Source organism: Kosakonia sp. Marseille-Q7440 (genome assembly GCF_965119485.1).
The window spans coordinates 1,489,046-1,545,553 of record NZ_CBCPLT010000002.1; the positions used below are offsets into that span (position 1 = coordinate 1,489,046).

Consider the following 56,508-nt stretch of genomic DNA (forward strand, 5'->3'; position numbering starts at 1 on the left):
CGTTTATCGTCATCCATAAACGTTTTATCGCCTGCCGGAGCCATAATTGAACCAAAGTTCATATGACCGCGCAGTTTCCAGCTCGCCGGAATATTCCAGGTGCGCTGCACGTCTTCATCCACCAGCGGGTTGTAATGCTGCAGGTTAGCGCCAATACCTTTCTCTGCCAGCGCCACCCAGACAGCATACTGGGCGATACCGGTACTGTGTTCAGACCACACCGGGAAGTTATCGGCATACGCGGCGAACTGCTCCTGTAAGCGGGTCACTACTTCCTGATCTTCAAAGAACAGCACCGAACCTGCCGCCGCAGCGAAACCATCAATTTTTTGTGAAGTGCCGTGGAAATTCTCTTCTGGCACAATTTTCTTCAGCTGCGCGCGCGTCAGTTCCCAGAACTGCTCATGCTCTTTACCCAGCAGGATCAGCGCACGTGAACTTTGCGAGTTAAACGCCGACGGTGCCTGGCGAATCGCTTCTTTAATAAGGTCAACAACCTCATCTTCCGCCAACGGCAGGTTTTTGCCGAGGGCATAGATCGTTCTACGTTGTTTAGCTAAAGCGAGAAAATTGTCTGACATGATTCCTCCTGAAGTTATCTGCACTTCCGCGGTGCTGTCATCAGCAAACGGCGGAAAAAGCGCCCGAAGCAAATTTATAACCGGTTGATCATTCATTGCATCAATATGCTGCCTCGAAAAAGCATAGGCCTGGGATGCAATAAATAAAAGTCCAACAATTTGCCGTTAACATTCAAAAAATTAGAATGAGCCAGCCACTCGCGCAGCGTTAAACCGCCAGCCAGCGCCGCCAGATAAAGCGTAAAACGTAGAATTCAATGGTGCCGAGCAGCAAAAACCAGAGGCAGTAGAGCAGGGTGTAAAACTGGTTTAAATCCAGCAGATGGAAGGTTTGCATCAGCGTTTGCGCCAGCTGCATGCCCAGTTGCGGCGCAGGTAACAGCAGCACAGAGACAAAAGAGAGCAGCAGGATGCCCGCAAGCGTGACCATCGTTTCGAGGGGATGTTTCATAAGCGTTAATCATTGATGAAAAAACGCATTGTCGGGGAAAGCTGGCCTGAGCGCAACGTTCCCCGACCTTCACTCAGGCGACGACGAAGCGGCCGACCAGCTCTGACATGGTTTCAGATTGCTGATCCAGCAGCTGGCTGGCGCTGGCCGCACTCGCCACCAGACCGGCGTTTTGCTGCGTGACTTGCTCCAGCTGGTTTAGCGCTTCATGCACCTGCGAAACGCCGAGCGACTGCTCATTGGCCGCGTGGGCGATATCGCTGACAAACGCCAGCATCTGGCCGGTATTCTCGCGAGCCGCATGCAGCGCGCGATCCGATGCCTGCGCCAGCGCCACGCCTTGCTGGATCTGATCCATATTTTTACTCACCAGTTCGCGGATCTGCTGTGCCTCATTGGCGCAGCGCTGCGACAGGTTACGCACCTCGGATGCCACCACCGCAAAGCCTTTGCCCAGCTCACCGGCGCGCGCCGCTTCCACCGCGGCATTCAGCGCCAGCAGGTTGGTCTGAAACGAGATCTCATCAATCGAGCTGACAATGTTGGAGATCTGTTCGCTGGAGTAACGGATAGCCGACATGCTGTTGCTGGTTTCACCCGCCACGCGGCTCGCCTCCTGCACCTGTTTTTCCATCTCCTGGGTCAGCCGTTTTGCTTCATTGGCATTGTCCGCCGTCATGTTTACCGCAGTGGCGATCTGCTCCATGCTGGCGGCAGTCTCGACCAGCGAGGCCGCCTGTTGATCGGTGCGGGAAGCCAGATCCTGGTTGCCGCTGGCGATCTCGGAGCTGGCGCCGCGCAGCACCCCTGCGCCATGTTTGATCTCGCTGACGATATGCTGAATATTCTCGATCGCCTGGTTGTAGGCGCGGTTAAGCAGAGAGAGCTCGTCGCTGCCCGGCACATCCAGACGCTGAGTGAGATCGCCATCCATCCCTTCAATGGTCGCCAGTGAGTGCTGCAACTGGCGGTGAATGCTGCTGGCGACCAGCACGGCAAAGAAGAGGGCGATGACCAGTGCAATCACGCTTATCACCGCGAACAGCGTCACTTCGCGCCAGGCTTCATCGGCCAGTTTCTGCGCGGTCATAAGCAGGTGATTAGACGCGGCATTTTCAACGGCTTTTAGCGTGTTTATGCGCGCAGTCTGGGCGTTAAACCAGTCGGCGGGTACAACGCCAAAACCGCCGGTAGCGGCATGATCGATAGCGGTCTGGCGTAAAGAGAGGGCTTTAAGCGCCTCTGGAGAGTTGAGCTGCGCGTTCATTTTCGCGTTCACCTCTGCGGAGCTAAACGCGTGGGTTGCCGCCAGCCATGAGGCCTGTTTACCCACCACTTCATTAAGCTGGCGGAATTGCGCCTCGGTAAAGCGGTCAGCGGAGAAGACGTTCGACAGCAGCGCACGCTCAATACCGCTCTGCTCTTTGGCATTCAGCACGCTGTAGTAGGCCGCCAGCTGGTTAACAATCTCGCCGTTATCCGTTAACTGGCTAATACCGCCGACCACATTCAGCAGGTCATTAATAATGGTGCTGTACCACACCAGCGAATCGGAGCCGTTGACGCTTAATGCGCGTACCTGGTCGCGAAAGCCATTAATACCCTGCTGATGCTGGCGGAATTGCGCCAGCGCCTGGCGAATATCGCTATTCGCTTCCTGCTCCGGGAATTGGTCGAGTAATTCGGTTAATTGCGTCAGCGCTTTGGTCGAGACGGGATATTGCGTGGATAACTCATTATTGAATTGCTGGCCTTTACTGCCGATATAACCTGCGCTTAAACCGCGCTCTTTTTGCAATTCATGAATGACGCTCCCGGCCTCTTTCGCCAGCGTGGTCAAGGAAATGATGGTGTGCATTTGCTGGCCGGTCTCAACGCGCGACATGATGCCGCTGGCGGCAAGCCAGATAAGCGCAAACAACAGAGGCAGCAGCGCTAATAACAGTTTTGACTTCATTGAGATACGGTAAATCCATTTCATAAATAGGCCTCTTGTTCGCGTGTATATATTGGTTATCGGAGTGATTACGCGTGGCCTTTATTTTAATGCAGGGGTTGTTGATATTTATCAATTCTCAGGAAATACCGCTACTCCATAAGTATTACTTATTTAAGAAATCTCTCTGTTAATCAACGAGAACAGAGTTTGCCGCAGGAGAAATATCCCTACGGCAAAAAATAACCCTAATTAATTGAGGGATTATCCGGCAGCCCATATTTCGGCGTGCTTTTTCATCAGGCCAATTAACGATCCGCCATCGGCAATAAATTCCCGCATCAGCTGTGCTTCGCTCTTGCCGCGTTTAACGCAGATTGCCAGCTCATCCAGCGCGCTGCTGGCATTAAGCTTATCGGCCCACGGTGCGATCTTCTCCAGCATACGCGAAACATCATCAGCAATGGTGCGTTGTTCGCCAGTATGCACATCGGTTATCACCCCCTTCAGGCCAAAGCGGCAGGCCTGAAAACGGTTGAATTTATACAGCAGGTAGTCCCGCTCCTGGAATTTAAACGGACGCTCAGCCAGCAGCCAGTGCGACAGCGCCTGAATAAAGCCCGCCAGGCTGACGGCGTGGGAAATGGTCAGCGGCGTATCCATCACCCGCACTTCAACGGTACCGAAACTGGGGCTCGGGCGAATATCCCAGTGCAGATCCTTAATGCTCTCAATCATCGAGGTGTAGCTTAAGCGGCGAAACAGCCCTTCAAACTCCTGCCAGTTCGCTACCCACGGCATGGGGCCGTTATCCGGGAATGAGGAGAAGATATTGAGGCGCGAGGAGGCAAACTGCGTATCGGTGCCCTGAATATAGGGCGAGCTGGCGCTCAGGGCGATAAAGTGCGGAACAAAGCGTGACAGCCCGTGCAGCAGATAGATGGCATCGTCGCCATTGGTGCAGCCGACATGGACATGCTGACCAAACACCGTTGCCTGCTGCATCAGATAGCCGAACATCTCCAGCGTGCGGGCGTAACGCTCATCCGCGCAGATCTGTTGCCGCTGCCACTTCTGAAACGGATGGGTGCCACCACCGCAAATCTGCACGTGGTGCTCGCCTGCGGCCTGCAAAATGGCGTGGTGCATCGCTGAAAATTGATGCGCGACCTGGCGGATATCGCGACAAACGCCGGTGGCGATCTCCAGCATGCTCTCGGTGATGTCGTGCTTAACCTCACCGGCGCTGATGCGGTTCTGAAGGGTGTCGATGAGCCGGGATGAGTCCTGGCTTAAGTCATAGCCCGGTGGGTTAACCACCTGCAGCTCCAGCTCAACGCCAAGGGTAAAGGGCTCAGAGACATGAAAATCGGGCAAAGGCATAACCATTCCTTACGCAAATGTTTGTTTGAGTATGGAAGGGAATCGCTAATTATGCCCGGCGCAGCGGGAGGGAAGAGGGGCGAAAAAGAAGCAAAAAAAAGCCCGCACAAACGGCGGGCAAAAAATACTGGAAGCAATGTGAGCAATGTCGTACCGAATACCTGAGTTAGACACTCAACTATTCGGTAATGCGAAAGATAATCTTTATCATCTTCGTGGTCAACCCTCTATTTTGTATGAGATTGCACTCTTCCTTAACAAAGCGATCGATGCAGGTTAATAGAGTCAATTATGCTTGCCTCATTAAAGTTAATGAGTATAGTTCTCATTCTCTTTGGTGTTTGTTGGCGTTGCCGCGGCGCAGTACGCCATCGCCACCTGAATATCACCCGCCCGGGCACACACTCGATCAACGCGAAAAGGCAGGCGGGGAGAGGCAATGGCGACCAACTTTCTGGCTGAAGCCCTTAACCATCCGGCCTGACAGCGGGCCTTTTTCTCCACTTCGATATGAGTCGATGATGAATAACAGCAAACATACCTGGTCACCTTTGCGCAAGAGCTTGCTTGCGCTCGCGATTGGCGCGGCGACGCACGCCGTACAGGCGGCAACTCCTGCCAGCGAAACGAAAGAGGAGACGCTGATTGTCCAGTCCACCAGCGGCAGCGATTTTAAACCCGGCGGCGACGCGCTGGTGCCAGCCTATCTTGATGGCCAGGTCGCCTACGGTGGGCGGCTTGGCATGCTGGGCGAACAGAAGGCGATGGATGTGCCGTTTAACGTGATCGGCTATACCTCGAAGCTGGTGCAGGATCAGCAGGCGAAAACCATCGCCGATGTGGTGCGTAATGATGCCGGTGTGCAGGTCAGCCAGGGCTACGGCAATATGGCGGAAACCTACCGCATTCGCGGTTTTAAACTTGATGGCGACGATATGCTGATGGGCGGCCTGGCGGGCATTGTGCCGCGCCAGGTGGTCGATACGCAGATGCTCGACCGCATCGAGATCTTTAAAGGGGCGAATGCGTTAATGAACGGCGCGGCCACCTCCGGCGTCGGCGGGATGATCAACCTTGAGCCGAAACACGCTGAAGATACGCCACTGACGCGCCTCGGCGTCGATTACTCTTCGCGCTCGCAGCTCGGTGGCTCGCTGGATGTCGGGCGGCGTTATGGCGATAACAACCAGTTCGGCGTGCGCGTTAACCTGCTGCACCGCGAGGGCGAAACCCCGGTTGAAGATGATAAGCGCCGCACCACCGCTGCCTCCGTTGGGCTGGATTATCGTGGCGAGCGCCTGCGCAGCTCCCTCGATGTTGGCTACCAGAAGAAGACCTTCCACGGCGGTTCGATGGGGGTCAATATCAGCAACATCGATTTCGTGCCCGCCGTGCCGGGTAACAGCAAGAACACCAGCCAGAAGTGGGCGTGGAGCGATATCGAAAACGAGTTTGGCCTCGCCCGCGCCGAATATGATGTTACCGATATCTGGACGGCCTACGCCGCGTTTGGCGGCCAGCACTCCCACGAGCAGGGCGTCTATGGCGGGCCGAAAGTGATCAACGCCGCGGGCGATGCGACAATTGGCCGCCTCGATACGAATCGCATCAGCGATAGCTGGAGCGGCATGGCGGGTCTGCGCGGTAACTTCGATACCGGCCCGGTTTCGCACAAAGTCAACATCGGTTACTCCGCCAGCATCAAGCAGGACAAGGTCGCCTGGCGCATGTCGTCGAAGAATCCGCGGGTCAATATCTACAACAACAGCGCGGTGCCGATGCCCGATTACAGCCTGACCGGCGGCAACTACAGCGATCCATTAACTACCGGGCGCAACCGTACCCAGGGCTGGCTGCTGAGCGATACGCTGGGCGTGCTCGACGATACGCTGCTGTTCACCGCGGGCGCGCGTTATCAGAAAGTGTGGGTGCACAGTTACAACAATGCCACCGGTAACGAGAACCGCAACGCGCGCTTTATTGAAGATCGCTGGATGCCGACCTATGGCGTGGTCTACAAACCGTGGGAAGTCGTTTCGCTCTATGCCAACCACACCGAAGCGCTGCAACCGGGCAGCACTGCGCCGGAAGGGGCGGCGAACCAGTATCAAACCACCGGTATCGCCCACTCGAAACAGAATGAAGTGGGGGTGAAAACGGACTTTGGCCGCATCGGCGGTTCGCTGTCACTGTTTGAAATTAAGAAACCGTCGGCGATTCAGAACAGCAGCACCAATATTTATGAACTGAGCGGCGAGCAGCGCAACCGCGGCGTTGAGCTGAGCGTATTTGGCGAGCCGACGCTCGGCCTGCGCCTGAACGGCAGCGCAACCTGGATCGACGCGGAGATGACCAAAACCCAGGATGGTATCAATCAGGGTAACAAGCCGGTTGGCGTAGCGGGCTTCTATTCGGTGCTGGGCGCGGAGTATGACATCGCCGCGATTGAGGGGCTGACGGCAACGGCGCGAGTCAACCACACCGGATCGCAATACGCTAATGCAGCGAACAGTAAGAAGCTGGACAGTTACACCACTCTCGATCTGGGTGCGCGTTACCGCATGCGGTTGAATGCCGATCGCAACGAGATGGTGTGGCGCGTCGGGCTGGATAACGTCACCAACAAGAACTACTGGGCAAGCGTGGAAGATAACGGCACCTATATCTACCGGGGCGTCGGTCGTGAGCTGAAAGTGTCAATGAGCTACGATTTTTAAACACAAATGGCAGCAGGCCGGAGCGCGCTCAGCTTATCCGGCATGTTGCCTTTTATTTGCTCAATCACAACATTTAAACAGCAGATCGGTTACACTCGCGGCACAGAAAATCCACATAAAAGGAGAGTGAGATGCTGGAAAAACTACGAACCCGCGACGGGAAAAAATTTCTCTGCGCGGTGCTGGTTGTCTTCCTGGTTGCCGTAAGCGTGGTGTCAAAAGTGACCTTCGAAGGCGTTGAGGATCAGTACAATCTGCCGATGTCCTCCTGGACCACCTCAATGTTTATCATGCAGGGCGCATGGGTGGCGATTTACAGCCTGATGTTCACCATCATCGGCTCGCTGCCGTTTGGCTTCTATTTCCTTGGCCCGAAAGACGATCGCGGCTGACCCTCTCGCCCCGGTTTCTCCGCCGGGGCAGTTTCCGTTATCACATTATGTAAATAAAGTTATTCCCCCTCACGCAGTCGAAAACTCTGTTTTAAGTATCAGTGCCCGATAAGTTAACCACCGCTACATTAAGTGCCGCGCTAGCCTGCTGCCTTGCTGGCGGAAAGGGCGTGTTTCCCTCTCCCGTCTGCCCATTTTTAACAATTAAAGATCAAAAAATAATCGCCGATAGCATTGCTACAGGGAGAGCATGCTGCAAGGAACATTGATGACAGAAGGCTGACTCCAGGAGAGCCGTAATGGCCAGACAATTCGTGAATAAAAAAATGAGCACCCGCGCGCAGATGCTGCTGACGGGCGCCATCACCATCACCCTCGGTTTTGTGGTCACCATCGGGGTACTGAGCTGGCAGTCCAGCAATCAGCAAAAAGCGCTCGCCGAACAATATCTGCAAAAAATCGCCCGTAGTGAGGCACTCAATATTCAGCAACAACTTAACTATGCGCGCGATGTGGCACATAACCTCGGCCACAGCCTGGCCGCGCTGCCGCAGGCCGGGATCACCGATCGTAACGTGGCGAATAAGTTAATTGAGTACGCGGTACGCGATAACCCGGACTACCTCTCCGTTTCGGTGATTTTTGAAGAGAACGCTTTTGATGGCCGCGACGCGGAGTTTGCCGGTAAACCGGATCAGGCTCCCAAAGGACGCTACGCAGTGTTTGCCGATCGCGATCCCGCCGGTAAATACGCCATGCATCCGCTGCTGTCGATCTTTACGCCGGGGCAGGGCGACTACTACCTTGTGCCGCAACGTACGCAAAAAGATACGCTGATCGAACCCTACAGCTATGCCTATAACGGCGTGCCGACGCTGTTGACCTCCGTTGCCGCGCCGATTATCAACGACGGTAAACTCAACGCGGTGGTCACCTCCGACATTTCGCTGGCCTCATTGCAGCAGAAAGTGAACCAGATTAAACCGTGGGAAGGCGGCGGCTATGCGATGCTGCTCTCTACCTCCGGGAAAGTGATCTCCTATCCGGATAAAAAACTGACCAGCAAACCCTTTCCTGGCAATACCGAAGGCTTTACCACCAGTGTGGTGGAGCAGGACGATCCGATCCTTGGCGAAAAAGCGCTGGTGACCTGGCAGCCCATCACTATCGGTAACAGTACCGATAACTGGTATCTGGGCATCGTCGCCCCGGTCAGCCAGGTGATGGCCGCCGCTAACCGCCAGCTGCTTAATGCCGTGATCCTTGGCGTTATCAGCATCCTGCTGGTCAGCGCGCTGTTGGGAGTGCTCTTTAGCCGTAAAGTGCTGAAACCGATTGGCGGCGAGCCGCTGGAAGGAGCGAGCATTGCGCTGGCGGTCGCCGAAGGCAAACTCGATAACGTTATTGTGGTGAAAGAGGGCGACCGCAGCAGCCTCTTCTATGCGCTGCACACCATGCAGGACCAACTGCGCCAGATGGTGGGTCAGATCCAGGAGGCGAGCAGTTCTGTGCGCCAGGGCGCTGGCGAGATTGTCAGCGGTAACCTCAACCTTTCGTCCCGTACCGAGCAGCAGGCCGCTGCGCTTGAGCAGACCGCCGCCAGTATGGAGCAGTTCAGCGCCACGGTTAAACACAACGCCGATAATGCGCACCATGCTACCGCATTGACCGCCAATGCCACGCAGATTGCCAGCCGCGGCGAAGCGCTGGTGGGCCAGGTGGTACAAACGATGTCGCAGATTGACGATAGTGCGAAGAAGATTGGCGATATCACCGCCATCATCAACAGTATCGCGTTCCAGACCAATATCCTGGCGCTGAACGCCGCGGTGGAAGCGGCACGTGCCGGAGAGCAGGGGCGTGGCTTTGCCGTGGTTGCCTCGGAAGTGCGTAATCTGGCAAGCCGCAGCGCCGATGCGGTGAAAGAGATTGGCGCGCTGATTGAAGAGTCCGGCAAGCGGGTGGAAACCGGGGTGCAACTGGTGAACGACGCCGGTAAAACCATGCAGGAGATGACCCAGGCAGTGAACTCGGTGCAGTCCATCATTAATGAGATCGTCAGCGCCTCCGATGAGCAAGCCAAAGGCATCGGTCAGGTGACAATCGCGGTCAACGAAATGGATGGTGTAACGCAGCAAAACGCCTCGCTGGTGCAGGAGATGGCTGCCGCTGCAACGTCGCTGGAAGATCAGGCAGAGCAGCTGGCGCAGAGCGTGCAGCAGTTCCGTTTGCAGGCCTGAGTGGAGCGGGGAGTCTGTTCGTGCAGGCTCCCCGCTGCCGGTACCATTTCTTGCCAGCCCCTGGCGGAGATGTTAAAAGGTGCCCCTTTAAATGAAACCACAAAGGGGAAGGACGTGAAAAACGCGTCACAGGTCGTGGGGAACATGACCGGGACCGCGTCGGAGGCAGCGCCGACGCTACAACGGGGATTAAAGAACCGCCATATTCAGCTTATTGCCCTTGGCGGCGCGATTGGCACCGGGCTGTTTCTCGGCATCGGTCCGGCAATTCAAATGGCCGGGCCTGCGGTGTTACTCGGCTACGCCATCGCCGGCATTATCGCCTTTTTGATTATGCGCCAGCTCGGTGAAATGGTGGTTGAAGAGCCGGTTTCCGGATCGTTTTCCCACTTCGCCTTTAAATATTGGGGGCCGTTTGCGGGCTTCCTCTCCGGCTGGAACTACTGGGCGATGTTTGTGCTGGTCGGCATGGCGGAACTGACCGCCGCCGGGATCTATATGCAGTACTGGTTCCCCGATATCCCGACCTGGGTCTGGGCCGCCACCTTCTTCGTAATTATCAATGCCGTTAACCTCGTCAATGTGCGCCTGTATGGCGAAACCGAGTTCTGGTTTGCGCTGATCAAAGTATTGGCGATTATCGGCATGATTGGCTTTGGCATCTGGATGCTCTTCACCGGCCACGGTGGCGAGCGTGCCAGCATCAATAACCTCTGGCAGTACAACGGCTTTTTCGCCACCGGCTGGCATGGGCTGGTATTGTCGCTGGCGGTGATTATGTTCTCGTTCGGCGGCCTTGAGCTGATTGGTATCACCGCTGCGGAAGCGAGCGAGCCGCACACCACCATTCCAAAAGCGGTTAACCAGGTGGTCTACCGCATTCTGCTCTTCTACATCGGTTCACTGGTGGTGCTGCTGGCGCTCTATCCGTGGATTGACGTGCAGGCCAACAGCAGCCCGTTTGTGATGATCTTCCACGAACTCGACAGCAATCTGGTCGCTTCGGCACTCAACTTCGTTATTCTGGTGGCTTCACTGTCGGTCTATAACAGTGGCGTTTACTCCAATAGCCGGATGCTGTTTGGCCTGTCGGTGCAGGGCAATGCGCCCGCGTTTTTAACGCGCGTCAGCCGCCGCGGCGTACCCGTCAACTCGCTGATCCTCTCCGGCGCAATTACCTCGCTGGTGGTGCTGGTGAACTATCTCCTGCCGCAGAAAGCCTTTGCCATGCTGATGGCGTTAGTGGTTGCCACTCTGCTGCTGAACTGGATTATGATCTCGCTGGCGCACCTGAAGTTCCGCGCCGCGATGCGCCGCAAAGGGCGCGATCCGCAGTTCAAAGCGCTGCTTTTCCCGGCGGGCAACTACCTCTGCATCGGCTTTATGCTGTTTATTCTTGGCCTGATGTACTCCATCGACGATATGCGCCTGTCGGCCATTTTGCTGCCGGTGTGGATTGTGTTCCTGTTTGCCGCCTTTAAACTGCTGCGGCGGACACCGAAACGCGCATAAGCCTCAGTGCCACAAGAGAAAACGCCAGCCTCCGTGCTGGCGTTTTTTATGTGCCTCAGGCGCTGGTCGGGCAGCGGGGCGCTAACTGCCGGCGGGCAACGAGTGCCGCTGCGACAAGCGCCAGCATCATCACCACTTCTGTTGCCAGAAAACCGCTCAGCGCCGCGCTGTAGTCGCCATGCGACTGGCCGACAAGGTGGAGAAAGATGCCGCCGAGCAGCGCAGGCCCCAGACCGAGCGCCGCCTGCTGCAGGGTGCTGAGCAGCGCACTGCCTGCGCCCGCGTCCTGCGCGGTGATATCACGCATACCGATGCGGTAGAAGCTGTTGACGATCAGCGCCTGGCCGTAGCCAATCAGCAGGGTTGCCGGGGCGAGTGCCAGCACGCCAGCCACGCGGCCTGAGAAGTGCAGCGTAACCATCAGCGCCAGCAAGCCGGCAATCTGAATCGTAAGCCCGGTCAACAAAATGGTGCGCATGCTGTAGCGGCTAATCAGCTTCGGCGCATACCACGCGGAGATAAAATAGGCGACACCGAGGGCAATAAAACTGTTCCCGGACTGGTAGGGCGTCATGCCCATCCCGGCCTGCAAAGTGAGCGCCATGCAGAACATAAACCCGGCCCAGGCGCTGAAAAAGAGCAGCGCAATCAGCAAACCAAAGCGGATACTCGGCAGCTTAAGCAGGCGCGGCGGAACCAGCGGCGTGATGCCGCGCTTCTCCTGCTGCACCGCGCTGCTGCGCATCCACAGCGCCAGCGGGAAGAGTGCCAGCAGCGCCGCTTTGCTCTGCCACGGCCAGTGCATCTCCGGGCCTAATGCCAGCGGGAAAAGCAGGCAGCAGAGGATCAGCGCCAGCGCGGCCGTGCCCTGCCAGTCAATGCGCGTGCGCTGTTCGCTGCGGGTTTCCGGCACGTAGCGGCGGCTCAGCAGTAACACCAGCAGGCAAATGGGCACATTGATAAAGAAGGCGTTGCGCCAGCCGAGCCCGGCGATATCCGCCGAAACCAGCCAGCCGCCACCCATCTGCCCGATGATAAACGCCACGCCGCCAACGCCGCCGTAGAGGCTGATTGCACGGGCATGCGCAGTGCCTTTCAGCGTGACATGCAGGGTGGCGAGGATCTGCGGCACAATCAGCGCCGCGCCCATCCCCTGTAGCGTGCGCGCCGCCAGCAGGGCAGAAACCGAGTTCGCCAGCCCGCACAGCAGCGAGGCGATGCCGAACAGCGCAACGCCCCATAAAAAGATGCGGCGGCGTCCCAGGTTGTCCCCCAGTTTGCTGCCCATCGCCAGGCAGACAGCAAATGCCACGCCGTATAGCGCGACAATCAGCGCCAGTTGGGTAGCTGAAGTATGTAACGACAGAGTGATGGAATCGAGCGCGACATTGGTGATTGAGGTGTCGATCAGCGGCAGCATCTGCCCGGTTAACAGCAAAAACAGGCCCGCCCGGCCTGGAGAAACAGCAGACGTATTCATGGTGACTCCATTGCGTCATTCATCGGATGGACGTAGCATCGCCGAATGAGAAAACGGGTACCAGTTCTTGCCTATACGGGTACTGGCACTACCATGCTGGAGGGTTTATGACGTTGATGGTGGACAAACAGCCGCAGCTGGCGCTGCTTGAAGAGAGCCGCAAACAGCTGGGCGCGTTTCTGCGCGCGCGGCGCGAAAGCCTTGATCCGCAGCGGCTCGGCTTGCCGCGCAGCAGCCGACGCCGGACGCCGGGTCTGCGGCGCGAAGAGGTGGCGCTGCTGGCCGATGTCGGCGTTACCTGGTACACCTGGCTGGAGCAGGGCCGCGAGGTGAACCCCTCCGCCAATGTTTTGCAGGCGATTGCCTCCGCATTACAGTGCACGCCAACCGAGACGCGGCACCTCTTTCTGCTGGCCGGGTTAGCGCCGACCGAAGCGCTCAACTCCCCGCAGTGCGAAGGGATCAGCGACAGCACGCGCCGCCTGCTGGACAGCCTGCTACCGAACCCGGCGAGCATCCAGAAACCCAATTTTGATATTGTCGCGTGGAATGCCGGTTTTGAGCGCCTGATGGGCGTTAAGTTTGATGAGATCCCGGAAGAGGACCGCAACTGTATCTATCTCTATCTAACCCATCCGCAGTGGCGCAGCCGTTTAGGGCTGGATGAACAGGTGCTCTCGACCTTTGTCGCCTATTTTCGGGCGGCGATGGCCGCGCACCGCGGGGATGCGATATGGGAAGCGAAGCTGGCGCGTTTTTGCGCCGCGTCGGCGGAATTTGAAACGCTGTGGCGTAAACACTATGAAGTGAGCGGCGTGGAGAATAAGGTTAAACGCTTTGCTCACCCGCAGCTCGGCACGATTACCCTGCACCAGATGTACTGGTACTCCGCGCCGCGCAACGGATCGCGGTTACTGGTCTATATGCCGGTGGATGAGCAGAGCGAGCAGGCGCTGCAATGGCTGGCGCAGAACGCTTAAGGGCGCAGGCGCTTCTGATCCTTACGCGGCAGGGTGTCGACCACGCGATCCCAGGAGTGCTGGATCAGTGATTCGAGCAGCGAGAGGTCAATCTCGTCGCCTGCGTAGACGGAGATCCAGTGCTTTTTATTCATGTGATAACCCGGCTCAATGCTGGGGTAGATCTGCTGGTTGAGCAGGGCAACCTGCGGCTCCGATTTCATCGTTACCATCGGCCTGCCGTGGGTAGTGGTGGTCATCATGAAGATCTTGCCGCACACTTTGAAGACGTCATGTTCCGGGCCAAACGGCCAGCAGTGCTCGGTAAAGGGGAGCGACAGCGCATAGCGATGAGCGCTCTCCTGCAATGTTTTACTCTCCATCTTTCTCCTCATTTGCCAGCGCGCGCCACATCGCCTCAAAGCCGAGACGCTTAAGCTCTTTGGTTCGCGAGGGATCGCGTCCCGCAAAGTTAATGGTGGTTTCCGCCATTGCGAGGAAAATGGCATCGCCAAACGCGGCGTACTCATCCGAGAGGAAAACCGGGCGCACCGAGCGGTGGCACAGCTCATGCAGCTCCGGGAAGATATCGGCCACCTGCTGCTTGGTTTCGGCGGTCAGCTTTTCGCTGATGGCGATCTGGCGCACCGCATGGTGGCCGTTGGGGTGGCGAATGCCCCAGTCGATATAGCTGTCCCAGATGGAGTGGGTATGCAATTTCGAATCGCTGCTGGAGCGGTCGAGATTGGCGAGCATAGTGCCGCAAAGATCGGTTTTCAGATGCAGATAGAGCGCGTTTAACAGATCGTCTTTGGTGGCGAAGTAGCGAAACAGTGTCCCTTCCGCGACGCCTGCGTTACGGGCGATAAGCGCGGTGGAGGCGGCAATTCCCGACTGGGCAATCGCCTTGGTTGCTGCTTTCAGTAATGCCAGTTTCTTATCTTCACTCTTCGGACGAGCCACGCCGCTTTTCTCCGCTTTTTACAAAAACCACGATTGAAACATGCCCTTTGAGAGGCTGCAACGTCGAATATCAAACAAAGAAAAATCGTCTTGACGATTTAGTGTTCGTTTCTATAATGAGTGCTTACTCACTCATAATCAAGTTCTATGAGTATCGTCTCAACGGATGGGATCGATTTAGCCGGGTCAGGATATGAAACGTCTCACTATCAGCGTGGTTGTCGTTATGCTCGTTGCGTCTGCTGCAAGCTTACCTTTTGTTCTGAATGCCGGTTTTGGCCAGCCACCGCAGGGTGAGGCACTCAGCGCCGTGGAAAAATCGCCCCATTACCGCGACGGCGCGTTCCATAATGCGCTGCCGACGCCGGGTTTCACCGGTGAGCAAAATAAGCTGGCGTTGTGGTGGGATTTTCTCTTCGGTAAACGTGAAAATGCGCGCCCGCAGCAGCCGCTGCCGACGGTGACAACCGATCTCGCGGCGCTGCCGTTGCAGGAGGATACGCTGGTCTGGATGGGGCACTCCTCGTGGTATATGCAACTGGCGGGCAAACGCATTTTGATCGACCCGGTGCTCAGTGACTACGCCGCGCCATTTTCCTTTCTTAATAAAGCTTTCGCCGGTAACGGCGTCTGGACGGCAGAGAGGATGCCGGAGATCGATCTGCTGATTATCTCTCACGACCATTATGACCACCTCGATCACGCCACCATCAAGGCGCTGATGCCGAAGATCAAACGCGTTGTTACGCCGCTCGGCGTCGGCTCCCATCTGCGTTACTGGGGAATGGACGCGGCGAAGATTGAGGAGGCGGACTGGCAGCAGAGCGTGCAGGTCAGCGATACGCTTAGCGTAAATATTCTGCCCGCGCGTCACTTCTCCGGCCGAGGCCTGAAGCGCAACCAGACGCTGTGGGCCAGCTTTCTGTTTGTCACGCCTGAACGCAAAGTCTACTACAGCGGCGACAGCGGTTATGGCCCGCACTTTAAGGCCATCAGCGACAGGTTCGGCCCCATCGATATTGCCATTATGGAGAATGGGCAGTACGACGAGGCGTGGAAATATATTCATATGATGCCGGAGCAGAGCGCGCAGGCGGCGCAGGATCTGCAGGCACGCGCAGTGCTGCCGGGCCATGCCGGGCGTTTTGTGTTGGCAAAACACAGTTGGGACGATCCGTATAAACGTTTAGCGGCTGCCAGCCGCGATAAAGAGTTTCGCTTACTGACACCGAAACTGGGCGAAGTGGTTTTTGCGGCCGATACGGCGCAAACATTCAGCGCCTGGTGGGAAGAACCCATTTAATTAATCGAAGTGCAGGGGGGATCGCAGCATGACTATTTCCGCTCAGGTTATCGACACTATCGTCGAGTGGATCGACGACAATCTTCATCAGCCCTTGCGTATTGATGAGATTGCCGCGCACGCAGGCTACTCCAAGTGGCATCTGCAACGGCTCTTTTTGCAGTACAAAGGGGAGAGCCTCGGGCGCTATATCCGCGAGCGCAAACTCGCGCGCGCCGCGCAGGATTTACGCAACACCGATCAGAAGGTTTACGATATCTGCCTGAAATATGGCTTCGATTCGCAGCAAACCTTCACGCGGATTTTTACCCGCACCTTCAACCAGCCGCCGGGAGCCTACCGGCGCGAAAACCATCAGCACACCCATTAACAGTACAAACCGGCACAGCGCCGGTTTTTTTTACTCTTGTACCGTCTGCTTAATGCCTAAGCGGCTGCAAAAGGTGCTTAACCCTTCGCGCGCCAGCAGCACTTCAAGCTGGTGCAGTTCGTCAGCGGTAAGCATCTGCAACGAGTTGATAATATTTTGCATTGTGCCTGGCGCGGTGAGATAGGGCGCGGGTGGTTCGGCGAGCGAACTGTTAAAACCGCTGTGGCGCATGGCGGGAAGTTCCATCACCAGGCTCAGCACTTTATCGGTAATCAATACGTAGCGGGCGCGGCCCCCTTTTACGCCGGGGAGACTCTCTGTTTTCCACTTGTGACGTTTGATCCAGCGGTTGATGGTCTGTCGTGTGACGCCGAGACGGTTTGCTAACTCAGCAGTAGTCATTTTGCCTGGTAATGTGTTCATCTTATTTCTGGTCGCGGATCCCTAAACGTTGCAACAGGCCGGTAATGCCGTCGCGCAAAAGCATTGAAGAGAGCAGAGTGCGCTCGGCGTCGGTCATCTCTTTTGCCAGTCGGAGCAGCAGTGCTTCCAGCGAGGCGTCGCTGCTGGAGTTGTCGGTGGAGGGGGAGAGTTCATTGCGCTGCGCGCTGCGGATAAAGGCGCGGACCTGTTCATTAACGTGAACCAGGCGGGCTTTTCCTCCCTGAACGCCAGGTTTTGGCGAGGTGATCCACCCCTCTTTACGCACCCATTTGTTGATGGTTTGCCGGCTGTACCCCGTTAGCGTAGCCAGCTCTTCCGGCGTCATTCGTTCCTTGAGCATATAATTTCCCGGTGAGTAGTAAGGGTAATTAGTGATTTATGTTATAGCACCATTTTAGAAGAAAATGTGACAGGTTTAACTGCTGGCTGCGAGGCACATCGCAAGGGGATTCAATTGCATGCTTTTTCAGCGGTTGGTAAAGAGGTGATGATTTTGCCGTTGACACCTGGCAAGGGAATTCATATCATGCCGCCCGTCAACACGACACGCTTTACGCGATGGGGCTATAGCTCAGCTGGGAGAGCGCTTGCATGGCATGCAAGAGGTCAGCGGTTCGATCCCGCTTAGCTCCACCAAATTCCGAACCCAACGGAACTGGTGCGTAAAGTAACATTGTGGGGCTATAGCTCAGCTGGGAGAGCGCTTGCATGGCATGCAAGAGGTCAGCGGTTCGATCCCGCTTAGCTCCACCAAAATTTGAACCCTCGCGTTTACGCGGGGGTTTTTTGTTTGTGCGTTTATTCTTCAGGCCGTTGGCTGAAAAAAGCGCACGTCTGCTATTTTCTCGTCCGTTTCCCTGGCTTGCTTCACTGTTTCAATAAACCTATTATTCATGGTAATTATTTTTTAACCACCAGAGCCGACATTAATTTATGAAATCCGGTTACGTGAAGCCGTTTCTGCTGGCGTTAATGATGTGCCTGGTGGCTATTCCCGTAGCCCGTTATATTTCGCCGAAAACAGTCGTTGATGGCGGCAGTGTTTATCTCGCCTGGTTACCTTTAAGCGTTACGCTTGCGATTCTCCTGTTATTTGGTCGACACGCCATTGTGCCGCTTATTCTTGGCTCCGCTATCATTAATGAGATCTTCTTTCATCTGCCCTTTGGCGAAGCGGCGGTGCTGCTCTTCTGCCAGCTATTTGCCGTTTTATTGGTGTGCGCCATTGTTCGCTGGCAGCTTGGCAGGCGCTGGCGTTACGGTATTCCTAATAAAAATATGGGGGTACGCATTTTATGGCTGGGATTTATTGCCCCCATCGGCATAAAAATAACGATGTATCTGGCTGGAGCCTGGTTTAATTATCCGGTGACGCTCTCCAATTACTTCGGCAGCGGTTCGTTAATATTCTCAATAATCGATATTCAGAGTTTGATATGTTCGGCGTTGATTTTTACCATGATTGTTTATTATCCGATGCGCATGATCCTCAATCCGCGCTTTGCAAAAGCGTGGTGGCGCCGTAGCGTTGTTCCCTGTTTTAGCAAAAGAAAGCGTTTATTCACGCTGGGCTGGCTGGCAACATTAATCACCATTGTGGCGCTGCTATGCGCCCCCTATAAATCAGATCTGGTTGCCGGTTATCTGGTACCGCTGATCTTTATTATTTTTAACTTTGGCTGTAGCCGTCTGCCGGGCACCTTTCTGACGCTGAGCTGGGCGGTGTCGGCTTTCCTGTTGCTGGCTTATAACAACAACTTTTTCCATGACGTCCGCGCAGATTACTCGCTGGCGTTTGTCATGTCGGTACTGATCTGTTTCACCGTCTGCCTGCTTTACAACATCCGCGTTTTCAACCGCAGCCTGTGGCTGAAGCGGCGCTGGCAGGCGCAAGCGATGAGCGATCCGCTCACCGGTTTGCCTAATCTGCGCGCGCTGGAGAGGGAAGTGGAGCGCCAGCCGGGCAGCATCGTCTGTTGTCTGCATATGAAAAACCTCGATTTCCTTAGCCGCCACTTCGGCATGATGATGCGCGTGCATGTGAAGCGCAGCGTCACCCGGGCGCTGCAACCCTGGCTGCATGAAGGGGAGCGTTTTTTTCAACTCCCCGGCAGTGAATTACTGCTAATGCTCAACGGGCCGGAAACCCTGGCGCGCCTGCACTCCATGCTCGATCGTCTTAACAGCCAGCGAATCTGCTGGAGTAAAAAACCGCTGGAGATTGAGTTCGGTGCTTCGTGGGGCGAATTGCAGGGCAACCGGGACGCGCTGCAGCAGACGCTCGGCCAGTTGAGCTGGCTGTCAGAGCAGACGGACAGCGAAAATCGTGTGCTGGCGCTCACCAACAGCCAGGCGGAAGTGAATCATCAGACCACTGAGCGCGTACTGCAACTGGAGAGGGTAAAACGGGCGCTGGAAGAGGGCGGTATCGCGCTCTATGCCCAGCCGATCGTCGATGCCACAGGCGAGGGCTATCACGAGATCCTTTCACGGCTGGTCAGCGATGATCAGATCATTACCCCCGACCAGTTTATTCCGGTTATTGCCCAGTTTGATCTCGGTACGCGCTTCGATATGCAGGTCGTCGAAACGCTGCTGAAATGGATGCAGGCGCATCCGCAGCCAGCTACAAAGCCGCGTTTCTCCCTCAACCTGATGCCGCTGACCCTGATGCAGCAATCCTTCGCTACGCAGTTTCTTGCACTGTTTGCGCGCTACGGCATCGCCGCGCAGGCAGTGATTATCGAAATTACCGAAGAGCAGGCTTTTTCCCACTCGGAAGTGAGCGTCCGGAATATTACGCGCTTACGCGAGGCGGGGTTTAAGATTGCCATTGATGACTTCGGCACCGGCTACGCCAACTTCGAGCGTTTGAAGCGCATCCAGGCGGATATCATCAAGATCGACGGCTGTTTTGTGCGCGATATTCTCACTGACCCGCAGGATGCGATGATCGTGCAAGCGATATGCTCTCTGGCGAAAGCAAAAGGTCTGACGGTGGTGGCCGAGTACGTAGAGAATGAGGCGCAGCGCGAGCTGCTGCTGAACGCGGGCGTTGACTACCTGCAGGGCTATCTGCTCGGCAAGCCGCAGCCGCTGGCATAAAAAAACCGGGGCAGGCCCCGGTTTTTGCTAAAGCGCGTTTGAATCAGATAACCAGCGCCGCGATGGCCGCAGAGAGCACGCTCACCAGCGTCGAACCGTACACCAGCTTCAGACCAAAGCGGGAAACCACGTTGCCCTGCTCTTCGTTCAGGCCTTTGATCGCGCCTGCGATAATGCCGATTGAGGAGAAGTTGGCGAAGGAGACCAGGAAGACAGAGAGGATACCTTCCGAACGCGGAGAGAGGGTGGAGGCAATCTTCTGCAGATCCATCATCGCCACGAATTCGTTGGAGACCAGTTTGGTCGCCATAATACTCGCCACCTGCAACGCTTCATGAGCCGGCACGCCCAGCACCCAGGCAACCGGGTAGAAGATGTACCCCAGAATGCCCTGGAAGGAGATGCCCAGCACGGCAGCGAAGAGGGCGTTCAGGCCGGAAATCAGCGCGATAAAGCCAATCAGCATCGCCGCAACGATAATCGCCACTTTGAAACCAGCCAGAATGTATTCACCCAGCATCTCAAAGAAGCTCTGGCCTTCGTGCAGTTTCGCCATCTGCAGGTTCTCTTCGCTCTCATCCACGCGGTACGGGTTGAGCAGCGAGAGCACGATAAAGGTACTGAACATGTTCAGCACCAGCGCCGCGACGACATATTTCGGCTGCAGCATGGTCATGTAAGCGCCCACAATCGACATCGAAACCGTCGACATTGCGGTCGCAGCCATGGTGTACATGCGGTTGCGTGACATTTTGCCGAGGATATCTTTATAAGCAATAAAGTTCTCGGATTGACCCAGAATCAGGGAGCTGACCGCGTTAAAAGATTCCAGTTTACCCATGCCGTTCACTTTCGACAGCACCGTACCGATGGCACGGATCACAATCGGCAGTACGCGAATGTGTTGCAGAATACCAATCAGCGCAGAGATAAAGACAATCGGGCAGAGCACTTTCAGGAAGAAGAAGGCCAGGCCTTCGTCATTCATTTTGCCGAAGACGAAGTTGGTGCCTTCGTTGGCAAAGCCGAGCAGTTTTTCAAACATCTCGGAGAAGCCTTTTACGAAGCCGAGGCCGACATCAGAGTTGAGGAAGAACCAGGCCAGCACAACTTCAATCACCAGCAGCTGAATAACAAAGCGAATGCGGATCTTTTTGCGATCGCTGCTCACGAGCAAGGCAAGCAGCGCCACAACAGCAAGCGCCAGGACAAAGTGCAGAACGCGGGACATATTTGCTCCAAATATGAGACGGGTAGGAATTTCGTGCACATTCTATGTAACAAGACAAAAGAAAACGAGATCAAAGGCACACTATATTAATGTCCTGTGACCAGACTCAAAATTAGTGATCAAACATACAATTCAGGTATGTTAATAAAGGCCGTGAAAAGTTGCGTCACGCTGCTAGACTCATAACATAATGCTGCGGTAAATGTTGTCGCCGCCGTCACCATCCTTGGCATTCAACCCTTCTATTGTTTCAGGCTATCAGAGAAATCAAGTAAACCCATCCTAACGATCTTGATAATCATTCTCATTTTGGTAGCATCAAACATAGCAAAGGCTATATTTAGGGGCAATAAATGAGCAGTAGTCGCGTGGAGAGTACTAACGGAAGAGCAGCGCGCAAACTCAGATTTGCGTTAATGGGACCTGCATTTATTGCGGCTATCGGTTACATCGATCCGGGTAACTTTGCCACCAATATTCAGGCGGGCGCGACCTTCGGCTACCAGCTTTTATGGGTTGTGGTGTGGGCGAACCTGATGGCGATGCTCATTCAACTGCTTTCCGCCAAGCTCGGCATTGCGACCGGCAAAAACCTCGCGGAGCAGATCCGTGACCACTATCCGCGCCCGCTGGTGTGGTTTTACTGGGTGCAGGCGGAAATCATCGCCATGGCGACGGACCTGGCGGAGTTTATCGGCGCGGCGATTGGCTTCAAGCTGATCCTCGGCGTGTCGCTGATGCAGGGCGCGGTGCTGACCGGGATCGCCACCTTCCTGATTCTGATGCTGCAAAAGCGCGGGCAGAAACCGCTGGAAAAAGTGATAGGCGGCCTGCTGCTGTTTGTCGCGGCGGCCTATATTGTCGAACTGATTTTCTCGCAGCCGAAGCTGGCGGCGCTGGCAAAAGGGATTGTTATTCCTACGCTTTCCGGAACCGATGCGGTGTTTCTTGCCGCTGGCGTACTGGGCGCGACCATTATGCCGCACGTCATCTATTTGCACTCCTCCCTGACGCAAAACCTGCACGACGGTACGCGCCGCGAGCGTTACTCTGCGACCAAATGGGATGTTGGGCTGGCGATGACCATTGCCGGGTTTGTTAACCTTGCGATGATGGCGACCGCCGCAGCAGCATTTCACTTTAATGGACACACCGGCGTGGCCGATCTCGATCAGGCCTATTTAACGCTGGAGCCATTATTAAGCCATGCCGCAGCGACTATTTTCGGCCTGAGCCTGGTGGCTGCGGGTCTCTCTTCGACCGTTGTCGGTACGCTGGCCGGGCAGGTGGTGATGCAGGGGTTTGTCCGTTTCCATATTCCGCTGTGGGTGCGCCGTACCATTACCATGTTGCCGTCGTTTATTGTTATCTGGCTGGGGCTGGATCCGACGCGTATCCTGGTGATGAGCCAGGTGCTGCTGAGCTTTGGTATCGCGCTGGCGCTGGTGCCGCTGCTGGTGTTTACCAGTAATGCAAAACTGATGGGCGAACTGGTGAATACCGCGCTGGTAAGACGCACTGGCTGGGTGATTGTCGCGCTGGTGGTGTGCCTGAACGGCTGGTTGCTGGTCGGAACGCTTGCCGAGTTGATGGGTAAATAGTGCCCAATGGCGGTGAGCTTGTTGGGTTTACATATCCCTTCTGCGGCTTGAATGCCCGATGGCGCTACGCTTATCGGGCCTACGAATCTTCTGCGGTGTGACTGTTTGATGCTGAATGCCCGATGGCGCTACGCTTATCGGGCATTCAAAAATGTATCGGTAATCAAAAGTTTGTGGGGGCTGGATCGCGTAGGCCGGATAAGGCGTTAGACGCCATCCGGCACTTTACGTTTCATCGGGTAATCAAACTACCTGCGAAACACAATTAATGGTGGTGTCCATGCCCGTGACCACGACCCGGTCCGCGGCGGTCGTCACGATCGTTCCAGCCTTCGCGATAGCCGCGCTCATAGGCGTCACGCTTGTCCCAACCACGTTTATCCCAGCCACGATGCCAGCCGCGGTCATGTTTATGCCAACGGTGATCGCGCCACTCATAATTATTGTTCCAGTAATTGCGGTCGCGCCAGCGGCCGCCGTCCCAGTAGTTACCATAATTATCGCGATCGCCGATCTGCAATTTAACCGACGGCAACAGGGTGATTTCGCCAGCATTGGCGGCCAGTGGCGCAAAAGCCAGTAATACTGCTGCCAGAATCAGTGACCTGAACATACTCTTCTCCTTCACGATCGGGCCGGGGAGGCCTGTGGCGGCAATATTACGGCGCGCGTAAACCCCGTATTAGTGGCGGAACTCCTAAATCACCGTTAATAGCACGTTTTGCTAAAGCGCTGGTTTACTGCGTCCCGGCAAGAATAGCGTCAATCTCCGCACACTCCTGCGCGCTAAACGCCCGGTTCGCCAGCATCCCCACCGCATCGTCAAGCTGGCTGGTTTTGCTGGCACCAATCAACACCGAGGTGACTCTCTCCCCGCGCAGCACCCATGCCAGCGCCATCTGCGACAGCTTCTGCCCGCGCCGCTCGGCCACCGCATTCAGCGCCCGCACCGTCGCCAGCTTCTCTTCGGTCAATTGATCCGGGTTGAGGAAGCGGCTGCCGCTCGCCGCGCGCGAATCCGCCGGGATCCCTTGCAGATAGCGGTCGGTCAACTGCCCGCCTGCCAGCGGCGAAAAAGCGATGCTGCCAACACCTTTTTCCTGCAACAGATCCAGCAGTTCGCTCTCAACCCAGCGTTCAAACAGGGAGTATTTCGGCTGATGGATCAGGCACGGCGTACCGAGATCGTTAAGGATCTCGATCGCTTCCCGCGCCTGTGCCGCCGGGTAGTTCGACAGCCCGACATAGAGCGCCTTGCCCTGGCGCACCAGGTGATCGAGCGCGCGCATCGTCTCTTTCAGCGGCGTCTCGGGATCCGGGCGGTGATGATAGAAAATATCGACATACTCAATGCCCATGCGCCGCAGGCTCTGATCGAGGCTGGCAACCAGATATTTGCGCGATCCCCAGTCACCATAAGGACCGTCCCACATGGTGTAACCGGCTTTGCTGGAGATAATCAGCTCATCACGATAGGGGCGGAAATCCTCCTGCATGATACGTCCAAAGTTGCTCTCGGCCGAGCCGGGCGGTGGCCCGTAGTTGTTCGCCAGATCGAAATGGGTGATGCCGAGATCAAAGGCGTGGCGCAGCAGCTGTCGGCTGGTCTCAAGCAGTGTCGCATCGCCAAAGTTATGCCACAGCCCGAGCGACACCAAAGGCAATTTGAGCCCGCTCTCGCCGCAACGGTTATAGGCCATTTTTTCATAACGTGCGGGGTCCGCCAGGTAAACCATGCAAATACTCCTGATAAAAGGGGAAGAGACAAATTCCGGGCACAAAAGAGCGCCATATTGCGCACTATTTCAGCGTACAAACGCGCTCCAGATATTTCCTTGTAACCCACTGCGGCAATAAGGCAGTAATCAGTCTGAAAGCTTAGGGCTAATCTGTGATGTAGATCGATAATAAAGGGGCACTCGTGATATGGTCGTTGTCGTTACAGCGCCTTGAATTTACAGTGTGCCAAAGATTTATTCTGACTTTAGCGGAGCCGTAGAAGAATGAAAAAATATGCTTTAGTGGGAGACGTGGGCGGCACCAACGCGCGCTTAGCGTTGTGTGATGTCGAGACCGGCGACATTTCCCGGGCCAAGACCTATTCAGGTCTTGATTACCCCAGCCTGGAAGCGGTCGTTCGCGTTTACCTCGAAGAGCACGAGGTGAGTGTGGAAGATGGCTGTATCGCCATCGCTTGCCCCATCACCGGCGACTGGGTGGCGATGACCAACCACACCTGGGCCTTCTCCATTGACGAAATGAGGCAAAACCTCGGCTTCGCGCATCTGGAGATCATCAACGATTTCACCGCCGTTTCGATGGCTATCCCGATGCTGAAAGCGGAACACCTGATTCAGTTTGGCGGCAACGCGCCGGTTGAAGGTAAACCGATTGCCGTTTACGGCGCCGGTACCGGTCTTGGCGTCGCGCATCTGGTGCATGTGGATAAGCGCTGGGTGAGCCTGCCGGGCGAAGGCGGCCACGTCGATTTCGCGCCGAACAGCGAAGAGGAGGGGATTATCCTTGAAGAGCTGCGGGCTGAAATTGGCCACGTCTCCGCCGAGCGCGTGCTCTCCGGTCCCGGGCTTATCAACCTCTACCGCGCGATTGTGAAATCAGACGGTCGCCTGCCGGAAAACCTGCAACCAAAAGATATTACCGAGCGTGCACTGTCGGACAGCTGCACTGACTGTCGCCGCGCGCTGTCGCTGTTTTGCGTGATTATGGGCCGTTTTGGCGGCAACCTGGCGCTCAATCTCGGCACCTTTGGCGGTGTTTACATCGCGGGCGGTATCGTGCCGCGCTTCCTTGATTTCTTCACCGCGTCCGGTTTTCGCGGCGGCTTCGAAGATAAAGGGCGCTTCAAAGCCTACGTGCAGGACATTCCGGTCTACCTGATTGTTCACGATAACCCAGGCCTGCTGGGCTCCGGCGCACATCTGCGCCAGACGCTGGGTTATGTCCTCTAAAGATTCATCAGTTGCCTGAATTCTTTTACCTTGCTGCGGCTGACGGGCACCTGAAAATCGAGGTCCCGCAGTCGCAGAATATAGGTGTTGTTAAACCAGGGTTCGATCTCGCGGATCTTGTCCAGATTGACGCAGTATGAGCGGTGGCAGCGGAAGAAGTGCGCTGTCGGCAGCTTGCTGCAAAACTCCGTAATATTCATCGGCATCACGTACGACTCCCGCTTCGTGTAGACGAAGGTCATCTTCTCGTGCGCTTCAGCGTAATAGATATCGTGAATACTGGTGACAATAATCCGCTCATCTTTCACCAGGTTAATGGTGGCGTTTTCCCGTGACTGCGGGCTGCTCGCGGTTCCTGCCTGCTGCTGCCAGGCGCTCTCCAGCTTCTGCAACATATTGACGATGCGCGACTCCTGGTAAGGTTTCAGGATGTAGTCAAACGCTTCCAGTTCAAACGCCTCCACCGCATGCTCTTTCCACGCGGTGATAAAGACAATAAAGGGCTTATGGGCGAACTGGCTGATATTCTGCGCCAGCAACACGCCATCCAGCGACGGGATGTTGATATCGAGAAAAATGGCGTCCACGCGGTTGTGCTGTAAATACTTCAGCACGTCGAGGCCATCATCAAACGTGCCGACAATCTCCATCTGGCTGTGTTCGCGAATAAGCCAGCTTAGCTCCTGCTGCGCCAGGAATTCATCTTCTACAATGATGACTTTCATCTTCTCTCCGGTGAGGGCAACAGCGTCGCGCGCGACGTCTGGCGGGGCACATAAAAGGCGATTTCGGTGCCCGGCGTCAGGCGGCGAATATGCAGCCCTTCGCCATACAGTAGTTTCACCCGCTGATGAACATTCAGCAGGCCAATTTTATTCCCCGGCATTTCATCTGCTTCGACGCGGGCGATCATTTCCGGCGCGATGCCGTTGCCGGTATCGCGCACCGCAATGCGCACCCGGTTGCCGCACTCTTCCACGCTAATGGTGACCACGCCTTTGCCTTTGCAGGGCTGGATACCGTGAACGATGGCATTCTCCACCAGCGGCTGGATCAGCAGGCTCGGGATCACGCAGCTCACCTCTTCATCGATATCATAGATAACCGTCAGCTTATCGCCGAAGCGTGCCTGCTCAATGGCGATATAGTCCTTAATCTGGTAGAGCTCTTTTTTGATGTCGATCTGCTCATCATCTTTTAATTCAATGTTATAGCGCAGGTAGCGTGACAGATTGTAAATCAGCTGGCGCGCGGTATCGGGATTGAGGCGAATGGATGAGGAGATGGCATTCAGGGCGTTAAAGAGAAAGTGGGGGTTAATTTTACTTTGCAGCGCGCGCAGCTCCGCTTTATTGGCCATTTCGCGCAGTTGCTCAGCGCGGGAGACTTCCAGCTGCGTTGAGATAATCTGCGATAAACCGACCGCCATATCCTGCAACGCGGAGGTGATCTGGTGCGCGTGGCAGTAGTAGATTTTTAGCGTCCCGGTGACGATGCCCTGTTCGCGCAGCGGGATCACCAGCATTGAGTGGATCTCCGGCGTGCGGTGCGCTTCATCATTGTTTTTAATGATAATTTCGCCGGTGGTAATCGCCTGCTGAGTGGTCGGGCTAATAATATCATCACTATCGAGGTAGTTATTTTCGCCCACTCCGACATAAGCCAGTACGTGATCAACGTTGGTGATCGCCACCGCGTCGGCGTCAATATCGCGGCGAATGATGTCGCACACCTGGCGCAATGACTCGCTGTTCACGTTGCGAAATAGCGGTAGGGTTTTATTGGCAATATCCAGCGCCAGCCGCGCCTGCCGCCCGGCAATCGCCTCTTTTTCCCCCTCGACGCTCTGCACCAGCAGCACAATAAAGCCGATGCACACCGTGCCAAAGATCATCGGCGCACCGATTTTCGCCACAATATCCAGCCCCAGCGCGGTAGAAGGCGCCCAGATCACCACCAGCAGCATGGTCAGGCTTTCGCAAATCATCCCGCCGATAATCCCGGCGCGCCAGTGCTGGGCTTTGGGAAATTTTCGGTTAATCAGCCCCGACATCACGCCGGCGATAATACTGGTGATAAAACAGGGCACGGCGGTCACGCCGCCGATATCAATCAGGTAACGGTGCGTCCCGGCGATAATCCCGGTAATAATGCCGACCCACGGGCCAAACAGGATCCCGCCGGACATCACGGCAATAATGCGCACGTTGACCAGCGATCCCTCAACCGGCACGCCGGACCAGGTGCTGAACAGCGCAAACAGGGAGAAGATCGCCGTTACGCCGAGCAGCTCCTTCGGTGAGTGAGCGGTTTTATGCAGCAGCTCGCGAAACAGGCGGATGCGGATCAGAAAGAAGAGGCAGATCAGCATCAACGCCGCGCGGTCGAAAACCGCCAGTAACATGTCGAATATTTCGTGCACGGGGGACTCATGTGACAGAGTTCAAAGGGCTATGATAAAAAACCCGGCGGCAGATGACCAGTTAACCATTGATTAGATGAATGAGGAAAAACCATTTTTTTAAAAGGGGATTAAAGAGCATCTGACGCAGGAGAGGACACAACTTAACCCGCATCTCTGTAAGGTAATTTTCTTTTTATCATATTGTTAATGAAAAGCTGTGTTCATCCGCTTAAGCTGCACTCAGTTTTTCGGTTGCTCAAATTACGCTTCCCCTTTTTCGCTTGCGGACTATTTTTTCTCTTCCCTCTCGACAGCGGGAATTTAATCAGGCTATGTTCTGAACAGGCTGCATATGCAGCGACGTCGCTCGGACGGTCCGGGCGCTAACGTAACTTCGAGGAATCTATGGCTGACTCCAGTCCTGAACGCCGCTTCACGCGTATCGATCGTCTTCCCCCCTATGTATTTAATATTACTGCCGAACTGAAAATGGCTGCGCGACGCCGCGGCGAGGACATTATTGATTTCAGTATGGGCAACCCGGATGGCGCCACCCCGCCGCATATCGTGGAAAAACTCTGCACCGTGGCGCAGCGCCCCGATACGCACGGCTACTCCACCTCACGCGGTATTCCGCGTCTGCGCCGGGCTATTTCGCGCTGGTATCAGGATCGCTACCAGGTGGATATCGATCCGGAAACGGAGGCGATTGTCACCATTGGTTCGAAAGAGGGGCTGGCGCACCTGATGCTGGCAACGCTGGATCATGGCGATACCGTGCTGGTGCCGAATCCGAGCTATCCGATTCATATCTACGGCGCGGTGATTGCCGGTGCGCAGGTGCGATCGGTGCCGCTTGTAGAAGGGGTCGACTTCTTTAATGAGCTGGAGCGTGCGATCCGCGAAAGTTACCCTAAGCCGAAAATGATGATTTTAGGTTTCCCGTCGAACCCGACCGCGCAGTGCGTGGAGCTGGAGTTCTTCGAGAAAGTGGTGGCGCTGGCGAAGCGTTACGATGTGCTGGTGGTGCACGATTTGGCCTACGCCGATATCGTCTTTGATGGCTGGAAAGCACCGTCCATTATGCAGGTGCCCGGCGCGCGCGATGTGGCCGTTGAGTTCTTCACCCTGTCGAAAAGTTACAATATGGCGGGCTGGCGCATTGGCTTTATGGTCGGCAACCCGACGCTGGTTAATGCGCTGGCGCGGATCAAAAGCTACCACGATTACGGCACCTTTACGCCGCTGCAGGTCGCGGCTATCGCTGCGCTGGAGGGGGATCAGCAGTGCGTGCGCGATATCGCCGCGCAGTATAAGCGCCGCCGCGATGTGCTGGTCAAAGGGCTGCATGAAGCGGGCTGGATGGTCGAGATGCCGAAAGCCTCGATGTACGTCTGGGCGAAAATCCCGGAGCAGTATGCGGCGATGGGCTCGCTGGAGTTTGCGAAAAAGCTGCTGAAGGAGGCGAAAGTGTGCGTTTCGCCCGGCATTGGCTTTGGTGATTATGGCGACACCCATGTGCGTTTTGCGCTCATTGAGAACCGCGATCGTATCCGCCAGGCGGTGCGCGGCATCAAAGCGATGTTCCGCGCCGATGGCCTGCTTCCCGTGACGCCAAAAGGGGCGGCGGAAGAGACCCAGCCATAAACATCAGCCATAAAAAAAGGAGCCGCATGGCTCCTTATTTTTTTCTGCGCTATGGCTCAGGCTAGATCATCAGGGCGAATGTGCCGGCCCACACGATAACCATCACCGATATGCCCATAAAGAAATATTTCACGTTCATCGCTCCGCACACAAAGTATGCATTAATGATCTGTCAGGACTGAGTATAGAGAGGTGAAACTACGCCAAAACGAAAATGAGAATTTTCTCCCTTCCGGCCACAGCGCCATCTCAGAATTTCGGGTGATTTCATCACCAAACGGGGGCTAATGTACGCTTAATTTTTTGCCCTTACAAGAGCCTTTTTTCTATTTAATTTTAGCAACTTACAGAGTGTCGGGCTTTGGCGACACAATACTTTCACTGCTAAATAAATTGCCCTTGGGCGACGGTTTTTGAGCGCGGCTGAAACGGTTCATTGACGGTTGAAATATAAGGCGAATTTTATGTGGTGCGTCACAGTTTGCTGCTTGCAGCCATGTTATTGGCGGCAACGCCCGCAGCAAACGCGCCGCAGAGTTGACAAGCGAATCATTATGCAAATAAATGTCTATACAACACATGACAAGAGAACCATATGATTGAGCTGACCTCTGACGACCGTCTGTGGCGTAACGCGAAGCTGGCAACCATGGATCCCACGCGAGCAGAACCCTATGGCCTGCTTGAGCGCCATGCCATCGTGGTGCGTAACGGGCAGATCCGGGCGATCGTACCGGAGAGTGAACTGCCTGCGCACGCGCCGCAGAGCACCGATCTACATGGCCGTCTGGTGACGCCCGGTTTAATCGACTGTCATACCCACCTTATCTTTGCCGGTAACCGTGCCCAGGAGTGGGAGCAGCGGTTAAACGGTGTCTCGTATCAACAGATTAGCGCCGAAGGCGGCGGCATTAACGCCACCGTGTGGGCGACGCGGGAGTGTCCCGAAGACCAACTGCTGGAACTGGCGCAGTCGCGGCTTGAGCGGCTGATGCGCGAAGGCGTCACCACGATTGAGATCAAATCGGGCTACGGGCTGGATTTAGCCAGCGAAGAGAAGATGCTGCGCGTGGCCGGCACGCTGGCGCAAAACAATAGGGTGGAGGTGAGCCGTACGCTACTCGCCGCACACGCCGCGCCGCCGGAGTATAAAGCGGATCCGCAGGCCTACATTGATCGGGTCTGCCACACCATTTTGCCCGCCCTGGCGGAGAAGGGATTGTTTGAGGCGGTGGATACGTTTTGTGAAAACGTCGGCTTTACTCCGTCGCAAACCGAACAGGTGTTTCGCGCCGCGCAGGCGCTCGGCATTCCGGTGAAAGGCCATGTTGAGCAGCTCTCCTCGTTGGGCGGCGCGGAGCTGGTCAGCCGCTTTAAAGGCTTATCCGCCGATCATATTGAGTACCTGAGCGAATCCGGCGTGATGGCGATGCGCGCCAGCGGTACCGTTGCCGTCCTGCTGCCCGGTGCCTTCTATTTTCTTAATGAAACGCAAAAACCGCCGGTCGCTTTGCTGCGCCAGCAGGGCGTACCGATGGCGGTAGCGACGGATTTCAACCCCGGCACCAGCCCGTTTGCCAGCCTGCATCTGGCGATGAATATGGCCTGCGTGAAGTTTGGCCTGACGCCGGAAGAGGCCTGGGCGGGCGTGACGCGCCATGCGGCGCAGGCGCTTGGTCGTAAGCAAACCCATGGTCAGCTGGCCGCCGGGTTTGTCGCCGATTTTGTCGTCTGGGAGGCCAGTCATCCGGTGGAGATGATCTATGAGCCGGGCCGTAATCCGCTTTATCAACGTATTTTCCGTGGCGAGGTCACTGCATGAATCTATGGAAGCCGGTAGCGCCTGCGTGCTGGCAGGGCAGGGATGACAGCGGCGAAGCGGCAAATGCCCTGCGCCTGTTTCAGACCGTCACCAAGGCGGAGACTTTTGCGCCCGGGCAGCACAGCGGCAAGACGGCGCTGCTCGGCTTTGCCTGTGATGAGGGCGTTAAGCGCAATCAGGGGCGCGCGGGGGCCGCGAAGGGGCCGTTTGCTCTGCGTAAAGCATTGGCCAATATGGCCAGCCACGCCGGGCATCAGCATGTTGTTGATTTGGGTAATATTGTCGCCCGGCCGGAGGCGCTGGAGCAGGCGCAGCAGGTGCTGCATGATGCGGTGCTCGCCTGCCAGCAGGCGCAGATGCGCACGCTGGTGTTGGGCGGCGGGCATGAAACGGCCTTTGGCCACGGCTCGGCAATCCTGGATGCTTTCCCCCATGAGCAGGTCGCTATTATCAATCTCGATGCGCACCTCGATTTACGCCACGCGGCGCGCGCCAGCTCCGGCACGCCGTTTCGCCAGCTAGCGCAGCAGTGCGACGCTCAGCAGCGCGGCTTTCACTACACCTGTTTCGGTGCCAGCCTGGCGGCCAATACCCAGGCGCTGTGGGATGAAGCGACGCGCCGCAACGTAACGGTGATTGAGGATCTGGCGCTATTAAACGCCTTCGAAACCGAAGCACTACCCGAAATTGAGCGCATCATTAAGCAGTACGACAGGATCTACCTGACCATCGATCTTGATGTGCTGCCCGTCTGGGAGATGCCCGCCGTCTCCGCACCGGCGGCGCTGGGCGTGCCGATGCATCTGCTGCTGCGCATTATTGAACCGCTGTGTCGCAGCGGCAAAGTGCAGGCGGTGGATCTAGTGGAGTTCAATCCGACGTTTGATCACGCAGGGCAGGGCGCGAAAGCAGCTGCCCGGCTGGCCTGGCAAATCCTGCACTGGTGGCAGTGATATACTCGCCAGACAAATAACAATAAGGAATTGCCGCGCTATGTATTCACCCCGCCCCCGGGTGGCTTCGGCCACCGCGCCCGTGCCCTTTTACGAGAAGGTAAAGCAGGCCATCAGCGAGAAGATCGCCGCTGGAATCTGGCGTCCGCACGATCGCATTCCCTCTGAAGCGGAGCTGGTGGCGCAGTTTGGTTTTAGCCGTATGACCATTAACCGCGCGGTGCGCGCGCTGACCGATGAGGGGTTGCTGGTACGCTTGCAGGGCGTCGGCACCTTTGTCGCCGAGCCGAAAGGGCAATCGGCGCTGTTTGAGGTGCGCAGCATTGCCGATGAGATTGCTGACCGCCACCATCAACACCGCTGCGAAGTGCTGCTACTGGAGGCGCGCGCCGCCGACGCAACCCAGGCCGCGGCGTTAAACGTGGCGGAAGGGACACGCATTTTTCACTCGCGCATGGTCCATTTTGAGAATGGCATCCCGGTGCAGATTGAGGAGCGCTGGGTCAATGCCGACGTGGTGCCGGAGTATCTGCAACAGGATTACACGCAGACCACCGCTCATGCTTATTTGTCGCTGATTGCGCCGCTCACCGAAGGGGAGCACATTGTGGAAGCCGTTCACGCGACGGCTGACGACTGCCGTCTGCTACAGATCCAGCAGCACGATCCCTGCCTGCTGATCCGCCGCCGCACCTGGTCAACATCGCAGATCGTCTGCCACGCCAGCCTGCTTTATCCCGGCTCCCGCTACCGTTTACAGGGCCATTTCGGCTCCTGAGCGCTGCCAGCAGCAAAAGCGTGATTGTTAACGCACTATCAGAAAAATGTATCTTTCGTGTTAAATCCTGCCTTGCGCGTAATTGTATAGACAAGTATATGTGTTTACACACTCATCGCGTGATTTCAGGAGAACAACGATGTCGCATATCCCCTCTCGCCCGCAGGCGATCCGCGCCCCGCGAGGCACGGCGCTGACGGCCAAAAGCTGGCTGACCGAAGCGCCGCTGCGCATGTTAATGAACAACCTCGACCCGGAAGTGGCGGAAAACCCGCAGGCGCTGGTGGTTTATGGCGGTATCGGGCGCGCGGCGCGCAACTGGGAGTGCTATGACGCCATCGTAAAGGCGCTGACGAATCTGGAGAGCGATGAAACGCTGCTGGTGCAGTCCGGCAAGCCGGTCGGCGTGTTTAAAACTCACGAAAATGCGCCGCGCGTATTGATTGCCAACTCTAACCTCGTGCCGCACTGGGCAACCTGGGAGCACTTTAACGAACTGGATGCGAAAGGGCTGGCGATGTATGGCCAGATGACTGCCGGGAGCTGGATCTACATCGGCAGCCAGGGAATCATCCAGGGCACCTATGAAACCTTTGTTGAAGCCGGGCGTCAGCACTACGGTGGCAATTTAACCGGGCGCTGGGTGTTAACCGCCGGGCTTGGCGGCATGGGCGGCGCACAGCCGCTGGCGGCGACGCTGGCCGGAGCCTCTTCGCTGGTGATTGAGTGCCAGCAGAGCCGCATCGATTTCCGCCTGCGCACCCGCTATGTCGACGAGCAGGCCAGCTCCCTCGACGACGCGCTGGTGAGAATCAAACGTTACACCGCCGAGGGCAGGGCAGTTTCCGTGGCGCTCTGCGCCAACGCCGCCGAGGTGTTACCGCAGCTGGTGCAGCGCGGCGTGCGCCCGGATATGGTCACCGATCAAACCAGCGCCCACGATCCGCTGCATGGCTACCTGCCGAAGGGCTGGACATGGGAAGAGTATCAACGCAAAGCAGAATCCGATCCGCAGCAGACCGTGCAGGCAGCGAAAGCGAGCATGGCCGAACATGTCAACGCGATGCTGGCTTTTCAGCAGATGGGCGTGCCGACTTTTGATTACGGCAACAACATTCGCCAGATGGCGAAAGAGATGGGCGTGACCAACGCCTTCGATTTCCCCGGTTTTGTCCCGGCGTACATTCGCCCGCTCTTTTGCCGCGGCATTGGCCCGTTCCGCTGGGTGGCGCTCTCCGGCGATGCTGAGGATATCTACAAAACCGATGCCAAAGTGAAAGCGATGATTAACGATCCGCATCTGCACCGCTGGCTCGATATGGCGCGCGAGCGCATCAGCTTCCAGGGATTACCGGCGCGCATCTGCTGGGTCGGGCTGGAGTGGCGGCAAAAACTGGGACTGGCGTTTAACGAAATGGTACGCAGCGGCGAAGTCTCAGCGCCGATTGTGATTGGCCGCGACCACCTCGACTCCGGCTCTGTTGCCAGCCCGAACCGCGAAACCGAAGCGATGCGCGACGGCTCCGATGCTGTCTCCGACTGGCCGCTGCTCAATGCGCTGCTTAACACCGCCAGCGGTGCCACCTGGGTCTCACTGCACCACGGTGGCGGCGTCGGCATGGGCTTTTCACAGCATGCGGGCATGGTGATTGTCTGCGACGGCAGCGATGAAGCGGCGGCGCGGATTGCCCGCGTACTGCATAACGATCCGGCCACCGGTGTAATGCGCCACGCCGATGCGGGGTACGACAGCGCCATCGAGTGCGCGGTTGAACAGGAGCTTAACTTACCGATGGTAGCCGCCACACAGGGGAAACGTTGATGAACAGCACGCTACACCTTATTCCCGGCCAGTTGACGCTGGCGCAGTTGCGCGACGCCTGGCGTCAGCCGCTCTATGTCACCCTGGATGACAGCGCGTTTGCCGACATTGCGCAAAGCGTCTCCTGCGTGAATGCCATTATGGCCGAGGGGCGCACGGCGTACGGCATTAATACCGGCTTTGGCCTGCTGGCGCAGACGCGCATCGCCACCGAAGATCTGGAAAACCTGCAACGCTCGCTGGTGCTCTCCCATGCCGCAGGCGTTGGCGAACCGCTGGATGAGGGGATGGTGCGCCTGATGATGCTGCTGAAAATCAACAGCCTCGCGCGCGGCTTCTCCGGCATCCGTTTGCGGGTGATCCAACTGCTGGTGGATATGCTCAACGCCGGGGTCTATCCCTGGATCCCGGCGAAGGGCTCCGTTGGCGCCAGCGGCGATCTCGCGCCGCTGGCGCATCTCTCCCTGACGCTGCTCGGCGAAGGTAAAGCACGCTTTCACGGCGAGTGGCTGCCCTCCAGCGTGGCGCTTAACCGCGCCGGTCTGGTGCCGCTGAAGCTGGCGGCAAAAGAGGGGCTGGCTCTGCTGAACGGTACGCAAACCTCCACCGCGTTTGCGCTGCGCGGACTGTTTGAAGCCGAAGATCTTTTTGCCTCGGCGGTGGTATGTGGGGCGCTGACCACCGAAGCGGCACTCGGCTCCCGTCGGCCTTTCGATGCGCGTATTCACGAAGTGCGCGGTCAGCGCGGGCAGATCGATGCCGCCGCGCTCTACCGACATCTGCTGACCGATGACAGCGCGATTGCGCAGTCGCACCACAACTGCAACAAGGTGCAGGATCCCTACTCATTACGCTGCCAGCCGCAGGTGATGGGCGCATGTTTAACGCAACTGCGCTTTGCCGCCGGAGTGTTGTTAACCGAGGCGAATGCGGTTTCCGATAATCCGCTGGTCTTTGCTGCGCAGAATGAAGTTATCTCCGGCGGCAACTTCCATGCCGAGCCGGTAGCGATGGCGGCCGATAACCTCGCGCTGGCGATTGCCGAAATTGGCGCGCTGGCGGAGCGGCGTATCGCGCTGCTGATGGACAGCCATATGTCACAACTGCCCCCCTTCCTGGTGAAAAACGGCGGCGTCAACTCCGGGTTTATGATTGCCCAGGTGACGGCGGCGGCGCTGGCGAGTGAAAACAAAGCCCTGGCGCACCCGCACAGCGTCGACAGTCTGCCAACCTCCGCCAATCAGGAGGATCACGTCTCGATGGCACCCGCCGCCGGTCGTCGCCTGTGGGAGATGGCGGCAAATACCCGCGGCGTGATTGCCGTCGAGTGGCTGGCCGCCTGCCAGGGGCTGGATATGCGCGAAGGCTTAACCACCAGCCCGCTGCTGGAGCAGGCCCGCAGCCTGCTGCGTGCGCAGGTTACGCACTATGCGCAGGACCGCTTCTTCGCTCCCGATATCGAGGCCGCTATGACGCTGCTCAGCGCCGGTCATCTGCGGCAGCTGCTACCGGAGATACTCTCCTCCTCAAACTGAACATCCTGCCCGGCACAGAAGCCGGGCTTTTTATTGCCTGTTAAACAGCTTATCCAGGCCTCCTTCACCTTAGCGCCATGACGGCTATCACGACGCGGCGATAGCGGCTTTCGGTTAGGTCACGGAGTTGGTAAATTGAGCCACGGAGAGTGACTTCATGCAGAAGGGAAGGCCGGGTGAGCGGAAAAATTGATTATCAGATTGAGAAATACAGCTTTGCCGACGTCGCCGGTACGCCGCGTCTGGCGCAGCAGTGGCGCGATGTGCTGGATGAGTGCCGCCAGCTTAACGCCGGAGCCGAAGAGCGGCTGCGCATCGCGCTGCTGAATGTTGATTATGTCACCAGTTTTGAGCTTCCCTTCCGTTTACTGCTGACCCGCGCGCCGCAGCTGATTGCCGCGCTGCGCGACGAATTCACTCTGGCGCAGAAAAATGTGGTGTTTAACGGCAAGCGTTTTGGCTGCGTCTATAGCCTGAAAACCGATTTTAGCGACATTCCCGATACCTTCCAGTACCGCCTTGCGACGCGCATCCGGCGCATCGATCCGACGGGGGCCACGGCCACACCCTACCAGCAGATTGCCAAAGAGATAAAAGCCCCGCGCGAGCGGCTGAAACAGGCGCTGGAGTCCGGTTTGCAAGTGACCGCGCTGGATGGGCTGTTCTGGTTTGGCCTGCAACGCATAGCGGCGGATGTGCAGCGGCTGCGCAAAAGCGGAATGGCGATTGCCACCGCCGAAACCGAGGTGTTCGACGATCTTACCGGCACCACGCGGCTGATGCCCGTTTACCGCCTCGTCGAAAAATAGCCGCCGTCGGCGGTGAAATTATCAAAGTGATATCCCTTTTCCCGGCTTGATAACCGCCGGGCGCGCGTCTGCCTGCTTTTTATCCGTTATTGCCGCTTTTCGCCTGTTTTTTACCCAAATTGAAAGTGGCATAGCCATTGCTTATAGCAATCATCCTTTTGCTAGTGGAGAGCGCATAACAATGGAGACGGTGCTGGTTGGCAGTGAAGTAGCCCGCGTAGACGGGCTGGCCAAAGTCAGGGGAACAGCGATTTATGGCGACGATATCCGGCTGAAAAACATGCTTTACGGCGTCTGTCGCTATGTCGATATCGCCGCGGGACGCGTTGATTCCGTCGATCTCAGTGAAGCGGAAAAGGTGCCCGGCGTGGTGCGTATCGCGACCTGGAAGGATATCCCCGGCCAGCGCAAGCTGGGGGCGATTATCCCCGATTACCCGCCGATTATTGAAAATGAGGTGGCCTATCGCGGCGACGTGATTGCCGTTGTGGCCGCGGAGAGCTATCAGGCCGCCTGCCTGGCAGTAGACAAAATTAAGCTCACCTACTCGCCCTGCGAGCCGATCACCTCCCCGGAGGAGGCACTGAAACCGGGTGCGCGGCTGATCCACAGTTCGCTTGAGAGCAACGTCATTAACCGCCACCACACGGTGAAAGGGGATATTGAGGCCGGGTTTGCCGCCTCGACGAAGATCATTGAGCGCGACTATGAGGTGGGGTTCCAGGAGCATGCCTATATCGAGCCGGAGTCGATCACCGCGTGGCTGGATGCTGACCAGCAGATTATGACCATCGCCGGTTCGATTCAGAACGCGCACCGTATTCGCGGCATCGTCGCCAAATACCTCGATCTGCCCCAGAGCAAAGTAAATGTAAAACGCTCGGTGCTCGGCGGCTCCTTTGGCGGCAAAGATGACATTATTGATAACCTCGCCTGCCGCGCGGCGCTGCTGGTGCAACTGACGGGACGTCCGGTAAAGATGACCTATAACCGCGAACAGTCGATGCGCGAGAGCTACAAGCGCCACCCCTATAAATTGCATTACCGCATTGGCCTTGATGATGATGCCCGCATTCAGGCGATGCAGATCAATATCATCGCCGACGGCGGCAGCTACGCCGGGCAGACGGTGTTCGTCACCTGGCGCAGCTCGGTGCAGGCGGCGGGCCCCTATAACATTCCCAACGTGCGCGTCGATATCACCGGCGTCTACACCAACAATAACTACACCTCGGCTTATCGCGGTTACGGCGCGCCGCAAATCATCTTCGCCAATGAGTCCCTGATGGATGAAGTGGCAGAGATAGTGGGTCTCTCGCCGGTGGAGCTGCGGCTGCGCAATATTCTGCGCCAGGGCGACACCAGCATGGCCGGCCAGCGTATGTGCGATCACACCGTCTCGGCGCAGGAGGTGCTGGAAACCTCGGTGCTGAAAGCCGAATTCGAGGCGCGACGGGCGCACTATCAGCAGCTGAATGCCGAGGGCGGGCCGGTGCGTTACGGCATCGGCCTTGCACTGAGCCATCGCGGCTGCTCTCTCGGTGCGGAGGGGCTGGACGCCTCATCCGCGCTGATGCAGGTCAATGCCGACGGCAGTATCAACATCTCCACTTCGGTCTCGGAGAACGGGCAAGGGTTGCAGACCACCATGTCGCTGCTGGCGGCGGAAGCTTTCGGCATTCCGCTTGCGCACGTCACCTTTAGCGAACCGGCGACGGCGATGATTGCCGATGGCGGCTCTACCGTCGCCTCGCGCGGCACGTTGATGGGCGGGCAGGCGATCCTCAGCGCCGCTAACACCATTAAAAATCGGATGGCCGCCGCTATCCTGGCAACCTTGCACGCCGGTGAAATAGCGGATCTGGTATGGCGCGACGGGCACGTCTTCAACCGCCATCAGCCGCAACGCCGTCTCGCGTTTCAGCAGGTGGTCGATATGACCCGTGCCACCGGCGCGAACTTATCCGCCTACGGCTGGCATGTGGCACCGCCCATTCACTGGGATGAAGAGAAGGGGAGCGGCAGTCCCTATTTCACCTGGGTCTACGGTTGCCAGATTGCCGATGTGGCGGTCGATCTGCGCACCGGCAAAGTGACGGTTAACAGCGTCGTTGCGACTCACGATGTCGGCAAGGTGATCAACCCGGTCGGCTTCAATGGCCAGGTGTATGGCGGCGTGCTGCAAGGGATGATTGGCTACGGCATGCTGGAGGATTTCAACACCGAGCAAGGGGTGGTGAAGTCGGAGAATTTCGACACCTACCTGCTGCCGACCATCAAAGATATGCCGCCAATTATCATCAACGCCATCGAAAACGCCGACAAAGCGGGGCCGATGGGCGGGAAAGTGATCGGCGAACCGGTGCTTGAACTTGGCGCTGCGGCGCTCAATAACGCGGTGAGTTTCGCCATCGGCCGCTTTAACCGCACGCTACCGCTGACGCTTGAGCAGGTCAGGCTCGGTTATAACCTGAAAAAACCGGCGCGCCAGAGCGAGCGGCTCTTCGATTGCGGCCCTAAAAAAGAGGTGCACCGGCTCAATACGGTGTCGCTGAAAGTGGCGCACACGTTAAAAGAAGCCCTAACCCTGATGGCGGAAAACGCGGCGCAGCCGATTGCCGGCGGCACGGATGTGCTGGTGCAGGCGCGTCTGCGCTGCGATGCGGTGCCGCTGGTCAATATTGCCGGGCTGGCTGAACTGAAAGAGATCTTCGACCTCGACGGCGGGCTGTCGATCGGTGCCGGGGTCTGCTTTAGCGATTTGATTAAACATCCGCTGGTGCAGCAGCGTTACCCGCTGCTGATTACCGCCTGTAAAACTATCGGCTCGTTACAGCTTCGCAACCGCGCCACGCTCGGTGGCAACGTGGTCAATGCCGCGCCCTGCGCCGACTCCCTGCCGCCGCTGATTATCTATGACGCGCAGGTGGAGCTGCGCAGCCTGCGCGGTACGCGCCGCTTGCCGGTGAGCGAATTTGTTACCGATGGCTATCGCACCGGTATCGCTGCCGATGAGCTGGTAACGCGCTTTATTCTGCCGGTGCCGATGACCCAGCCGCTGGTGGAGTGCTACCTGCAACTGGGGCGGCGTAATGCGCTCAACATCACGCGGCAAAGCCTTACCGGACAATTTCATGTCGATAGCCAGGGCACCATCCGCATCTGTCGGTTGGTCGACGGCGCGCTGATGCGTAAACCGCAGCGGCTAAGCCCGGTGGAGGAGACATTAGTCGGCCAGCCTTTGAACGCCGCCTCGATTGATAAAGCCGCGGAGGTGCTGAAAGGGCTGGTGGATGAGGCCATTGGCGGGCGCTGGTCTGCGCCTTACAAAATCCCGGTATTTGTCGATATGTTCCGCCTGATGATGCAGGACGTAATAACTGAGCAGAGCAACTAAGGAGCGCGAAGATGCATCCAATTGAACTGAAAGTGAATGGCATCCGTATTCGCCGCGACGTGGACGATAATCTGCGGCTTATCGATCTGCTGCGCGACGACTTACGCCTGACCGGCACCAAAGAGGGGTGTTCCGTGGGCGAGTGCGGTGCCTGTACCGTAATGCTTGATGGCAAGGCGGTCTGCTCATGCCTGCTGCTCGCCGCCCAGTGTCACGGGGCGGAGGTGACCACTATCGAAGCCCTGCACCACGACCCGGTGGGCAAACGTCTGCAAAATGCGTTTGTGCGCCACGGCGGCGTCCAGTGCGGCTTCTGCACGCCGGGGGTGTTGATGAGCACCAAAGCGCTACTGGAGCTGAACCCCGCGCCGGATGACGACGCGCTGAAAGAGGCGCTGGAGGGAAATCTGTGCCGCTGTACCGGCTATCAGCCGATCATCACCTCCATCAAAGCGGTGCTGAAGGGCGAGGCGTGAAAAGGAGCGAGTGATGAGTGAAAAGGCGCTGATTGAGTGCGTAATGCTGGCGGCCGGGTTATCCAGCCGGATGGGCGACTGGAAAATGATGCTGCCCTGGGGGGCGGGCACGCTGCTCGACAGTGCGCTTCGCAGCGCCTTCACGCTCTGCGACCGGGTGATCCTGGTCACCGGGCACCGTGGCGATGAGCTGGCGCGCTACTATCGCGGGCAGCCCGCGATTACGCTTGTCCATAACGCCGATTACGCCTCGGGGATGTTCTCTTCAGTAAAGTGTGGCGCGGCAGCGGTGACCTCAAGGCGCTTTTTTCTGGCGCTGGGCGATATGCCGGAGGTGTCGCCCACGGTCTACAGCGCGTTATGGCAGCATGCGGATCATGACCACTGCCTGGTGCCTGGTTATGATCAGGGCCAGGGCCACCCGGTGCTGCTTCCGGCGCAGGCGCTCGCGCTTATCAGCAACGCGCCCGCCGACAGCAGCTTAAAAGCGATAGTTCGCCAGATCGGCACCTGCACGGTTGCCGTCGATGAGCCGGGCATCCATTGCGATATCGACACGCCCTCGCAGTACCGCCAGCGAGCCGAGCTAAACCGCTTGCTTGATACGCTGCCGCGGCGGCGCATAAGCCCGCATGGCGGCCGGTAATTTCGTCAGGCCATGTTTGCCCGCGCGAGGAGAGTCATTAAAAATTCCGCCACCGCTTTGATGCGTGCCGAGGCAATAAGATCGGCATGGGTCACCAGCCAGAGATCTTCGCTCAGCACCAGATCTTGCGGGATCACTTCGACTAATCCCGGCTGCTGGGCAGCGATAAAGCAGGGCAACACCGCCAGCCCAAGCCCGGCGTTGACGGCAGAAAGCTGGGTCACCAGGCTGGTGGTGGCAAGCGCAGAGGTTTTATCTTCAACCTGTTCATCAAACCAACGGGCGGCGGGAAGATGGCTGAACGAACTGTCCCAGGTAATAAAGCGCCGCCCGCTCAGGGGGGCATCTTCCGGCGCGGGGTGAGCGCGCAGATAGCTCTCTGCTGCATAGACCGCCGAGGCCATCACTCCGGCTTTGCGGATCTTCAGCGTGTTTTGCTCCGGGCGCACCAGGCGCAGCGCGATATCGGCATCGTTTCGTACCACCGAGACGGTGTTGACGCCGGTAATCAGCTCGAGGCGGATCGCCGGGTAATCGGCCTGAAACTGCAGCAGGGCCGGGATAATCAGGTGGTTGGCTAATGTCTCTGCCGTTGCCAGGCGCACGGTTCCCGCCGCTTCACCATCGCCTCCGGCAAAGGCGTGCTCCAGCGCGCCGACCCGGCTCTCCACCTCTTCGGCATAACTCAGCAGCGCTTGCCCGGCATCGGTAAGAAAGTAGCCGGTCTGATGATGCAGAAACAGGCTGGTCCGCAGGCTGCTTTCCAGCGCGCTAATTCTGCGCGACACCGTCGACTGGCTCACCTTTAGCGTGGCGGCAGTTTTAGTCAGGCTGTTGGTGCGCGCAACGGCCAAAAAGAAGCGTAAATCGTTCCAGTCCATGCTCTCTGTTTTCTGTTTATGCAAAACGATTCACCGATTTTATCCGTAGTTTTCAAAATATGGAAAAAATAGACTTCTGTTACGGCATTACTATTCAAAAAACAGGAGTGAGCAGATGGAAGTCACAGCGAAGCAGGTCGTGGAAACCTACCTTGCGGCGTTCGCCGCGGGCAGATTCGATGAGATTGTCAGCCTGCTGGCCGCCGATGTGGTGTGGCATATTGACGGCGAGCCGGGTGTTTCTACCGTCGGGCTGTTGCAGGGGCCTGAGCAGGTCCGGCGTTGGTTAATGGCTTTCCCGCAGAACTTCAGGCCACGGGAATTTGTGATTAATGAGATTATCGCGCAGCACGACAGCGTGCTGGTGCTGGGGCGTTTTCGCCACACGGTGGTCAGCACGCGGCACACCGTCGGCAGCGATATGATCATTCACTTCACGGTCACGAACGGCAAAATTCGCCGTTATCAAATCTTTGAAGATTCGGCGCTGCTGGCAAGAGCCTTCAACGCGGATGATGAGTGGTCGCTGCAGCAGTTGCGCATCAATGGCACGCTCTACCGTTACCGCGATATCGGCGAAGGGCCAACGCTGCTTTTTGCCCACGGGCTTTTCGCCAGCCATCACATTTTCGCCGCACAGGTTCAGGCCCTGAGCCACGCTTATCGCTGCATTGTTCTCGATATGCCGGGACACGGCCTGAGCGGCTACGATCCCACCGGCTGGACGCTTGATGATCTGAGCCGCGATCTGGCGCTGATGATTGATGAACTGGCGCTCGGCAAGGTCACCATCGTTGGGCAGAGCCAGGGCGCGATGGTAGCCCTGAGGCTGGCGGCGCGTTATCCGAAGCTTCTGGCAGGCCTCGTGCTGATTGGCACCAGCGCCCGTGCGGAGTTGCCAGAACGGCTGGAAATATGGCGCAGGCAGCGCGAAACCCTGCTGAATGGCTGCGATGCGGCGCGGGACGCGCTTTTTACCACCCTTCAGGCCTATGTAAACAGCGTTGACTGGCTGCAAAACCACCCTCGTGAGGCCGCCGAAGAGCGCGCCATGATGCATGCTCACAGCCGCGAAGGATTGGTGCTGGCGCTGGATGCCGCCGTGTTTGACCGGGGCGATATCACGCACCTGTTGCCGACGATCACCGCGCCGACGCTGGTGATCGTCGGGGAAGAGGACAGGGCAACGCCGGTTGAGTTAAGCAGGGAGATCGCCGCGCTTCTGCCCGATGCTCAACTGCTTACGCTGGCAAAAACCGGCCACCATCCGCCAACGGAAGCCGCCGATACGGTGACGGCGGCGATTGCCGGCTTTATTGCAGCTAAATAGCGGAGATAAAAAGCCCCGTCAGGGGCTTAATATGCGGTGGTCATATCGCGGATTTAGAAGCGATATTGCAGACCGGCGGTGATGGTGTAGTTTTTGTTGGCAATACCCGCAGCATCGCCACCGATGAATTCCGATCCGCCGTTGGTGGTGTCAATAACCTGCGTCCCGCCTTTGCCCTCTTCATATTTGCTGTAAGTGAACTCAGCAAATACTTTCGCGTGCGGCGTGACGTAGTAGCCAGCATCAAGTGACGCGCCGTAATAGCGTGAGTTGCTGGTCTTCTCACGGAAGGTGAGGTCGCGCATATAGTGCTCATCGTTATCATGCGCGCGCACCCAGTCGCTGAATTTCAGCAGCGCATTGAATTCGAAATTATCAATACGGTACTGGCCCGCCAGCCCAACATAGGGCATGGTGAAGCGCTGGCTGTAACCAATCCCGCGTTCGCCTGCCGGGAAGTTGCCCACTGAGGCGCCGTTGTCATAATCGTAAGCGCCGCCGAGCGCCGTCCAGCTGAAGCGCGTCTCCTGATAGCCTGCCACCACGCCCGCTTTATAATTCTCGTTCTGGAAAATCCAGCCTTTCAGGTTGAGATCGAATTCATTAGCGTAATTGACATCCGAGTCAGGATGGGTGGAGTGATCGGTCCAGCCTGACTGGCTGGCATTCTGCCAGTCATAATCATCCATATGGCCTGCCCCGGAGGCGAGTGACGTCCAGCCGCGGGCGTTGAGGGTTAAAAAGGAGTAGGGGTTCCAGGAGAGATCGCCTTTCACAATGGCGACATTCTTTATCTTCCAGTTAAGCTGGCTGATTTTTCTCCCTGTTATTTCGTCATAGACTAGCTCATTCGATTTACCGCTCAGCATCCCGGCAGAGGCGGAGGCGGAAAAGCTTTCGGGGGAAAAATCGGGGATTAACTGCTCTGAGTCTGCGTACGCGGTACCTGAAATAGTGCTTATCATCATTACTACAATACGAGTTTTTTTCATTTTTCTTTGCTCATATCACAACGGTAATAACGATTTTGCCGCGGGTATAAAGTTCCGCAATGGGAATGGGTTTTTCTTTTTTTATTTTTTGATAAAGATCCTAAGTGTGAAATATATCTTTTTTTATCCTTCTCTTTTTTGATTTATGAATTATGGGCATGCACGGTTTCTCGGAGGAATATATTTTCCCGAAGAAATGTGGTGATGTTTATCTTAGGTAAGGCGCGGGAGGGGACCCGCGCTGCTGTGACACGCTAAGCTTGTCAGCCTTCGCTGGATGGCGCGCTTTTCTGCATCGCGTGCTGCTGTGATAAGCGCCAGAAATCGTGGCCTGCGGGATACTGGTATAAGCGCAGGGAGAATTGTCCTGCTACCGCGGTGATATATTCAAATATCGCCGATTGCGTATTCTCATAATCGGCCCACAGGGTTGACGTGGTGAAGCAGTAAATTTCCAGCGGGATACCGGCCGGCGACGGTTTTAGCGTCCTGACGACAATATACATCTCTTTGACAATATCCTGCCGCTCCGCGAGATAAGCCATTAAGTAGTGGCGAAAAAGGGTTAAATTTGTCAGGCCATTATCGATAAACCAGCTATCTGCCACGCCCAGCGGATCGCGGCCATCGAGCAATTTTGACAGCGGTTCACTTACGCCGCGTATCGCCAGCATCGGCGCCAGCATCTCCTGCGAGAGAAACGTGACCGAGTGCTGATCGATATTGGTGCTGCGCATAATGCGGCGCGCGCCGGAGGAGAACATCGCCTGCCAGTTGGTATAGGTTTCGGTGAGGAAGTTTTTTGTCGGAATTCGGGAAATGGTGTTATCCCAGTTCCGGATAGTAATGGTGTGCAGCGCGATATCGGTCACTTCACCGCTCAGGTTTTTATCCGGCATCTCAATCCAGTCCCCGAGTTGCAGGACATCATTTGAGGAGACCTGCACGTTGGCGACCAGCGAAAGCAGGGTGTGTTGAAACACTAACATCAGCACCGCCGCCACCGCACCGAGGCTGGAGATAATAATGGCAGGTGATTTGTTCGACATCACCGCGAGGATCATGATCGCGGCAATAACGTGAATTAAGATTTTACCTATCTGGATATAGCCCTTAATCGAGTGATTTTTACGCTTCGTCTTGCGCAAATAGGAGCTATTAACGATATCCAGCATCTCGTTGAAAAATACCGACAGAAAAATAAAGAACAAAATTCCACAGATGGTATTTATTGCCGTCACCAGCGAGGCTGGCATATTTTCCATAAATTGCAGCAGGTAATAAACTGTCAGAACCGGCACAAAGTTGGATAATTTTTCGGCGATGCGGCGATCTTTTTCCAGCGGCACATCTTTTTTATGGCTGGCAAAGAAGACTTTACGCACCACCTTAATCAGCAGGAATTTGCACATCAGGTGCGCGAACATGCCAGAGACGATCAGCAGAATAATATTTAAAACAATGGCCAGCGCCGGCCTGCCTTCGATAAACGTCAATAAAGAATTCAAATACGCCATTACTTATCGCCTGAACGAGTATGCCATCTGTATAAGCCCTGGCTGGCGGGCATATATACAAAAATTTAACCAATTAGCATCATGGCATAACAAGGGGATATAAGTCCACGCCGGGGGCGGTGTGTGCCCGGTCACAAAAACGCTCGCCTTTAACAAAGTGATCCTATGATTTAGGCTGGTTAACGCAAATTTACGCTGTAACAGGAGAAGCATGATGAAAGCAGTCACACTTAACGCGCCGGGCGGCCTGGAAAACATTACCGTCTCAGATATCGCCGATCCGGGCAGACCCGGCAAGGGCGAAATTCGGGTTGCGATTAAAGCCAGCTCGCTGAACTTTCATGATTTGATTGTTGCCAGCGGCCAGTTCCCGACTGAGGATGGCCGCATTCTGCTGTCCGATGGCGCAGGCGTGGTCGAAGAGGTAGGCGAGGGCGTTGAGGAGTTTGCCGTCGGCGATCATGTGGTTTCCACCTTTTTCCCCATCTGGCTGGCAGGCAAGCCAGGCCCCGAGGTGAGCGGCTTTGCCCATACTCCCGGCGACGGCATTGACGGCATGGCAAGCGAGTACGTTGTCCGCTCGCAAAACGCCTTTACCCATGCGCCGCAGGGATGGAGCCACAAAGAGGCCGCGACTATCACCACTTCAGCGCTGACCGCCTGGCGGGCGCTGGTGGTGGATGGCAACCTGAAAGCGGGCGAAACGGTGCTGGTCCAGGGCACTGGCGGCGTCTCCATCGCGGCGCTGCAAATTGCGAAAGCGATGGGCGCGAAAGTCATCGCCACCTCCTCTTCCGATAAGAAGCTCGACGTTGTGCGTGAACTGGGCGCGGATGAGACTATCAACTACAAAACCACACCCGAGTGGGGAGACAAAGTGCTGGAGCTGACCCAGGGGTTTGGCGTCGATCACGTCGTGGAAGTGGGCGGCCCGGCTACCCTGAAAGAGTCTCTGAAAGCCGTTAAAGTCGGCGGACATATCGCACAGATTGGTATCCTGTCCGGCGATGAGGCCAGCGTATCGGTGCTTTCACTGCTGGCGAAACAGGTGCAGATCAAAGGGGTGATTGTGGCAAGCCGCCAGGATCAGATCGATTTTGTGAAAGCGCTGGAAGTGATGAAGCAAAAGCCGGTTATCGATCGCACCTTCAGCTATGAGGCGCTGAGCGAAGCCTTTGGCTACCTGCAAAGCGGTTCCCACCTGGGGAAAATCTGCGTCGAGTGGTAGCAGGCCACGGCGGTAGGGGCATGCGCCCTTACCGCCACGTTTTAATGCGCTGTGGCGCTCTCCTTCAGCCGAGCAGGCTTTCCAGCGTCACCGATGCTCCGCCGCAGACAATCACCAGTACGTTATCGCTGGGATTAAAGCGGAGTTTATTGTCATAAAGCAGAGAGAGCGATACGCCGCAGGCGGGCTCGGTCAGCACGCGATGGTCGTCCAGCAACAGGCGGCAGGCGCGCACCGCTTCCGCGTCGGAGACAACCTGGCTTCTCACCTCAAGGCGGCTGGCAACGTTAAACGCATTTTCACACACCTGGCTTGCGGCAAGAGTCGTTGCAATGCCGCTCACCTTCTCCAGACGCACTAACTTCCCGGCATTTACCGAGGCGTTAAGCGACGCGGTACCCTCGGTTTCAACGGCATAGATCGGAATATGGCTCAGGTGATGTTTTTCCAGCCCCTGAGCGATGCCGGACAGCAGGCTGCCTCCGCCGACTGACAGAATAACGGCATCCGGGATCACGCCTGCCGAGATAACCTCATCCACCAGCGTGCTGATGCCCGCCCACAGCAGCGGGTTATCAAAGGGGTGAATATAAATGATCTCATCGGTGGCTAAAGAGAGGGCATAGTCGTTAGCCTCGCTCCACACGTTCCCATGCACCACCAGGCTGGCCCCTTCCTGCTCGATCAGCTCTCTCGCCCGCAGGGAGGTGGTTTCAGGCACCACGACGGTGACCGGCAGACCGAGTTTGCGACAGCTGTGAGCTACCGCGATGCCCGCATTGCCGCCCGACGAGCTGATAAAGCCTTTTGCGCCCTGCTCTGCGTAATAGCGGCAGGCATGAGCCGCGCTGCGAAGTTTGAACGAGCCGGTGGGCTGGGCAGACTCCATTTTCAGCCACACATTGCATCCGCTGCGCTGGCTCAGCGGCAGCGAGTGCAACAGCGGGGTCTGAATACTGATTTCCATGACATCGAATCCTTATGCATAAGCCCCATACGATAAAGGCCGTTCTGGACAGTTTTTTAAGCCTGACCAGTAATAACACAAGAACTATCAGGCTGGGTTATCTATTTCCGGGTGCCAGGGATGGCATACGCAGGCCAGCTTATGCCCCTCCGGATCCCGCAGATAGGCAACATAGAAATCCGGCCCGTAGGCCTCACGGAGACCGGGCGCACCCTCATCGCTGCCGCCATTTTTAAGCCCTGCGGCATGAAATTGCCTTACCTGCTCTGCGCTGCTTGCCCGGAAGGCGAACATCGTCCCGTTACCCGGCGTCGCCCTCTTTTTATCGAACGGCGGGCAGATGCAAAAACTAAACCCCTTCTCTGGCGGTTCGCCCCACATCGCCCAGGTTTCACTCCACGCGGGAATGCGCGGCACGCCCAGCACCGCGAAAATCGCATCATAGAAACGGGTCATCGCCGGTAAATCGTTGCTGCCTATCGTGGTGTACATCAGCATGGTTTGGCTCCTGATTTGCTTTCAGAAAAGGTGAAGCCGTCAGTGATTATGATCGCGCAGAAAAACCGTCAGCACATCTTTTGGCGCGACGCCGCCGCACTCTGAAATCATCCAGCCCACCGCGCCGCGATGGTAGGTGCCATGGAACAGCACGTGGTTGAGCATATCAATGGCGCGCATCTCACCATGGCCTCCGTCGACAAAACGAAAGGTGATGGCTTTTTCAAGATCGCACGAGGAGAGGGCGCCAATATGCTCGATATACCACGCCGCGCAGTCGGCCATCTTCACTTCAAGCTCTTCCAGGGTGGGCGTTTCCGGGGTATTTAGCGCGGTGTAACCGTGCTGCTGACCGGTGAGATTAGCCCTGAAAATCATGTCGACGACATAAATATGGTTCATCAGCCGGATCATCAGGTGGCGCTTTTGCGGATGCGCCGTTTCGTCGATCGCCTTAATAGCCTTGAGGGTTTCGCCATCCATCCAGCGCTTAAATTTCACCAGGCTAACCAGTGTGTCCTTGTCCATCTTCTGCTCCACATGTGACTGAAGCGATATCATACCGCGCGTGGACTGTTTAGCTGAGTAGATCCTTAAGCAAAAACCAGGGGGGTAGCATTGGTATATTTCAGCGAGCGGCGCTGGTTAACGTGTCGAAAAGGTCGGGGCGTTAAGGTTTTTCTAAGCTTTCTTCGTCACACTGGGGGTATAAAGCGCACATGGTTTCGGTGCCGTTGTCGGATTATAGTCGGCAGGAGATGATGTCCCCTGCCACTTTTTTAACTTTTTATTCGCCAGAAAGATTATTTCGTCACTCCTTTTTTATTTTCCATTGTCACAAAACCTTCAGCTGTATCAATATCTAACATCTTCTTTAAAACCGAAAAAATATTTAACTCACCTTCAGACGATCCTCATTAAATAGTGATGATTTTGCAGGTAAATTACTTTATAAATATATGGGACAACATCGCAGACCTTGCTCACGTAACTGCTCGTGCAGCGAGTAATTACGGGTGTGGCATCTACGCGGGAGGGAAGTGAATGGATATCATAAGTTCAGAACGGGTAAGTGAAGTCTACATGGTTATCGGGCACGCGGTATCCTCGTTAATTTCAGCGGGAAAACGCGTTGAAAAAGAGGGGATTCTTGAGCAGTTGCAAAAGGGAAAAGCGCAGGCGGTGGATGGGATGAACGACGTGTATGAATCCGCTATTCGCCTCGTTGCCAGCGAGGGCCTTGCCGTCAGCGAGCAGTGACTGACCCCCACTCTTTTTCACCATATATCCCGCTCGCCTCAGGTAGAGAACCAGCCAGCGGGATAGTATGCGCAGATAAATTCCACAAACGCCTTCACTTTCGGGCTCTGTAGCCGACGCGATGTGTGCAGCACCCACAGTTCGGTAAGCGTATCGGCCTCTCCCCAGCTCATCAGTTCCCCACTCGCAAGATAAGCGCTGACGATCGACTTCGGCATCATCGCCGCACCGGCACCCGCCAGAACTGCATCGCGGACGGTCAGCAGCGAGGAGAGGCGTATCACCGGCTGCGGAGTAAAACGGCGCTGTCCGTTCTCAACGATCCAGTCACTTCCTTCAATATGCGTTGACATGACCACCGCCGGGATCGTCGGCACACTTTGCCCATCCACTTCGGGCAGGCTGACAGAAGGCGCGGCGACCAGTACCAGCTTGTCCCTGGCGAAGCACCGGCCAACCAGCGAACTGTTTGCCTGCGGGTTAATGCGGATCGCCACATCAAACTGCTCTTCCACCAAATCGCTCATGCGGTTTTCAGAAACCACCTCAATGTGGATCTGTGGGTAGCGCTGGCGAAATTCCGCCATCAGCCGCCCCAGCGCCAGCTGCGAAAAGAGCAGCGGGGCGGCAACGCGCAGCCACCCTGCGGGCGCGGCATTATCTTCCCGCGCCGATTCAGCCGCTTCATCAATTTCACGGATCGCGCCCAGCGTGCGTGCCAATAGGCGTTCGCCCGCCTCGGTGATCTTTAGCTTCTGGCCGCCTCGCTCCACCAGCCGTACGCCCAGCGACTCTTCAAGATCGGTTAGCCTGCGCGAAAGGGTGGCCTTCGGCTTCCCGCTGGCGCGGCTGGCGGCACCAATCCCGCCTGCTGACGCGATGAGGTGAAACTCTTTTAAGGCGTTGATATCCATTAGCTGTCTCATTTTTGGAACAGAGTGTGCAAATAATAGCCTCTTCCGGGCAAAAATGGATCGGGATAGTCTCTGGTTACACCCACCAGACAGTACGGAGTAAACATCATGACTATTCTTGTTACCGGAGCGACCGGCCGCGTTGGCCGCCACGTTGTTGACCAACTGCTTCGCCGCGGCGCTGATATCCGCGTATTGACCCGCGATCCCGCAAAGGCCGAATTTGCCGGCAATGTGGAGGTGGTTAAAGGCGATCTGCTGGATATTGATGCCCTGCGAGCAGCTTTGAGCGGCATTAGGACACTGTTTTTACTCAATGCGGTTGCTGCCGATGAATATACCCAGACGCTGATTACGCTCAACATCGCCCGGGAAGCTGGCATTGAGCGCGTAGTTTATCTCTCGGTCTTTGGCGCAGATGACGCCGTCAATGTGCCGCATTTCGCGGTTAAATATGGTGCCGAGCGCATGCTGACCGCGATGAACTTCAGCGCCACCATTCTGCGCCCCACCTACTTTATCGACAATGAGGTGATGATTAAGGAGGTAATCGTTAACCACGGCGTTTACCCAATGCCGATTGGCAGCCGCGGGCTGGCGATGGTGGATACGCGCGATATCGCCGAGGTGGCGGCTATTGAGCTGATTCGGCGCGACCAGGCGAGGGATAAGCTGCCCATCGAGACCATTAATCTCGTCGGCCCCGATACGTTGACCGGTAATGATGCGGCGGCAATCTGGCGCGATGTGCTGGGACGTGAGGTGATGTATGGCGGAGACAGCCCGGATGCCTTTGAAGCGGGCATGGCGGAATTTATGCCGAAATGGATGGCCTATGAAATGCGTCTGATGGCCGAGCGCTACGTCAGCCACGGCATGATCCCAAATGAGGGCGACCGGGAGCGGCTGGTGGCGCTGCTTGGCCGCCCGCTGCACACCTACCGCGACTTCGTAACGGCACTTGCCGCACAGTAAAAATGAGAAGGCCGGTGCATCAGCATCGGCCTTGTGATTTCGCGCTTAAAGCGCAACGGCGCGCAACAGGCTCGGCGTCAGATCGGTAAAGTGCGGCACATCGCCCGTCACTTCTGGCGCTTCTGGCGAGTTAAACGCCGCTTTCATCGCCTCCTCATCGCGGAAAACGCACTCGGCGATGGCGACGGTTCCCGTCTGCTCAACGGCCGGGAAGAGGGCAGCTGCGCTGAGCAGGCCATAGGGCTGGAACGCTTTGATCACCAGCGGAATATGACTGTTGACGTAGTAGTCCCGGTCAAAACGGCTCTGCGGATCGCCGTAATAGGTGACGTATAGCGTGAAGGTTGAAGTGCTCATTGTGTGACCTCTTTGATAACTGGTTTCCATTCGTTTAAGCCGCTGAAAGTGTAGCTGGCATTGCGGGGTGCTAATATGCATTCCGCGCTGTTAAGCCATCACAGAGAGGGAAATCATGATAACGATTGAAGCGGGCATGCCCGTTCACTACCAGACGTTACTGAAAATATGGGAGTCATCGGTGCGTGCCACCCACGATTTCTTACCGGAGGAGGATATTGAGGCGCTACGCCCGCTGTTAGAAAATCTCTATTTTCCTGCCGTCACGCTGTCGATTGCCCGGCTGGTTGAAGATGGTTCCGTCGTCGGCTTTGTTGGCGTCAGCGACAACAGGATTGAGATGCTGTTTGTCGATGCCGCCCAGCGCGGAAAAGGCATCGGCAAAGTGCTCCTGCGACACGCCATCGCGCAGGGCGCGCATGAGCTGGACGTCAATGAACAGAACCCGCAAGCGGTGGGCTTTTATCAACAGCAGGGTTTTGTAGTCGTGAGCCGCTCTGAGCACGATGGACAGGGCAGACCCTATCCGCTTTTGCATATGAAATTGCAGAAAATTGAATGATGCCTGAAAGCTTCAGGCCTCTAATTACCCGATGTACTGGCTAAAGCGCAGCAGGTAGCCATCCGGATCCTGCACGAGAAATTCTCTCTGGCAGGCTAAGGTTTCACCGATGTGATAGTGATTATCCTGAAGCTGACGATAGAGAGCTATGTTGTTTGCTGTCAGGCGGTTTTGCACCGCCTCAATATCGTCCACCTCAATCTGAAAATTCACCCCGCGACCTAATGGCGAGACCAGTTCTGCTGTGTTCCAGCCCTGCGCATGATACTGCTCAATCATCAGTTGCGCCTCACCGAGGGCAAGATAGGCAAAGTCGGGGTCGCTGCGTTTTATCATCACTGTGAAACCCAACACATCGGTATAAAAATGCAGCGAGGCAGCAAAATGGGTAACGGTAAGCTCAGGAACCATCCGGTTCCAGTAGGTTTCCTGATGAGCGGGCATAGGGTCTATCCTTGTTCAACTGAAGCGACGGGTCCGTAACGCACTTTTTATATTAACCGTGCCGTTGAGCGCAGCTGATAAAATGGCTGATCGCACTGACGGTGGCACTTTCTGGATGATTAACTTCACTCAGGTGATCGCCTATACCGGCGAAAAGCGGTACGGCATAGCGCGTGGCTAACGCAGCCATGGAGGCGTGATAGGGGTCGTCAACGCCCGCCCAAAACCGCAGGGGAACAGGGCAGGGGAAAAAGGCCTCCGCGTCCTGAGCATGTTTTCTCAGTTCATTAAAAAAGCGTTCAGCCCCTTTTTCATCCTCAGGGGTGAGTGAGGCGGTGAGTTCCGGGGCGACCTGGCGGGCATAAGTGATAAACATCTCAAACGTCAGCTTGCCAACAGGCGTTTCAGGCAGGCCAGCCTCACAATCCCATCCCCCCAATACCACCGAGTGCAGGCGCTCCGGGTGAGCATTGACCAACTCCATTGCCAGCCAGGCCCCGGCAGAGTAGCTGATGATATGCGCTTTTTCATAACCCAGCTCATCCATCAGATTGACGATGGCTAACGCCTGGCGCTGTTGGGTGTAGCCAGCCTGATCATCAGGTTTATCGCTCGCCCCGTGGCCGGGCAGATCCGGACACACCACCTGAAAATGAGGACTCAACGCAGAGATGAAGCCGTTATCCACCCAACATCTGCTATCCATCAACAGACCATGAAGCATGATGACTAACGGACCTTCTCCCTGCGTGCGGTAAAAGAGGCGCGGCGTTGCTGATGTATATGGCATAGCGATTCCTGTAATGTGCGCGTGTATATTCATAAAGACTAACGCCATGTTCTAACATGGATAATCTTTTGAAAGGCAATAACAGGTGCGCAACCCCTAATATTGGCGAGGCCGTTGATCTGCAAACAGGGAGTAATGATGGCAAGGCGACGTGAGCTTAAAGGCATCGCTAACGCGCTCAATTCGAGCTTTGTGAGCCGCAATAATGATTTTCATGGCTACTGGTCTTTGGGGCTGCTAAAGCACTTTGCGCTCAGAGATGGGGGGACGTCTGTAGATCTTTCGTTTCCCTTATCTCAGCCTGAGGCTAGCGATAAGCTGATACATTTTCTGGTGCGCCATTACACGAATATGCTGACAAATTTGTTGAACAGACAGCGTATCCCGCATGAGTGGGTAAGCAACGTTAGCATCACTCTCGACTTCAGGCCGCAGATTAAAGACGCGGCGTTAATTGAAGGCGCCGCCTCCGTTGAGCCTTTTGCCTGCCGCTGCCAGATTACTGACGATCGCGGTCGCCACTTCGCGTCAACCCTCTATGGCCGCTGCTGGATGCACTCGGCGAAGAAGGAGAGTCGCTCGACCCGCTATCGTGATAAGTAATGCATTTGCGTTGACGTTATTTGCGCGCGATCAGCCGCAGCCCTCTGCTCACCAGTTTTTTGAACGACGCACACTCCGTATGCTCCGGCGCCGGGCAGCGGGCGGCATGCTTCAGCCCTTCGCTGAATAATTGCAGTTTGCAAATGGTCTCATCAATTGCCTTCGCGCGCTGCTGAAGTTGCTCGCGGTTGATAGCGACCTTGCCCTGCGGGTTTAACATTGCCGCCATCTCATCGAGCGAGAAGCCTGCCGCCTGGCCGAGCGCTATCAGCTGCAATTTACTCAGCACGCTTTGCGGATACTGCCTTCGCAGCCCGTTGCGGCCAATCGGTTTGATTAAGCCCCTCTTTTCGTAAAACCGCAGCGCGGAGGGCTTTATGCCGGAAAGCGCCGCCACTTCCCCAATATCCAGCTCTTTCACCGTTGACTTAAACCTCACTTCACGTTGCACACTCGCCGACACCTTAGCATCTCTTTATCAGGGGAAGGAAAATTGGATAACGCTCTTGTGCTTCACATCATCGTCACCGGCATTGGCGCAACGCTGCTGATGGATGGCTGGTCAATGTGTCAGAAAAAGCTGCTTTGCGTGCCGCCGCTTAACTATGGGCTGGTGGGGCGCTGGTTGTTGTGGCTCGCGCGGGGAAAGGGGGGGCATAACACCATCCTCTCCACGCCTTCCATCAAAGGGGAAAGTTTTACCGGCTGGGCATTCCATTACCTCACCGGCATTCTGTTTGCGGCGATCCCATTTTTGCTCCAGGGTTCGTCATGGCTGCGCGAACCGCTTCTGCTGACGGGTGTGCTGACAGGCGTGTTTACGCTGCCTGCGCCCTGGCTGATTATGCAGCCGGCGCTGGGTTTTGGCATTGCGGCCTCGCGCACGCCCAGGCCGTGGCGGGCGCGGGTATTCAGCCTGCTGACGCATCTGGCCTATGGCCTCGGCCTGTATGGCGCGGCGCTGCTTTACACCTTTTAATGCTATTTGCGCGACGTGTCAGGTGGGCAAACGCAGGCCGAAAATGTTCTTGCCCTGCGCGTGGCGATAATAGGCGCTGCCGCCGTGTAGCGCGGCGATGGCGCTCACCAGCGATAACCCCAGCCCGCTGCCGGCGGTGTGACGGACATTATCTCCCCGCCAGAAGCGCTCGAAGGCTTTCTCCGGCTCGGCAAGCGGCTCCCCGTCGTTCGCCACTTCAATTTCAACCGAGTCACCACCCTGAATTGTGCTGACGGCAATGGTGCCGTTTCCCGCCGCATAGCG

54 protein-coding genes and 2 tRNA genes (2 of these 56 only partly in view) are annotated in these 56,508 nt (G+C 56.6%); 29 read left to right on the forward strand and 27 right to left on the reverse strand.

Going from position 1 to position 56,508, the window contains the following annotated elements:
* The 4 genes from ACWPW2_RS20850 to ACWPW2_RS20865 all read right to left on the reverse strand — a co-directional run.
* On the reverse strand, nt 1-581 hold the 5' portion of the coding sequence (locus ACWPW2_RS20850; protein ID WP_023479847.1) for a nitroreductase family protein. It extends 19 nt beyond the left edge of the window; the window shows 581 of its 600 coding nt (coding positions 1-581); it begins with the start codon at nt 579-581; its stop codon lies off the left edge, out of view.
* A 208-nt stretch (nt 582-789) separates the two neighbouring features.
* Nucleotides 790-1,032 carry a DUF1158 family protein gene (locus tag ACWPW2_RS20855; protein WP_023479876.1) on the reverse strand — a complete coding sequence of 81 codons (243 nt, stop codon included), beginning with the start codon at nt 1,030-1,032 and terminating at the stop codon, nt 790-792.
* Between the two features lie 73 nt (nt 1,033-1,105).
* Complete coding sequence (locus tag ACWPW2_RS20860; protein WP_454125103.1) at nt 1,106-3,013, reverse strand: methyl-accepting chemotaxis protein; 1,908 nt, start codon at nt 3,011-3,013, stop codon at nt 1,106-1,108.
* A 219-nt stretch (nt 3,014-3,232) separates the two neighbouring features.
* A complete protein-coding gene (locus ACWPW2_RS20865) occupies nt 3,233-4,351 on the reverse strand; it encodes a YbdK family carboxylate-amine ligase (protein ID WP_454125105.1) in 1,119 nt (372 codons plus the stop codon).
* A gap of 518 nt (nt 4,352-4,869) precedes the next feature.
* On the opposite strand from ACWPW2_RS20865, the gene ACWPW2_RS20870 reads away from it, so the two are divergent.
* From ACWPW2_RS20870 to pheP, 4 genes are all read left to right on the forward strand, one after another.
* A complete protein-coding gene (locus tag ACWPW2_RS20870) occupies nt 4,870-7,068 on the forward strand; it encodes a TonB-dependent receptor (RefSeq protein WP_454125107.1) in 2,199 nt (732 codons plus the stop codon).
* A gap of 131 nt (nt 7,069-7,199) precedes the next feature.
* Nucleotides 7,200-7,460 carry a DUF2534 family protein gene (locus ACWPW2_RS20875; protein ID WP_279792889.1) on the forward strand — a complete coding sequence of 87 codons (261 nt, stop codon included), beginning with the start codon at nt 7,200-7,202 and terminating at the stop codon, nt 7,458-7,460.
* Nucleotides 7,461-7,759: 299 nt separating this feature from the next.
* Complete coding sequence (locus ACWPW2_RS20880; RefSeq protein WP_454125110.1) at nt 7,760-9,700, forward strand: methyl-accepting chemotaxis protein; 1,941 nt, start codon at nt 7,760-7,762, stop codon at nt 9,698-9,700.
* A 114-nt stretch (nt 9,701-9,814) separates the two neighbouring features.
* Nucleotides 9,815-11,212, forward strand: a complete 1,398-nt coding sequence (gene pheP / locus ACWPW2_RS20885; protein ID WP_094421445.1) for a phenylalanine transporter — start codon at nt 9,815-9,817, stop codon at nt 11,210-11,212.
* Between the two features lie 55 nt (nt 11,213-11,267).
* Here the strand turns inward: pheP and ACWPW2_RS20890 are convergent, their stop codons facing one another.
* Nucleotides 11,268-12,692 (reverse strand): MFS transporter, encoded by a 1,425-nt coding sequence (locus ACWPW2_RS20890; protein WP_454125112.1) that lies wholly within the window; start codon nt 12,690-12,692, stop codon nt 11,268-11,270.
* 107 nt (nt 12,693-12,799) lie between these two features.
* Here ACWPW2_RS20890 and ACWPW2_RS20895 point away from each other — a divergent pair, with 107 nt between their 5' ends.
* Complete coding sequence (locus ACWPW2_RS20895) at nt 12,800-13,672, forward strand: helix-turn-helix transcriptional regulator (RefSeq protein ID WP_454125114.1); 873 nt, start codon at nt 12,800-12,802, stop codon at nt 13,670-13,672.
* On the opposite strand, the gene ACWPW2_RS20900 is transcribed toward ACWPW2_RS20895, so the two are convergent.
* Together ACWPW2_RS20900 and ACWPW2_RS20905 are read right to left on the reverse strand one after the other, a co-directional pair.
* Entirely contained in the window at nt 13,669-14,034 is a 366-nt protein-coding gene (locus ACWPW2_RS20900; protein ID WP_454125116.1) for an MmcQ/YjbR family DNA-binding protein, read from the reverse strand. The genes ACWPW2_RS20895 and ACWPW2_RS20900 overlap by 4 nt on opposite strands.
* Entirely contained in the window at nt 14,024-14,614 is a 591-nt protein-coding gene (locus ACWPW2_RS20905; protein ID WP_023479842.1) for a TetR/AcrR family transcriptional regulator, read from the reverse strand. Before ACWPW2_RS20905 ends, ACWPW2_RS20900 begins: the two co-directional genes overlap by 11 nt.
* Before the next feature lie 193 nt (nt 14,615-14,807).
* Between ACWPW2_RS20905 and ACWPW2_RS20910 the strand changes: the two genes are divergently transcribed.
* Entirely contained in the window at nt 14,808-15,917 is a 1,110-nt protein-coding gene (locus ACWPW2_RS20910) for an MBL fold metallo-hydrolase (protein ID WP_454125118.1), read from the forward strand.
* 28 nt (nt 15,918-15,945) lie between these two features.
* The gene (locus ACWPW2_RS20915) at nt 15,946-16,287 is read left to right on the forward strand and encodes a RamA family antibiotic efflux transcriptional regulator (RefSeq protein ID WP_023479912.1); all 342 of its coding nucleotides are present in this window, start codon (nt 15,946-15,948) and stop codon (nt 16,285-16,287) included.
* 30 nt (nt 16,288-16,317) lie between these two features.
* On the opposite strand, the gene ACWPW2_RS20920 is transcribed toward ACWPW2_RS20915, so the two are convergent.
* The gene (locus ACWPW2_RS20920) at nt 16,318-16,710 is read right to left on the reverse strand and encodes a YfeC-like transcriptional regulator (protein WP_454125121.1); all 393 of its coding nucleotides are present in this window, start codon (nt 16,708-16,710) and stop codon (nt 16,318-16,320) included.
* 1 nt (nt 16,711) lies between these two features.
* Nucleotides 16,712-17,071: a YfeC-like transcriptional regulator gene (locus ACWPW2_RS20925; RefSeq protein WP_054803856.1), complete on the reverse strand. Its 360-nt coding sequence runs from the start codon at nt 17,069-17,071 to the stop codon at nt 16,712-16,714.
* Nucleotides 17,072-17,291: 220 nt separating this feature from the next.
* On the opposite strand from ACWPW2_RS20925, the gene ACWPW2_RS20930 reads away from it, so the two are divergent.
* The 3 genes from ACWPW2_RS20930 to ACWPW2_RS20940 all read left to right on the forward strand — a co-directional run bounded on the left by ACWPW2_RS20930 (nt 17,292) and on the right by ACWPW2_RS20940 (nt 19,836).
* A tRNA-Ala gene (locus tag ACWPW2_RS20930) sits at nt 17,292-17,367 on the forward strand.
* A 41-nt stretch (nt 17,368-17,408) separates the two neighbouring features.
* Nucleotides 17,409-17,484: transfer RNA gene (locus ACWPW2_RS20935), tRNA-Ala, on the forward strand.
* Between the two features lie 180 nt (nt 17,485-17,664).
* Complete coding sequence (locus ACWPW2_RS20940) at nt 17,665-19,836, forward strand: EAL domain-containing protein (RefSeq protein ID WP_454125123.1); 2,172 nt, start codon at nt 17,665-17,667, stop codon at nt 19,834-19,836.
* A gap of 43 nt (nt 19,837-19,879) precedes the next feature.
* Here ACWPW2_RS20940 and ACWPW2_RS20945 read toward each other — a convergent pair whose 3' ends face one another.
* The gene (locus tag ACWPW2_RS20945) at nt 19,880-21,067 is read right to left on the reverse strand and encodes a NupC/NupG family nucleoside CNT transporter (protein ID WP_023479798.1); all 1,188 of its coding nucleotides are present in this window, start codon (nt 21,065-21,067) and stop codon (nt 19,880-19,882) included.
* 353 nt (nt 21,068-21,420) lie between these two features.
* Here ACWPW2_RS20945 and ACWPW2_RS20950 point away from each other — a divergent pair, with 353 nt between their 5' ends.
* Complete coding sequence (locus tag ACWPW2_RS20950; protein ID WP_124967663.1) at nt 21,421-22,668, forward strand: Nramp family divalent metal transporter; 1,248 nt, start codon at nt 21,421-21,423, stop codon at nt 22,666-22,668.
* Between the two features lie 265 nt (nt 22,669-22,933).
* Here ACWPW2_RS20950 and ACWPW2_RS20955 read toward each other — a convergent pair whose 3' ends face one another.
* Together ACWPW2_RS20955 and mgrA are read right to left on the reverse strand one after the other, a co-directional pair.
* Nucleotides 22,934-23,281 (reverse strand): DUF2502 domain-containing protein, encoded by a 348-nt coding sequence (locus ACWPW2_RS20955; RefSeq protein WP_023479767.1) that lies wholly within the window; start codon nt 23,279-23,281, stop codon nt 22,934-22,936.
* Nucleotides 23,282-23,405: 124 nt separating this feature from the next.
* Nucleotides 23,406-24,404: an L-glyceraldehyde 3-phosphate reductase gene (gene mgrA, locus ACWPW2_RS20960; RefSeq protein ID WP_312117890.1), complete on the reverse strand. Its 999-nt coding sequence runs from the start codon at nt 24,402-24,404 to the stop codon at nt 23,406-23,408.
* 267 nt (nt 24,405-24,671) lie between these two features.
* Between mgrA and glk the strand changes: the two genes are divergently transcribed.
* Nucleotides 24,672-25,637, forward strand: a complete 966-nt coding sequence (gene glk / locus ACWPW2_RS20965; protein ID WP_023479899.1) for a glucokinase — start codon at nt 24,672-24,674, stop codon at nt 25,635-25,637.
* Here glk and ACWPW2_RS20970 read toward each other — a convergent pair.
* Both ACWPW2_RS20970 and ACWPW2_RS20975 read right to left on the reverse strand, forming a co-directional pair.
* Nucleotides 25,634-26,362, reverse strand: coding sequence for a LytR/AlgR family response regulator transcription factor (locus tag ACWPW2_RS20970; RefSeq protein ID WP_023479711.1), 729 nt, complete (start codon nt 26,360-26,362; stop codon nt 25,634-25,636). The genes glk and ACWPW2_RS20970 overlap by 4 nt on opposite strands.
* Complete coding sequence (locus ACWPW2_RS20975) at nt 26,359-28,059, reverse strand: sensor histidine kinase (protein WP_279792903.1); 1,701 nt, start codon at nt 28,057-28,059, stop codon at nt 26,359-26,361. Before ACWPW2_RS20975 ends, ACWPW2_RS20970 begins: the two co-directional genes overlap by 4 nt.
* 387 nt (nt 28,060-28,446) lie before the next feature.
* Here ACWPW2_RS20975 and alaC point away from each other — a divergent pair, with 387 nt between their 5' ends.
* Nucleotides 28,447-29,688 carry an alanine transaminase gene (gene alaC / locus ACWPW2_RS20980; RefSeq protein WP_023479684.1) on the forward strand — a complete coding sequence of 414 codons (1,242 nt, stop codon included), beginning with the start codon at nt 28,447-28,449 and terminating at the stop codon, nt 29,686-29,688.
* Between the two features lie 61 nt (nt 29,689-29,749).
* Here alaC and ypdK read toward each other — a convergent pair whose 3' ends face one another.
* Nucleotides 29,750-29,821, reverse strand: coding sequence for a membrane protein YpdK (gene ypdK / locus ACWPW2_RS20985; RefSeq protein ID WP_099458783.1), 72 nt, complete (start codon nt 29,819-29,821; stop codon nt 29,750-29,752).
* Nucleotides 29,822-30,283: 462 nt separating this feature from the next.
* On the opposite strand from ypdK, the gene hutI reads away from it, so the two are divergent.
* The 9 genes from hutI (at nt 30,284) to ACWPW2_RS21030 (ending at nt 41,926) form a co-directional block, all read left to right on the forward strand.
* Nucleotides 30,284-31,510, forward strand: a complete 1,227-nt coding sequence (hutI, locus tag ACWPW2_RS20990; protein WP_454125128.1) for an imidazolonepropionase — start codon at nt 30,284-30,286, stop codon at nt 31,508-31,510.
* A complete protein-coding gene (gene hutG / locus ACWPW2_RS20995; protein WP_454125130.1) occupies nt 31,507-32,463 on the forward strand; it encodes a formimidoylglutamase in 957 nt (318 codons plus the stop codon). The genes hutI and hutG overlap by 4 nt, the downstream gene beginning before the upstream one ends.
* 40 nt (nt 32,464-32,503) lie before the next feature.
* On the forward strand, nt 32,504-33,241 hold the full coding sequence (locus ACWPW2_RS21000; RefSeq protein ID WP_124967670.1) for a histidine utilization repressor: 738 nt from the start codon (nt 32,504-32,506) through the stop codon (nt 33,239-33,241).
* Between the two features lie 139 nt (nt 33,242-33,380).
* Complete coding sequence (gene hutU, locus ACWPW2_RS21005; protein ID WP_454125132.1) at nt 33,381-35,063, forward strand: urocanate hydratase; 1,683 nt, start codon at nt 33,381-33,383, stop codon at nt 35,061-35,063.
* Nucleotides 35,063-36,598: a histidine ammonia-lyase gene (gene hutH / locus ACWPW2_RS21010; protein ID WP_454125134.1), complete on the forward strand. Its 1,536-nt coding sequence runs from the start codon at nt 35,063-35,065 to the stop codon at nt 36,596-36,598. Before hutU ends, hutH begins: the two co-directional genes overlap by 1 nt.
* Before the next feature lie 176 nt (nt 36,599-36,774).
* Nucleotides 36,775-37,407 (forward strand): DNA-binding protein, encoded by a 633-nt coding sequence (locus tag ACWPW2_RS21015; RefSeq protein WP_454125136.1) that lies wholly within the window; start codon nt 36,775-36,777, stop codon nt 37,405-37,407.
* Nucleotides 37,408-37,588: 181 nt separating this feature from the next.
* Nucleotides 37,589-40,804: a molybdopterin cofactor-binding domain-containing protein gene (locus ACWPW2_RS21020; RefSeq protein ID WP_454125138.1), complete on the forward strand. Its 3,216-nt coding sequence runs from the start codon at nt 37,589-37,591 to the stop codon at nt 40,802-40,804.
* Nucleotides 40,805-40,815: 11 nt separating this feature from the next.
* Nucleotides 40,816-41,280 (forward strand): (2Fe-2S)-binding protein, encoded by a 465-nt coding sequence (locus tag ACWPW2_RS21025; protein WP_128482425.1) that lies wholly within the window; start codon nt 40,816-40,818, stop codon nt 41,278-41,280.
* Nucleotides 41,281-41,293: 13 nt separating this feature from the next.
* Complete coding sequence (locus ACWPW2_RS21030) at nt 41,294-41,926, forward strand: nucleotidyltransferase family protein (protein ID WP_454125141.1); 633 nt, start codon at nt 41,294-41,296, stop codon at nt 41,924-41,926.
* A 5-nt stretch (nt 41,927-41,931) separates the two neighbouring features.
* Here ACWPW2_RS21030 and ACWPW2_RS21035 read toward each other — a convergent pair whose 3' ends face one another.
* Nucleotides 41,932-42,807, reverse strand: coding sequence for a LysR family transcriptional regulator (locus tag ACWPW2_RS21035; RefSeq protein WP_454125143.1), 876 nt, complete (start codon nt 42,805-42,807; stop codon nt 41,932-41,934).
* Between the two features lie 115 nt (nt 42,808-42,922).
* On the opposite strand from ACWPW2_RS21035, the gene ACWPW2_RS21040 reads away from it, so the two are divergent.
* On the forward strand, nt 42,923-44,137 hold the full coding sequence (locus ACWPW2_RS21040; protein ID WP_454125145.1) for an alpha/beta fold hydrolase: 1,215 nt from the start codon (nt 42,923-42,925) through the stop codon (nt 44,135-44,137).
* A gap of 53 nt (nt 44,138-44,190) precedes the next feature.
* Here ACWPW2_RS21040 and ACWPW2_RS21045 read toward each other — a convergent pair whose 3' ends face one another.
* Both ACWPW2_RS21045 and ACWPW2_RS21050 read right to left on the reverse strand, forming a co-directional pair.
* A complete protein-coding gene (locus tag ACWPW2_RS21045; protein WP_454125147.1) occupies nt 44,191-45,129 on the reverse strand; it encodes an omptin family outer membrane protease in 939 nt (312 codons plus the stop codon).
* Between the two features lie 263 nt (nt 45,130-45,392).
* Nucleotides 45,393-46,646, reverse strand: coding sequence for a mechanosensitive ion channel family protein (locus ACWPW2_RS21050; RefSeq protein ID WP_023479745.1), 1,254 nt, complete (start codon nt 46,644-46,646; stop codon nt 45,393-45,395).
* A 214-nt stretch (nt 46,647-46,860) separates the two neighbouring features.
* Between ACWPW2_RS21050 and ACWPW2_RS21055 the strand changes: the two genes are divergently transcribed.
* Nucleotides 46,861-47,874, forward strand: a complete 1,014-nt coding sequence (locus ACWPW2_RS21055; RefSeq protein ID WP_454125304.1) for a zinc-dependent alcohol dehydrogenase family protein — start codon at nt 46,861-46,863, stop codon at nt 47,872-47,874.
* Between the two features lie 64 nt (nt 47,875-47,938).
* On the opposite strand, the gene ACWPW2_RS21060 is transcribed toward ACWPW2_RS21055, so the two are convergent.
* The 3 genes from ACWPW2_RS21060 to ACWPW2_RS21070 form a co-directional block, all read right to left on the reverse strand.
* Nucleotides 47,939-48,841, reverse strand: a complete 903-nt coding sequence (locus ACWPW2_RS21060) for a pyridoxal-phosphate dependent enzyme (protein ID WP_454125149.1) — start codon at nt 48,839-48,841, stop codon at nt 47,939-47,941.
* Between the two features lie 87 nt (nt 48,842-48,928).
* Entirely contained in the window at nt 48,929-49,339 is a 411-nt protein-coding gene (locus ACWPW2_RS21065; protein WP_454125151.1) for a VOC family protein, read from the reverse strand.
* Between the two features lie 39 nt (nt 49,340-49,378).
* Nucleotides 49,379-49,867: a DinB family protein gene (locus ACWPW2_RS21070; RefSeq protein WP_454125153.1), complete on the reverse strand. Its 489-nt coding sequence runs from the start codon at nt 49,865-49,867 to the stop codon at nt 49,379-49,381.
* A 516-nt stretch (nt 49,868-50,383) separates the two neighbouring features.
* On the opposite strand from ACWPW2_RS21070, the gene ACWPW2_RS21075 reads away from it, so the two are divergent.
* Nucleotides 50,384-50,599 carry a hypothetical protein gene (locus ACWPW2_RS21075; RefSeq protein WP_023479768.1) on the forward strand — a complete coding sequence of 72 codons (216 nt, stop codon included), beginning with the start codon at nt 50,384-50,386 and terminating at the stop codon, nt 50,597-50,599.
* 38 nt (nt 50,600-50,637) lie between these two features.
* Here the strand turns inward: ACWPW2_RS21075 and ACWPW2_RS21080 are convergent, their stop codons facing one another.
* Nucleotides 50,638-51,513: a LysR family transcriptional regulator gene (locus tag ACWPW2_RS21080; protein WP_454125155.1), complete on the reverse strand. Its 876-nt coding sequence runs from the start codon at nt 51,511-51,513 to the stop codon at nt 50,638-50,640.
* A gap of 108 nt (nt 51,514-51,621) precedes the next feature.
* On the opposite strand from ACWPW2_RS21080, the gene ACWPW2_RS21085 reads away from it, so the two are divergent.
* On the forward strand, nt 51,622-52,488 hold the full coding sequence (locus ACWPW2_RS21085; RefSeq protein WP_454125157.1) for an SDR family oxidoreductase: 867 nt from the start codon (nt 51,622-51,624) through the stop codon (nt 52,486-52,488).
* A 45-nt stretch (nt 52,489-52,533) separates the two neighbouring features.
* Here the strand turns inward: ACWPW2_RS21085 and ACWPW2_RS21090 are convergent, their stop codons facing one another.
* Nucleotides 52,534-52,845 (reverse strand): EthD family reductase, encoded by a 312-nt coding sequence (locus ACWPW2_RS21090; protein ID WP_023479732.1) that lies wholly within the window; start codon nt 52,843-52,845, stop codon nt 52,534-52,536.
* Nucleotides 52,846-52,960: 115 nt separating this feature from the next.
* On the opposite strand from ACWPW2_RS21090, the gene ACWPW2_RS21095 reads away from it, so the two are divergent.
* Nucleotides 52,961-53,407, forward strand: coding sequence for an acetyltransferase (locus ACWPW2_RS21095; protein ID WP_454125160.1), 447 nt, complete (start codon nt 52,961-52,963; stop codon nt 53,405-53,407).
* A gap of 24 nt (nt 53,408-53,431) precedes the next feature.
* Here the strand turns inward: ACWPW2_RS21095 and ACWPW2_RS21100 are convergent, their stop codons facing one another.
* Nucleotides 53,432-53,851, reverse strand: coding sequence for a bleomycin resistance protein (locus tag ACWPW2_RS21100; protein WP_454125162.1), 420 nt, complete (start codon nt 53,849-53,851; stop codon nt 53,432-53,434).
* A gap of 52 nt (nt 53,852-53,903) precedes the next feature.
* On the reverse strand, nt 53,904-54,641 hold the full coding sequence (locus ACWPW2_RS21105; protein ID WP_454125164.1) for an alpha/beta fold hydrolase: 738 nt from the start codon (nt 54,639-54,641) through the stop codon (nt 53,904-53,906).
* A 366-nt stretch (nt 54,642-55,007) separates the two neighbouring features.
* Here ACWPW2_RS21105 and ACWPW2_RS21110 point away from each other — a divergent pair, with 366 nt between their 5' ends.
* Complete coding sequence (locus ACWPW2_RS21110; RefSeq protein ID WP_139965185.1) at nt 55,008-55,244, forward strand: hypothetical protein; 237 nt, start codon at nt 55,008-55,010, stop codon at nt 55,242-55,244.
* A 16-nt stretch (nt 55,245-55,260) separates the two neighbouring features.
* On the opposite strand, the gene ACWPW2_RS21115 is transcribed toward ACWPW2_RS21110, so the two are convergent.
* Nucleotides 55,261-55,665, reverse strand: a complete 405-nt coding sequence (locus ACWPW2_RS21115; RefSeq protein WP_128483999.1) for a helix-turn-helix domain-containing protein — start codon at nt 55,663-55,665, stop codon at nt 55,261-55,263.
* 72 nt (nt 55,666-55,737) lie between these two features.
* On the opposite strand from ACWPW2_RS21115, the gene ACWPW2_RS21120 reads away from it, so the two are divergent.
* Nucleotides 55,738-56,223, forward strand: coding sequence for a DUF2938 domain-containing protein (locus ACWPW2_RS21120; protein WP_333871184.1), 486 nt, complete (start codon nt 55,738-55,740; stop codon nt 56,221-56,223).
* A gap of 18 nt (nt 56,224-56,241) precedes the next feature.
* Here ACWPW2_RS21120 and ACWPW2_RS21125 read toward each other — a convergent pair whose 3' ends face one another.
* On the reverse strand, nt 56,242-56,508 hold the final stretch of the coding sequence (locus ACWPW2_RS21125; RefSeq protein WP_454125167.1) for a heavy metal sensor histidine kinase. Its footprint extends 1,089 nt past the window's final position; the window shows 267 of its 1,356 coding nt (coding positions 1,090-1,356); its start codon lies off the right edge, out of view; its stop codon occupies nt 56,242-56,244.

Excerpts from the sequence above, each read along its gene's own strand:
- ACWPW2_RS20855 (WP_023479876.1), bottom strand. The coding sequence starts at position 1,032 with ATGAAACATCCCCTCGAAACGATGGTCACGCTTGCGGGCATCCTGCTG.
- ACWPW2_RS20860 (WP_454125103.1), bottom strand. The coding sequence starts at position 3,013 with ATGAAATGGATTTACCGTATCTCAATGAAGTCAAAACTGTTATTAGCG.
- ACWPW2_RS20865 (WP_454125105.1), bottom strand. The coding sequence starts at position 4,351 with ATGCCTTTGCCCGATTTTCATGTCTCTGAGCCCTTTACCCTTGGCGTT.
- ACWPW2_RS20870 (WP_454125107.1), top strand. The coding sequence starts at position 4,870 with ATGATGAATAACAGCAAACATACCTGGTCACCTTTGCGCAAGAGCTTG.
- ACWPW2_RS20875 (WP_279792889.1), top strand. The coding sequence starts at position 7,200 with ATGCTGGAAAAACTACGAACCCGCGACGGGAAAAAATTTCTCTGCGCG.
- ACWPW2_RS20880 (WP_454125110.1), top strand. The coding sequence starts at position 7,760 with ATGGCCAGACAATTCGTGAATAAAAAAATGAGCACCCGCGCGCAGATG.
- ACWPW2_RS20890 (WP_454125112.1), bottom strand. The coding sequence starts at position 12,692 with ATGAATACGTCTGCTGTTTCTCCAGGCCGGGCGGGCCTGTTTTTGCTG.
- ACWPW2_RS20895 (WP_454125114.1), top strand. The coding sequence starts at position 12,800 with ATGACGTTGATGGTGGACAAACAGCCGCAGCTGGCGCTGCTTGAAGAG.
- ACWPW2_RS20900 (WP_454125116.1), bottom strand. The coding sequence starts at position 14,034 with ATGGAGAGTAAAACATTGCAGGAGAGCGCTCATCGCTATGCGCTGTCG.
- ACWPW2_RS20910 (WP_454125118.1), top strand. The coding sequence starts at position 14,808 with ATGAAACGTCTCACTATCAGCGTGGTTGTCGTTATGCTCGTTGCGTCT.
- ACWPW2_RS20915 (WP_023479912.1), top strand. The coding sequence starts at position 15,946 with ATGACTATTTCCGCTCAGGTTATCGACACTATCGTCGAGTGGATCGAC.
- ACWPW2_RS20920 (WP_454125121.1), bottom strand. The coding sequence starts at position 16,710 with ATGAACACATTACCAGGCAAAATGACTACTGCTGAGTTAGCAAACCGT.
- ACWPW2_RS20925 (WP_054803856.1), bottom strand. The coding sequence starts at position 17,071 with ATGCTCAAGGAACGAATGACGCCGGAAGAGCTGGCTACGCTAACGGGG.
- ACWPW2_RS20940 (WP_454125123.1), top strand. The coding sequence starts at position 17,665 with ATGAAATCCGGTTACGTGAAGCCGTTTCTGCTGGCGTTAATGATGTGC.
- ACWPW2_RS20945 (WP_023479798.1), bottom strand. The coding sequence starts at position 21,067 with ATGTCCCGCGTTCTGCACTTTGTCCTGGCGCTTGCTGTTGTGGCGCTG.
- ACWPW2_RS20950 (WP_124967663.1), top strand. The coding sequence starts at position 21,421 with ATGAGCAGTAGTCGCGTGGAGAGTACTAACGGAAGAGCAGCGCGCAAA.
- ACWPW2_RS20955 (WP_023479767.1), bottom strand. The coding sequence starts at position 23,281 with ATGTTCAGGTCACTGATTCTGGCAGCAGTATTACTGGCTTTTGCGCCA.
- mgrA (WP_312117890.1), bottom strand. The coding sequence starts at position 24,404 with ATGGTTTACCTGGCGGACCCCGCACGTTATGAAAAAATGGCCTATAAC.
- glk (WP_023479899.1), top strand. The coding sequence starts at position 24,672 with ATGAAAAAATATGCTTTAGTGGGAGACGTGGGCGGCACCAACGCGCGC.
- ACWPW2_RS20970 (WP_023479711.1), bottom strand. The coding sequence starts at position 26,362 with ATGAAAGTCATCATTGTAGAAGATGAATTCCTGGCGCAGCAGGAGCTA.
- alaC (WP_023479684.1), top strand. The coding sequence starts at position 28,447 with ATGGCTGACTCCAGTCCTGAACGCCGCTTCACGCGTATCGATCGTCTT.
- hutI (WP_454125128.1), top strand. The coding sequence starts at position 30,284 with ATGATTGAGCTGACCTCTGACGACCGTCTGTGGCGTAACGCGAAGCTG.
- hutG (WP_454125130.1), top strand. The coding sequence starts at position 31,507 with ATGAATCTATGGAAGCCGGTAGCGCCTGCGTGCTGGCAGGGCAGGGAT.
- ACWPW2_RS21000 (WP_124967670.1), top strand. The coding sequence starts at position 32,504 with ATGTATTCACCCCGCCCCCGGGTGGCTTCGGCCACCGCGCCCGTGCCC.
- hutU (WP_454125132.1), top strand. The coding sequence starts at position 33,381 with ATGTCGCATATCCCCTCTCGCCCGCAGGCGATCCGCGCCCCGCGAGGC.
- hutH (WP_454125134.1), top strand. The coding sequence starts at position 35,063 with ATGAACAGCACGCTACACCTTATTCCCGGCCAGTTGACGCTGGCGCAG.
- ACWPW2_RS21020 (WP_454125138.1), top strand. The coding sequence starts at position 37,589 with ATGGAGACGGTGCTGGTTGGCAGTGAAGTAGCCCGCGTAGACGGGCTG.
- ACWPW2_RS21025 (WP_128482425.1), top strand. The coding sequence starts at position 40,816 with ATGCATCCAATTGAACTGAAAGTGAATGGCATCCGTATTCGCCGCGAC.
- ACWPW2_RS21030 (WP_454125141.1), top strand. The coding sequence starts at position 41,294 with ATGAGTGAAAAGGCGCTGATTGAGTGCGTAATGCTGGCGGCCGGGTTA.
- ACWPW2_RS21035 (WP_454125143.1), bottom strand. The coding sequence starts at position 42,807 with ATGGACTGGAACGATTTACGCTTCTTTTTGGCCGTTGCGCGCACCAAC.
- ACWPW2_RS21040 (WP_454125145.1), top strand. The coding sequence starts at position 42,923 with ATGGAAGTCACAGCGAAGCAGGTCGTGGAAACCTACCTTGCGGCGTTC.
- ACWPW2_RS21045 (WP_454125147.1), bottom strand. The coding sequence starts at position 45,129 with ATGAAAAAAACTCGTATTGTAGTAATGATGATAAGCACTATTTCAGGT.
- ACWPW2_RS21050 (WP_023479745.1), bottom strand. The coding sequence starts at position 46,646 with ATGGCGTATTTGAATTCTTTATTGACGTTTATCGAAGGCAGGCCGGCG.
- ACWPW2_RS21055 (WP_454125304.1), top strand. The coding sequence starts at position 46,861 with ATGAAAGCAGTCACACTTAACGCGCCGGGCGGCCTGGAAAACATTACC.
- ACWPW2_RS21060 (WP_454125149.1), bottom strand. The coding sequence starts at position 48,841 with ATGGAAATCAGTATTCAGACCCCGCTGTTGCACTCGCTGCCGCTGAGC.
- ACWPW2_RS21065 (WP_454125151.1), bottom strand. The coding sequence starts at position 49,339 with ATGCTGATGTACACCACGATAGGCAGCAACGATTTACCGGCGATGACC.
- ACWPW2_RS21070 (WP_454125153.1), bottom strand. The coding sequence starts at position 49,867 with ATGGACAAGGACACACTGGTTAGCCTGGTGAAATTTAAGCGCTGGATG.
- ACWPW2_RS21075 (WP_023479768.1), top strand. The coding sequence starts at position 50,384 with ATGGATATCATAAGTTCAGAACGGGTAAGTGAAGTCTACATGGTTATC.
- ACWPW2_RS21080 (WP_454125155.1), bottom strand. The coding sequence starts at position 51,513 with ATGGATATCAACGCCTTAAAAGAGTTTCACCTCATCGCGTCAGCAGGC.
- ACWPW2_RS21085 (WP_454125157.1), top strand. The coding sequence starts at position 51,622 with ATGACTATTCTTGTTACCGGAGCGACCGGCCGCGTTGGCCGCCACGTT.
- ACWPW2_RS21090 (WP_023479732.1), bottom strand. The coding sequence starts at position 52,845 with ATGAGCACTTCAACCTTCACGCTATACGTCACCTATTACGGCGATCCG.
- ACWPW2_RS21095 (WP_454125160.1), top strand. The coding sequence starts at position 52,961 with ATGATAACGATTGAAGCGGGCATGCCCGTTCACTACCAGACGTTACTG.
- ACWPW2_RS21100 (WP_454125162.1), bottom strand. The coding sequence starts at position 53,851 with ATGCCCGCTCATCAGGAAACCTACTGGAACCGGATGGTTCCTGAGCTT.
- ACWPW2_RS21105 (WP_454125164.1), bottom strand. The coding sequence starts at position 54,641 with ATGCCATATACATCAGCAACGCCGCGCCTCTTTTACCGCACGCAGGGA.